Here is a 57671-nt window from a genome sequence, read left to right as displayed (position 1 = left end):
AATAGAATTGAAATGACCAGCCATGTGTCTACTTACTTATTAGATATGTATTATTTAATTCGTACTATAACACTGATTTATATCTCTACCAACTCAGTATCAGAATAACGTGAGGTCACTACCAGTATAGGCTAGAGCATTTTTTTGACAATCTTGTAAGTATTAAGCCCATCAAACCAAACATACCTATTTATTCATACAAATAGTTCTTATTTACACATTTTTTGTATGCGTGAACTCACAAAACCACTCTTACTCTCACTATTTATGTCGGTAATGATCAGTTTTTAGATGAACACTCTTGAATATAGCAAGTGTTATTGTATGATTTATTAACGCAAATAATCTACAATATAGGCGACTCTGATGTTTAACGATTTAAAAGGCAAACGCATTTTAATTACTGGCTCTACTGCTGGTATGGGCTTAGCTACTGCACGCATTTTTGCAAAGTACGGCGCAAAGATTGGCATCAATAGTCGTGCTTTCAGCCCAAAAGTCGATGACGTTCTCACCGAACTCACCGCATTGGGTGGCGATGTTGCGTTTTTTCCTGCAAACCTAATGGACACATTAGAGTGCGAAAGGTTAGTCAAAGAGTTCACCGACCATTTTGGCGGCATGGATGTGTTGATTAACAACGCTGGTGGCCTTGGTGGGCGTGCAAGTCTAGAAAATATCGATGACGAGTTTTATGAGCGTGTGATGAACCTAAATGTTCGATCCGCGCTGATGACAACTAAGTTCTCTATCCCACACTTGCGTGCATCTGCTGCTTTGTCGGGGCAAACATCGTGTGTGATTAGCACGGGCTCTATTGCCGCTCGCGAAGGCGGTGGTGTGGGTGCTGGCGTCTATGCCGCATCTAAAGCTTGGTTGCACGACATTCACCGCAATTGGGTGAAAGAGTTCGCGCAAGACAATATCCGTTTCAACATTGTTTCACCGGGCACTATCGACACCGCATTTCACGATGGCAAAAGCGACGATCTGAAAGCGACCATTGCTAACAACATTCCAATGGGACGCTTTGGCAATATTGATGAAGTTGCCCCTTCATTTGCTTTCTTTGCATCGCACGCTTGTAGCGGGTACATCACAGGACAAATCCTAGATGTTAACGGCGGACAAATAACGCCCTAGCTAGCTGACTGATATAAGCTCACTAAGTTATATAAAGTCGTTAAGATCGTCACACTAAATAAGGTCATCAGACCCAAATAGATGAGGGAAAACCTCACACTAAATTCGACGTATACACTGACTCTAAGCGCCAGATTCGTCTGGCTTTTTTTGTTTTCAAAGTTTCAATTTCAGGTGGTTTAAATGTCAATATTTACATTGGTGGAAGATTCAAGCCGCCGAATTCATGTTCAAGTCGCGAGACAAATTGCTCGCAAAATCTTGTCTGGCGAGTTGAAAGAAAATCAGAAGTTACCTAGCGAAATGGAGTTGTGCGAGATCTTTGGAGTCAGCAGAACTGCCCTTCGAGAATCCACTAAGCTGCTTTCAGCAAAAGGGTTGATTGAATCCAAGCCTAAAGTGGGCACTCGTATCAAACCAAGAACGCAATGGCATTTTTTAGATCCTCAATTACTGTATTGGATCCAAGATTTAGAAGACACCAAACCCTTTTTATCTCAATTCTTGGGCTTAAGAAAAGCGATTGACCCAGAAGCGTGTGCGCTTGCAGCATCCAACGCTACGGTAGAGCAACGCAAAGAGCTTTCGATCCTTTTCCAAAAGATGACCATTGCCGCAAACGGCTTTGATTACCAAGAGTGGACAACCAACGATCATCTGTTTCACCAAACGATTTTCTTATCGACGGGTAACCAGTTTTACATTCCGTTCGCGAACATTCTGTCGACGATTTTCAAACAGTTTATCGACCACTCTGCCGAAGGCGGTCGCTTCTGTTTAGAAGAGCACAAAGCGATATACGATGCGATTATGTCAGGCAATGCGAATCAGGCTCGAATAGCCTCTCAAGCTTTACTTGATGATGAAAACCAAAAGCTGTCTAGGGTTGAATTAGCAATCGCATAACCAAGATTGACCAGACTGACTCGTGTATCCCAATACACGAGTCAGTAAGTTTTAGCGCCCATTTTTAACCATCCATTACCGTAGTGTTTCATCTTTAAATGTTGAACTCGGGTCCTCTCAGAGAAAACTTACGGTTACACACATAAGGTGTTGTTTGTGTCTACACAATCGTATGTAAGGAAAAATTTCTCTCTCGCCTGGCCCCTAGCCCTAAACGGTATATTGATGCAGTCGATGTTGATGATCGATACGCTGCTGGTTTCTCCTCTTGGTGAAATACCTTTGGCTGCCATGGGAATTGCGACCACTATGGTTGCCTTTGTACTCGGTATTCAAATGGCGCTGGCAAACGGCACTCAGCTAGTATTGAGTCGCGCCGTGGGTTCTGGCATTACCGCTTCATTATCCAAAGCGTTTTGGGCAGGTCTGTTCATCAACTTAGGTATCGCGACAATATTTTGGTTTCTGCTCACCTTTTTAGAACAGCCTTTAATTCAAGCTTTAACCGACGATAAAGCCCTTTACTTAGAAATCAGCCACTACCTTGATATCTCAAAGTATCTCGTCATTTTCACAGCATTAACGCAAGTAATTATCGCCCTATTTAATGCATTAGGAAGAACCAAAATACCGTTTAAAGGGTATTTGATTGAATTGCCGATCAACGCTGTACTTTCTTATGGACTCATTCACGGCTTTTCAAATTTCGAAGGTATTGGTGTTCAAGGCGCCGCGCTAGGCAGTGTTATTGCTATCACCCTTCGCCTTGTGTATCTGGTTCTTTGCGTGTATTTGAGCTCGGCAATTTCACTCAAATTAGACGCCCTGCGATCTGAGTTCATGACAAACGTTCGTCGTCACTTTATCGAGATATTCCCTGTCGCAGCAAATGTAACCATGCTATTGATTGGCGCAACGATTTATCAGTTACTGTATTCGCAACTTAACATCAACGCGTATGTTGCGATTACTTTGGTGATGCCTTGGATCAGGGCTGTCTCTCAATTTATTACTGCTTGGGCTCACTCTTCCGCAATTACTATCAGCCAAGCGATTGGCTCTAAAAAGATGGATGACCTAGTCAAAAACGTCGATACCAGTATTGATATTGCGGTCGTCATTTCTTTTGTGTGTGCAATCTTGTTCGCAGGATTAAGTCTGGTTATTGGTGACATTTACCCGAACTTGGATGAGTCTACCTATCAAGCATTGGCCGTTATCGCCCCACTCTACATCTTCTTGCCGATTGTCCGTGGCTACAACACGGTTCATGGGAATGTATTAAGAGCACTAGGAAAAACGACCGCAGTCTTCAAAATCAACTTTACTGGTCAATGGGTAATTTCAATTCCATTGTGTGCATTGATCATCTTTGGATTAGACGGTTCTATCTTTTGGGCATTCGCTATCCAACCATTCGAAGAAGTCGTTAAAGCTTTTCCATTCCGTCATTTGGCTCGAAAGTCTCTTAAAGAGTTCGATGCCGACAAAGCCAAAGAGTTGATGTATGACTAAACTCCGTATCGAGTTGCCGTCCTAAAATCTTCCTACGCTTTCTGAATACAACCTTGTCTTTTGACAAGGTTGTATTGTTTTAGCTGTACCTTTCATTGGTAGGCTTCAGCACACCCTCATTGATACCAAGGTCACATTAATACCAAGGTCATCTAAAACTCATATAAAACAAAAAGACCACTCAACATTCGGTTAAGTGGTCTTCGAAAATATTCCTTAAGGACTGCGTCTAGCTAGCCTATTGGTTATGCTATGTGCTATTTACCGTTCAACTTAAGCGCTGAGAAAGTCACACTGTTGTAATCGCCATTCTTTTTATCGACAGCGAAATCGCCAGTACCGCCACAACCAGGCCCCCATACAGGGTGAGAATCGCTCACGCTACATTGGCCGTATGCGCCCGCTTTGTAGTAAAAATCATCTTCAGCATAGCCCGTTGGTGAATCAAGTTCATCGATGCCCTTACTCAGGTCGATTTCATACTTAACGGTATCGTGACGCTCGGTTTCAAACGTTAGGTACATCATGGTGCCTTTCACTTCCACTTTGTAGCTAAACTCTTCACCAAGAGCAATACCCGCTTCACCCGGCTCTGCAGGGTTTTCCCACGTGTTACCCCACACTGGATAAGCGATATCGGCACGGTTAGGATCTTTTTTCTCTAGGTTACGTTCATAGTTCCAGAATACTGAACCCATTTCTTGGTCAGGAAACTTCTTATAGAAGATCTTTAGTGGTTCATTACCATGCCCATAACCGGTTCCAGCTTTGATTAGCTCGTTGTGTTTTTTAGCATGAATTTGACCAACCACAACAGAATGAGCTGGGTATTTTTCTGGGAACTTAGCGTTAACTGAGACGTGATTCACTTTTAATGTCGCTTCTAATGTTCCGCCCACAGCACTGTATTCACTAGCCGCTGGGTGACTCGACAGTGCCCACTGGTTTCCTTTATCAGCCGTATCGATAGAGAAATCTGCGCCTCTTGGCATTTGTCGTAATTCAGAACGCGCATTCTTCGAGTTTTTCGTCGTAATCGCTTGGTTCTGCACTTCAAATACAAGGTTGCCGTCTTTATCAAGATGGAAGAAATCACTATGTGAGTAGCTCATCATAGCGACCCCTTCGATTTCATCAACGCGACCATCTTCATTAATATCTGAAGGTATGGTTATTTTCCAATTATGCATATCGAATTTATCGGCAGGTACTGGGTAAGAAACACCGTTATTTGCGAAAGTAACCATTGGCACAGTCGCTAATAACGCCACTGCTAATATGTTTTTCTTAAACATGACTCATCCTTTATTGTTAACAGATACTGAGTACACTCTCAGCACAGAAACTACTTTTGAACACTAATTCGTCATCACGATTTTCTTTAACTCGAACAAGTCACCTGCAAAACAACATCTCTAAACCAATTTCAAATACCTGCCTCGTATTCACTGGCCTTGCCTTTTGCTACGACTGCTATTTCTAACAGTCGAGACTGTTCCCATCATCATTAGTAAACGTAAAAACAATTAATTTGTCTTATTTTAACTCAATTTAAAAGGCGTATTTTTGAAGCTTAACAATATGAGAACCAAGTCATGATTAACTTGGAAAATAGAGCCACAATTGAGATGTTCATTACATTTAACTATATAAACAAGTCACTATTCGGAACTTTTGATAGTTCTCACAGAAATACCACCCAGGAATAAATACCATATTTGTAATACATTAATTCAATATTATTTAAATGTTGATTTGTGAGCCACGGATATATTGGATGTATCCAAAATAAAAAATAATAGTGAGACAAAGGTATGAACTCTGTTACAAAAATTGCTGCAATTATCGCTACAACTCTTCTTGCAGGCACAGCGACTGGCGCAACTCTTGATTACCGCGCAGAACATAAGCATGAAGACGATAAATACGCGCATCGTATTAAAATTGGTGGAAGCACGAAAATAGCAGATGAGACAAAGCTATATTTTAGCGTTGAACAAAAATTTGCTCCAAATGCAGAAGGCGATATATACAACCAATTGGAGCGCGGAGATTCTGAATTTGATTGGGGGGTTCGTTATGCGTTAGATGACAAATGGTATTTGCAGCCAGGTATGCCTATTACGTTTGGCGATGAAAAAATGACACTTAAACCACAGTTTCGTGTTGGGTATAAAGCCGACTTCGGCCTAACAACGGCTCTTCGTTACCGTCATGAATTCCAAAACTATACAGACAGCTCAAGTAGTTCTCTCACAAAAGTTAACGGCGAAAAAATAGCATTAGCTGGTGAAACGGTTCAACAAGGTAAATTTACATTGACTGGCGCTTATAAGTTCCAAGATGAAGATTTAAAAAACCTTCAATTAAGTTATGAGGCGAACTACGTCAAAAGCTATGAAGATCAAGTCAAAGCGAATGGAAAAGATTGGGAATGGGATTTAGGGGTAAAAATCGGCTATAAATTCGATAATCTAAGACCTTATGTTGAATTTTGGACATCAGATTATGGCTCAGCGGAAGAGAGTGAACGTCAGTTAAAAACACGCGTTGGTGTTACATACTCATTTTAATCGCTCTCATGAACCATATCTAACGTATGCTTTAAATAGGCTTAGAAAATATCTAAGCCTTTTTTATATATAACCCCCCCTCCCACCATGCTTAGTAATTTAATATCAACTAGTTACGTAAGATTATGGGAATAGCGAAATACAATAGAAACTAACCAATAAAAACAACAAAAAATGGCCGCTAGTACTAGCGGCCATTTTTGTATGTGCAGCTGACTCGTTATTCCTGATATTTATCGTGCGACGTCGCTATTTTGTAGAATGTCGCTTGGGCATAGTCCTCAAGCTCACCGTTGATGTTTTGATTGTAAACACCCGCTTTGAAATACATGTAACGCCCACCTTGATCGTAACCACTTTCGCTCATATCAACCATTTGAACAACGTCATCTTTGCCTTCACGCATTAGCGAAACAGTCATCGTGTTACCTTTTACATCAATGCGGTAGCTAAACGTCTCGCCAAGTGCAATACCTTGGTCGCCGATCTCTCCTGTCATGTCTCCGACTAAGTTGAAATAGTTATCTGTGCCTTCGTTGGTATTCTCATGAGCAAAATAAACCGTCCCTGTTTCGTGGTTCGGTAATTTTCGGTAGTAAAGACGAATGGGCTCATCATCTTTATCATGTATCTGACCAATGATGAAACGGCCAACTTCGTGCGCGTCACCGGTTGTCGTTGTATGATCAATCTTAAGCGTTGCTTCTAAAACACCATCAATCGCGCCTGCAGCTTTTAGATCTTCAACCGGAGCCGAACTAAATACCCAGTTGTTCTCATTGACACCTTTAGTGCTAATAGACGTATCACCACGACGTAGCATCTCACGCATCTCTGTACGTGCATATTTAGTATTTTTTGAGGTACGTGTACCTTTTACGTATGTCTTGAAAACCAAACCACCATCGTCTGCTGTATAAAAAATTTCTGGATGCTGATAACCATTCGCTAGGTTCCATTCTGAGACATCGTCTGGCTTGCCATTTTTATCGTGGTCAAAAGGTTGAGACAAATACCATGTCGTTAGATCGAAGTTTTCGCTTGGTGCATTACCCGCAACTGGTGACTTGGGTAGATTAGTCGGTACTGGTAAAGGAATACGAGTGTCGCATTTTACGGTGGTTTCACAAGGATATACCGCGGGTTCCCCAAAGTTACCTTTACGTAAATCTTTACGAGCTTCTTTAAGAGCTTTACTTGCTGCGGCCATTTCAGCGATCACCACTTTCTCAGCTTCAACCACATCATCGGTAATGATATGGCTTACCGGACAAGCATTGATTCCACAGTTAATTGCTGCAAGCTCAGTAACTGAGTTCCAACTGTTTTTGCTGTTACCGTGACCTACATATTTTACATAGCGTGCTTGCACTGGTTGGAACTGAAAACGCTCTAAACCAATCACTCTTCCCGAGCTTAATTGACCTTCTAAAATCGTTGTCCAGTTTTCGCCATCAACACTGACGAGCAGATCGAACTTAGATTGGCGTTGGTTCCCTTTACTAAAGGATGCTTGAATCGCATCGATTTCAATCACCGAACCGTAATCTAGCATTGCCCATTCACCGACACCGTTTGCAGACCAACGAGTCGTGATATCTTGGTCAAAGATCCGATCAGGGCCATTACCATCGTGACTACTAGCCGTAATAGCGGTCGGCGTTAAAATATTTGACTTGGTGTGAGAAGCACAACCAGATATTGCGAGAATGATAGAGACAGCTAAGACGCTTTTTATATTGACCTGTTTCATATGAAATCCATTATTGTATTTAAGGTGCAGCATTAAGAGCTAAAACGAGATCGACAATGATGACACTAAAGCCGTTTATCTAACTTCATCATCTCGATAAGTTCAAATTTTACATATTCTTATAATACAAATATATCGATTAATAAAAGAAATGAGAAGATACGCAACTCCATAGAGGCTTTCTGATTTAAAAGTGTGTTGAGAGGTAAATTATGGTCACTAGCAACAGCTAAGAGCACCTTACCCTCTCGTAAAAGCTAAGAACACCAGAGAGTAGGAAGATTATAAATCTCAAATAGAACTAAGTCATAAACTCGTTCCCTTTTAAAAAACTCGTCGAGTTTCGACATAAAACGAGTGCCAAGTCACATTTTCATCAACTAAGCATTCACTAAAACCATTCAAGCCTTAGAATTATTTGTAATACAATTAACCTTAAGGTATGGTGTGTTTGAATCATAACTTAAGTTCTTTCTGGATACTTTTGTGCAATTCAAAGTGGTAATTGAAGCAACGTGCTTTAAGGTCATTGAACACGTTTAATGTAGAAACTGTCGGGGGATCTCGTTAATCGTTACTTCACTTGTCTTGCTCATTGGTTTGTCCAGACGGCTAGTCCGAATACGCCCACACAGTCACCAGCTGTGTGGGCTTTTTTTTGCTTTTCATTGACGATTGAGGACGTGATTGCTCATCCGCGCGAACGACCACACATCAACGTTACTTTGAAATATATGAGAATGGTGAGTCAGTTTATATCTAACAATGCGCGTCTATAACAAAGAGTTTCGAAGGAAATGAAGTGTTAGCAAGAAGCATTGAAACATTGAAAGGCTGAGCTTAAATGAGACGGGCTTGTAGATAAGACTTTGTGTAGATAAAAAACGAACCTCGCTGAGGTATCGCCGCCTAACAGACAGGCAATACCCTAGCGAGGTCGTACGTCGATTACTTCTCTAGTTTAGCGAAGTAGTCGAAGATTACTGGTACATCGTTGTTACCCATGCCAGCATCAACAGCAGCTTGTAGGCTTGTTGCAGTACCTTGAGCGATTAGAGACTCAGTACCTAGCTCTTCACAAAGTGCAAGGAAGTAACCAAGGTCTTTGTTAGCGTTAGCAACAGAAAAACCTAACTTCTCTTCGCCATCTACAGCGTAGAACTTACAGAATTGCATGAACGGAGAGTTAGATGGACCTGCAGACATGATATCAAACAGTTGTTGCCCATCAACACCAGCGCGTTGAGCAACAGCGAAAGCTTGAGACATAGTCGCAACAGTTGTCATACCCATGAAGTTGTTTACAAGCTTAGTCACGTGACCTGAACCTAGAGCACCTAGGTGGAATACGTTTTCGCCTTGCTCTTCAAGAACAGGTTTAACTTTGTTGAAAGTTTCCATGTCGCCAGCAGCCATGATGTTCAGAAGACCATCTTTAGCGTGTGCAGGTGTACGGCCTAGAGGAGCGTCGATCATGCCTGCGCCTTTCTCAGCAAGAGCTGCGCCGATCTTCTTAGTAGAAGCAGGGATAGAAGTACCGAAGTCTACTAGTACTGCGCCTTCTTTGATGCCCGCTAGAACGCCGTCGTCGCCGTAAACAATTTTTTCAACAACAGCAGAAGTTGTAAGACAAAACTCAACGATGTCACTTGCTGCAGCTAGTTCTTTAGCAGAAGTGAATGCAGTCGCATTGCCGCGATCTGTAACGCGAGCAACGGCTTCAGCGCTTAGATCCATTACGTTTACGTGGTAGCCACGCTTTTGTAGGTTTTCAACCATGTTGCCGCCCATAAGACCTAGGCCAATGAAACCGATTACAGGTTTAGTCATGTTCAAACTCCAAATATAGTATTGTATGATTATATGCCCATTATAATAACTACGTCTTTCTCGTTACGCAATAGTTTTAGGGCATTGATTCGAAGGTTCGATGCAAGTTGTGACGGGGGTTCACTTTAAGAGAGAATACAGCCACGTTTTATATTTCCCCAAACTCTATGATGGGTTAAAAACCGTTCATCGGTAAAATAACAAGCGCTATATGTCATACTATTAACAGTCACAACAGATTCATTACGCAGTTACGTTTAAATTAATTTTGCTTGGGTGGAAAAGTCTTGCTCTTGCCGCCTATGCCCTGCTTCATAAGCAAAAGCTTAGATAAAGGCTCAAGGCTTAGCTGATAATTTCCTACAATGTGGCTGGCCAACTAAGCTGCTCATCCCATCTAGAATATTTTTCTACTCTCTATCGCGGCATAGATTACTTTCTCACTTGAAAGCTAATGTCATGAGCATTTGCTGATAAAGATTAAAATCTGTAAAACAAAAATGCGACGCCCTTTCGAGTCGTCGCATTCTATCTAAGTTTTCGCTATGTATTAGCTTTCAATTACAACTTTAGCTTGCTTGCCGCCGTCATCGACCGCTTTCACAAGTAGAATACCGACACCACCCACTATCACACCACATAGGATGAAGACTAAACGCCCCCACATTGGGTTAGTCAGAAGAGCCATCAGCATGATACCAACACCCGCTACCGCAATCAGTTTACCAAGCATTTGACGTTGTTTGTTATCCAACACTTTTTGCTCTGCCGATTCAGCGACTAATGGTGTTTCTAAGTTGCCAAAGAACTTATCAACATCCGCTTGACGTTCTTTTGATAGAGGCTTGTAAAACATTGTAGATAGTACGAAGAAGCCACCGGTTAGCGTGATGTGAGCAATGAGACCAATCGCAACTTTAACATCAGACCATTCACGTCCTGTTAGAGTATCAAGACCAAACACCGCTGCTACCATCTCTGCGTCGATAACAAAACCAACCACATAAGATACGATACCACCAACAACTAGCGTACCCCAACCAGCCCAATCCGGAGTCTTCTTAATAAAGAAACCAAGGAATGCAGGAATAGTCATAGGGAAACCGATTAACGCACCTACGTACATCATCGTATCAAACAGGCTCAAACCTTTAAGCGAGTTGATGAACTGTGCGATAAGGATAATAGCGAAACCAAATACCGCTGAAGTAATTTTAGATACGGTTACTAGCTCTTTCTCTGATGCTTGACCTTTACGAACGATTGTTTCGTAGAAGTTCTTAACAAAAATACCTGAGTTACGGTTTAGACCTGAGTCCATTGAAGACATTGTCGCTGCAAACATCGCGGCAACTAGAAGACCAACCATACCTGCTGGCATGTACTCTTGTACGAAGTATAGGTAAGCAAAGTCACCCGCTTTTTTACCTGCATTCGGGTAAGCCGCTGATAAATCAACACCTTGGCCTGCAATGAACCAAGAAGGCATGAACCAAATAAACACACCACACAACATCAACACACAAGCAAGCAATGCAGCTTTCTTAGCATTCTTTGAATCTTTTGCTGCTAGGTAACGGTATGAGTTAAGCATGTTGTTCGTGATTGAGAACTGCTTAACGAAGATGAAGAATGCCCAAATCGTAAAGATGCTTAGGTAGTTGATGTTGTTGCCCCAAAGGAACGAACCACCATCTTGTACTGGGAAGTTGTTAACAATCTCACCAACACCGCCACCTTGAACAACCGCTACAACCGCACAAGTTACCGTTACCGCCATGATGATAACCATCTGCATGAAGTCAGATGCGATTACCGCCCATGAACCACCTGTTACCGACATTGCCAATACCACTAGGCCAGTCACCCAGATAGTCATGTTCATGTCGAAACCGAAGATACCCGAAGCGATGATTGCCAATGCGTTTAACCACACACCCGCAGATACCACTGAGTTCGGCATTGAAGACCAAGTGAATACTTGTTCGTTGGTCGCACCAAAACGCATACGAATCGCTTCGATTACCGTAACAACGCGAAGTTGACGGAATTTCGGCGCGAAGTACGCGTAGTTCATGAAGTAACCAAATGCGTTGGCTACGAAGATGACCGCTACAGCAAAACCATCGTTATACGCTTTACCTGCCGCACCGGTGAATGTCCATGCACTAAACTGAGTCATAAAAGCGGTTGCACCAACCATCCACCACAACATGTTACCGCCCCCGCGGAAGTAGTCACTAGTCGTACTTGTAAATGTTCTAAACATCCAACCTATCGCGATCAAGAATAGGAAATAAATGCCGACAATAATCGTGTTGAGTTCCATCGTGTATCCTTTGTCCGTTGTAATTTGTTACACGGACTATAGGTAAACAGTGAAATCATTTGTAGTACAATACTCCAAATAAGTGACCGCGATCTATATATCTGTAAAATCATTCATCATACAAGTGATCGCTATCAAATATACATCCCTCTAGATACCTTGCATATCACCTATAACCAGGGTGATTGAGAGCTTAAGTTGCGGAAATAGGCCCCAATTATTACTTCTCTTATTATAATAATTGGGCGGAATTGGATACTTAGCAGACCGCGACTTATATTGTAAATAATGATAAAGAGGTACGCTTCACATTGGTAATAAACCAATCAAATGGCAACTTGATTACCTAATGAAAAACCGATATTGATCTATATAGGATACGTAGTTCCACCTATTAAATTTAGTTGGTTAACAAGTAACGGAACGACAAACATGCGTATACGATGACTTTGCAACTGAATAACAAACTCAACGTTAAGCCCTACCTTACCTTTGTAAATCAATCTTCCTCAAAAACTTAATACTCATTAAAATTCAACACCTTAAATTAAATTAATTAATAAAAATGGCACTTAGTAGAATTGATGTAAGAAAAATCCAATCATGAAAACCGACAAGTTCACTTAATTTTACTACTATCGACTTTAAGAATCCGTCACGAAAACAAACGCATATTGTCACGTAAAATGTCAAAGACCCGACTCTAAAATTTTAAAGCATAAATTATCTAAGGTGTTCATATCTATCCGATAATTTAATCCAATATCCGATTGCTACGCTCAACTTTCCACGGCAAATTAGTTCACACAGTCACGCCAATAAGCACTGACATTCACATTCTGATAATCAGCCGCAATCGAACTGAAACGACACCTATTCATATCACGCCTAAAAAAGACCAACATCACACTAATTTCTTAACATCATGGTTAAAACAAGACTGAAGTCTATTTAGGAGACTTCTACTTGTGATCGAAAGCGACTTCCAGAGCTTCATCAATTGAAGAAAAATTGTCATACAATATTCTATATTAAACATTCAAACATAAGGACATGTGGCATGCGCTCAATGAAAGATATCACTCAAGATGCTATCGATATCGTTAAACCCTCTATCGACAAGCTGTTTGAAAGAACCAATAGAAAAGAACTGCATATTGTCGTTATGAATCCACACCTCAAGCCATGGGAAGCCTCTTTCGAAGACGCCATTCTTTATGAAGAGTCTTTGGGAACCCCTGATAACTGGACTATCAAGTTTGATCACCTTGCTCGTAAGAAAGCTCAGCAAGCATGGCGAGAATCGACAAGCAATCTAACACTTCATTCTCAACACCCATCTTCATTACGTGACGAAGACTTACTGTTTTATGGTTCGTTTGTTTACGGAAACGTGGTTGTTGCCTGCAGTGGCGTACAACAATGGTATGACATGCTGATCAGTGGCTGGATAGCGGTAGCTATTGAACAGCTAGCAATGCACGAATACCAAACAGAAAAAGCAGAAAACCCTACAAAAACATATCGCTAATAATTAGAAACAGAAGGAACTTACTATGAGTAAATTATTGAAATCCATCATGCTGGCAGCTGGCATACTTGTTTCTGCAACGTCGATTGCAGCAGACTACCCGAGCAAAAACATTCGCTTAGTTGTCCCATTTGGCGCGGGCGGCGGTACAGATGCCGTTGGCCGTACCCTTGCAAATAGTGCGAAAGACATTTTAGGACAAAACATTTCAATCATGAACCGTACGGGTGGTGCGGGTGCCGTAGGTATGAGCTTTGGTGCTCAGCAGCGCGCTGATGGTTACACGTTGACAGTAGTCACTCGTGAAATCGCTTCGCTCCCTCAAATGGGTTTGATGCGCCATACCGCAGACGATTTTAGACTCATTCGCTTAGTAAACCTCGACCCAGCGGTCGTATTAGTTGCAGCCGATAGCCCATACAACACCATTAATGATCTGATTAAAGAAGCCAAAGAAAAACCTGGTAGCGTGAAATTTGCTTCAACCGCTGCGCCAAACTTCTACTTAATGTCTCTTGAAAAAGACCAAGATATTAAACTCAACGCTATCCCTTATAACGGTGCATCTGAAGCGATTCCTGCAGTACTGGGCCACCACACAGACGTAACCATGGTGACACCGGGTGAAGCTATCGCTCAACTTCGTTCAGGCCAACTAAAAGCATTAGGTGTCATGTCTGAAGAACGTATTCAGTACATTCCCGATGTTCCTACTTTGAAAGAGCAAGGTATTGATGTAGTAACAGGAACATGGCGTGGTATCGGCGCTCCAAAAGATACGCCGGATGCAGTCATCGAGAAACTAGGTGCGGTATTTGATGAAGCAATGGCAAGTGAAGAGTTCAAGTCTTTCATGGCAAAAGGCGCAATGACTATCCACAACCTTGACGATAAAGCCTTCACTACGTTCGTTTCCGAAGATACAAAATCGCTTACTGAACTAATTCAATAACATTCATCCAGAGGCACAACGATCAGTTGTGCCTTTTTTATCGGTATGTACCTTTCCCTTGCTTTACTTTTTAGGGGTAAATTCTATGTCTAACGCCAACTTAAATCGGAATGTCGTTTTCCCTTCCATAATCATCATACTAAGCGCAATAGCACTCGCGTTGATTACTCAGTTTGATCGTCCGATGTATCAAGATGCAAGTGTTGATGCAAAATTCTTCCCGATGATGATTGTGATTGCTCAAATTGCTATCTGTATTGTTCTCATCGTTCAGCACAAACTCAAAGGTGTTCCAGAACAACAAGAAGCGATGATAAGCAAGATGTCGATCTTCGGCGTGGCCTTTCTTATTGGATACGCATTACTCATCAGTGTGGTTGGCTACCTTTACGCGAGTTTGATTGCCTTTATGTTCTACCTCGTTTACTTCAAAGTTAAGAAGCCAATCTACTACGTTGTCGCCGTTGTCTTTGTGTTTGCGGTTTACTATTTGTTTGGCGAGGTGTTCTACATCGCGCTTCCTGAAGCAACCTGGTCATAGGAGGTCATAATGTTTGAATATCTAATCGATGGTCTCGCAACCGCTGTGAGTTTTGCAGTGCTACCTGTCCTTGTTTTTGGTGTACTGGGCGGCGTAATTTTAGGCGCACTACCCGGTCTAACGGCGACGATGGGCGTTGCGATTCTCCTTCCGTTTACCTTTGGCATGGAACCGACGTCAGCCCTCGTGATGTTAATTGGTGTATACATTGGTGGCATTTACGGTGGTTCTATTGCCGCAATACTACTTAAAACACCAGGGACACCAGCGTCTGCAGCAAGTGTACTCGACGGCCACACCATGGCTGTGAGAGGACAAGCAGCAAGAGCATTAAGTATTTCGGCTGTTGCTTCATTCATTGGCGGGTTACTCAGTACTATCGTCCTTATTGCCATTGCGCCTAAATTAGCGACCTTTGCACTTCGTTTTAATGCTCCAGAGTACTTCGCACTTGCTCTGTTTGGTTTAACTATCATTGCGAGCGTTTCTTCGAACAACATCTTTAAAGGGCTACTTGCGGGTACGATTGGACTACTGGTTTCTACCGTTGGGCTCGACCCAATCAGCAGTGTGCCAAGGTTTACTTTTGACATCATGGATCTCTACAGCGGAATCAATGTCATCCCTGTTTTGATTGGTTTGTTCGCTCTATCTGAAGCATTAAACCAGCTAGAGAAACTGTTCTCTGAAAAGAAAGTCGTCGCGCCGAAGTTTGACCACAAATTATTGAGCAAAGGCGACCTTAAAGAAATGCTACCAACCGCAATAAAAAGTGGTTTGATGGGAACAACCATCGGTTCTGTACCGGGTGCTGGTGCTGATATTTCGGCATTCGTTTGTTACAACGAAGCAAAACGTTCATCGAAAAATCCCGAAGAGTTTGGTAGAGGATCAGTACGAGGTCTAGCAGCAGCCGAATCTGGAAACAACGGTGTAACGGGTGGTTCGTTAGTTCCATTGTTAACACTTGGCGTTCCGGGGGATGCTGTGGCAGCGGTTCTTTTAGGCGCACTCATTGTTCAAGGTTTAACACCGGGGCCTCTGCTGTTTGCCCAAAACCCCGAAGTGGTTTATGGCGTATTCAGCTCGATGTTGGTTGCTAACCTTGTGATGCTAGTGATTGGTTTACTGGGTATTCGTTTCTTCTGCCGTATCATTGAAGTACCGAAGATCATCATGATTCCAATCATTGTCTTCCTTTCAATTGTCGGCGCTTACGCAATTAACAACTCGATGTTTGATGTGGGTATTGCAATCGGTTTCGGTCTACTTGGCTTTATCTTAACTAAACTGGATATTCCGTCTTCACCAATTCTGCTTGCGATCATCTTAGGGCCAATGGCAGAAACAAACCTTAGGAAATCACTGCTGATGTACGATGGCAGTTGGTCTTTCCTTTATGAGCGCCCTATTGCTCTCGCGTTCATCGTGTTAGCTGTATTCTCGGTTTATTCAACGTTAAAAATGAAGAAAAAGCAGAAACAAAAGCAAACTTACGAACATCATGATTAGCCGCTTGTTTAAGCTATAATATTCAAAGAACTCAAAGCCAGAGACAACAGTCTCTGGCTTTTTTCATACATGAAAGCAGCCAATTTTCGTAAACGGTAGACAACAAAAAAGTATGCACTTGGCATACCCTTTTAAGTCGTTTATCTGAGCGTAATGCTGTTCATCTCTATATGAAGTGACTCATCTACGCTCTAGATTATTTCTATTACGCCGTCGCCAAACGGTGGTTGGCATCCTGCAAGTGTGCCGCAGAAACAACTCGTGCCTTATCACTATCACCAGCCATGATTGCTTCATAGATTCTGCGGTGTTCATTGATACATGTGCTGCCCTCTTCAGAAGAGTGCACGATGAAGTTAACGAACATGGTCGTCAGAATATTGCCGAATGGCAGGTAGAAATCGTTACCTGTCGCATTAAAGATCAAGCTATGGAACCGAGTATCAATGTCTGTCCAACGCTCTTGGTCAAACACTTCAGCTTCATCCACTTCGACCATCTTTTGGAAGATCTCTGAAAGCTCGATACGTTGCTCAGCGGTCGCAAATTTTGCCGCCAGTGCACACGCTTCAGGTTCAATCGCACGGCGAAGACCTAAGAACTGTGAACAGAATTGGTCTACGTCGGTTAGGCCGTCCATCCATTCAATCAGTTGAGGATCAAGGAAGTTCCAGTATGCGCGATCCACTACACGAGTACCGATTTTCGGGCGGGATTCTAACAGACCTTTAGAGGTCAATAGTTTAACTGCTTCACGAAGTGCCGTTCGGCTGATACCAAACTGTTCACACAACGCCATTTCACCAGGAATAATAGAACCTTGTGGCAGTTCGCCAGACAAGATTCCACGAGCGATTTCACGCGCTACTTGCACGTGCAGGCTGCGCTTCGAGCCCGAAATTGAATTAAAAGTGGTAACCATAAGTTCACTTATTTTATATGTTATGTTTATGTATTATTTAAGGACCACTATAACAGTATTTCAACCTACAGCCAATTGAGTAAAATCCAAACGAATCACAACCTGCAAATTTTTATAATCAGAGATTTAAAAAACATCCTGTGAGAAACGTTATCTTAAATCACTCATAAATCCGTACTCAAAACTAACCCTCTCTGTATCGGTATGAAAACCACCAGCACAGCCTCGAAAAACCATGGAAAAAAGATACACCTTTAGAAGCGCAATTCATTAACCGCCAGAGATTATTAAATGAGATCCCCTTCCCAAATTACATCAGCCTCTTTCCTACACGCATAAAAAAACCGAGCAACTCACAACGAGTTACTCGGTTTGACTTATTTCCGATATTCTTTGTCATCGACATTAATTTCGTTCAGTTACTTAGATGCGAACACCCTTACAATCGAACATGATATGGCGCTTCGTTCCCGCAAAGCACCACATCAGCACACACCATCGTTAAACGGTATGTGTGTTGATCATTTACAGTTGAGCAAATGACCCTTCCCACGAGTATGTCTCACCCGCGAACTCAACAGTGTGAGTTGCTTGCTGCGTGTCTTCAGCTTGGTTTGAAATACCGTAGTGGTAAGTGTTACCAGAAGTAGTCTGAATACGAACAACAGTCCCGACACTGTTATGGCCCACAACAGACACTGATTTAACCAGACCACGAGCGCCTACAGAGGCTTCGATTGACTCGTTAAAGTAACCATGCGTTTCTAGTACAGAAGCAAACACGTGGTTTTGACCAGACTGACGTAAGATAAGCGCAGGCTCACTCTTAAGGTTAAAGTCTGGATCGTTAGCACCAGTGCGAGCAAAGATTACTTCACTGCCCGCATTCGCGCTGGTTACTAGGCTGTAGTAGCTGCTGTCATGTAGCCAGCTCACCAGAGAGCCCTCTTGGTTCACTTTGCCTGAAGCAACGTTCCATAAGTGCTGGTAACCGTTGTCTTCACCTAGCGGCTTCAGCGTGCTTTCGATGTTGTAGTCGAAGTCAGTACGGATGATCTGGCCAGAGTGGTGAACGGGCAGGTCGTACTGGTGCTCAGCGTCAGCTTCAATGCGGTATACATCGATCACTAGTGGCTTCTCGAATTCAGGAAGTTCAGCAAGAATCACGCTGCGTTGCATGTCTACGCCGGTGTAGTACTCAGAAATTGTGCCGCTCATACCTTGCAGAGACTGGTCGTCTGCTACGAAGAAGTGCTTCTGACCAAACTTAGATTCAGCCAATGCCGTATCGAAGTTGTTCTGTGTTTTCTGATCAACCGTTACTGTGTTGTGAGCAACTGTCTGCTTACAGTAAGACTTGTTCTCTGGGATGTAACGACCGCCAAACTTAGGCTCAACGTTTACCCAGCGACCGAAGCCGTAATCGTGCAGCACTTCGTGGCCACGGCTGAATACGCTTAGGTGTAGCCCATCGTAGTGACCATGGTCTAGTGCAGAGTGGTATTGGTGATCGCTGCCGTGTTGACCAAACCAAATCAACGCCATCGTGTCGTCGTCTTGTTCGTCACGGTGACGAAGAATGCTTACGCCGCCTTTTTCGCCTTCAGGGCCGTCCGTTACAAACAGGCTACCCCAGTTGAATGCTTTGATGTCGTCTGCTGCATTGACAGCGTCAGATAGCGTTTTACCTGAAGCATGGACCCAAACATCTTGTTGGTGATTAGCCATACCAAGTAAAGTTTCAGTCTGCTCATAGCGGTGGTAACACACAGACGTTGCCATAATAACGCCTTCATCGTTAATAGAAATCGTCTTCGATGAATCGTTCAGAGCTGGCAATGTACCGTCTGGGAATGCCGTTTTAAATACCGCGTAAGACGTTGTCTTGATCACTGAATCGTTAAATTCGTAAATACCAAGATCTGGCTGACGACGTTCAATCGCTTCTGCGAACAAGTAGATTGGACGTAGTGAGAAACGGTGGTAGTAAGGACCTTCCATGTAGTAGCCGTCTGGCGAGAACAGTTGGTCAAGTTGCGCTAAGAAACCACCGCTTACTTTGTCTAGTTTCAGGCCGTAAAGCGCTTTGTCTACTGACTCTTGATCGTTGATTGCGTAACCACAGATACCTACCGCTGCCACAGCCCATAAGCCGTGGTTGTGTACGATATCGAAGTCGTGTGCGTAAGTCACAACGAACATTTCGATCATTTGCTTAAGAAGATCGTCTTCGATCAGACGCTTTTGCTCTTCAGAAATGGTGTGGTAAATACAGCTGTACGCACAAGAAGCGTAAAGCATCCACATGTTCTCGTTCAACGTTTGGTGGAACAGCTTACCCGGAGGGTTAGAGTCACGGCTTACGTTACTTTCAAGTGTTGGGTACACCGTCGCGTACGCAGTTAACATATCAACGATGTAATCACGGTACTTTGTTTCCTCAGTGATAAGGAACAAACGACCCGCTAGATCCATGTGAATGTAGTTTTGCTTATGACGGTTATGTTCGTAGCCGCCGCCTTCACCGTGACCTGGAACTTCAATGCCAACTTCCGCCATGTAAGCGTCAGTTTGTTTAATATCGCGAGTCAGTGCGTTACCTAAAAGGCTATCCTTGCCAAGTTCTTTACGAAGCTCTGCTGCTTCCTCAAAGTTAAGTAAAAGTGGTTGATAGCTCATTATTATTTCCCCTGCTCTGCTGTGCTTGCTAATTCTGGGTTTAAAATTGTTTCTACTGAGTAGAAGCCTGTCCAGCTGTATACTTTACCGTTCAGTTCTACTTTGTGTTCAGTGCTCTCAGTCGCGCCAAGTTGGTTGCTGATCATCACTGTCACATTTGACTTCTCTGTGGTGATTTCGACGACTGAACCGACGTTTGTATGCGCTACAACCTTGATGTCTTTCACAACGCCGCGAGCATTTACTGATTGTTCGAACTCTTCGTTAAAGTAACCGTGCGTTTCTAGAACAGAAGCGAACAGTGTTGTTTCGCCTTTGCTACGTAAAATGAATGCAGGCTCTGAACGTAGGTTGAAGCTTGGATCGTTAGCACCAGTGCGAGTAAAGACAACTTCAGCATTGTCGTTAGACGTTGCGCCTAGCCAAGTGTAGTACGTGTTATTTTGTAGCCAGCTTACCAGTGCTGTGCCCTTCACTTCACCACTTGCTACGTTCCATAAGTGTTGATAACCGAAGTCGCTGCCTAGTGTGTTTAACTCTTTGTTCGTTTGGTATTCGAAGTTAGTGCGAACTATTTGACCTTCATATTGATGAGAGTAATCAAATTGGTGCTCACCTTCGCCGCCCTTCTCAGAATCTAAACGGTATAGGTCTAACAATAACGGAGATTCAAGCTCTTCAAGGTTTAACATGAACACGCTGCGTTGCATGTCAAAACCTTGGTAGTGATCGTTAGCAAATGCACTCATGCCGTTGATTTTCTCGTCTTCTACTTTAAAGAAGTGAGGCAAGCCGTGTACTGAGTCTGCACGCTCAACGTCAAAGTTATTCTGACATTTTTCATCAATGGTTACTGCATTATGAGCAATCGTTTGACGTGCGTAAGATTTGTTTTCATCTAGGTAACGACCGCCGAATTTTGGCTCAACGTTCACCCAACGGCAGAAGCCGTATTCACGTAGTACTTCTTGACCGCGGTTGAAGAAAGAAATACCCAGCGTATCGAAGTTGCCGTGACCCATGCCGTGTTGGCCGTAGTTCATCACTAACTGAGAAACGTCGCCTTTCTTATCCTGCATGCGGATAAAACCTTGCGCGCCGTTGTGACCTTCAGGGCCTTCGTTCAATTCAACACTTGGCCAGAAAGGCATGCCGATTTCTTTTTCAGCAGAAGCCGCTTCGTATGCTTTAGATAACTCAAGACCACATGGGTGCATCCATACTGCGTCTTGAATCTTCGCCATACCAAGAATGTTTTGGTCAACACCCTCAGCTGAAGAGTAGTGCTTACTGTAAACACTGACTGCAACCTGAACACCCATGTCTGTGATGCCCATTGTACGAGAAGCATCATTCAGAGCCGGGAACTCACCGTTCGGATAAGCCGTCGCAAGCATGGCTTGTACCGTGTTACCAATCACGCCGCCTTTGTAGTTGTAAATATCAACTTCAGGCATATGACGGTGAATGACTTCAGCGAAAACACATGTTGGGCGAATCGCGTAACGGTGGTAGTAAGGACCTTCCATGTAGTAACCAGAAGGTGCAAACAATTGAGAAATTTGCGCTAGGAAACCGCCCGTATCGTTGCGGTCGATGCCGTAAACCGACATTTCAAGGTACTCACGCTTACCTAAAGCAAGACCACAAATACCGACTGCAGCTACTGCCCAAATACCGTGGTTGTGAATTCGGTCGAAGTCGTGTGCGTATTTAACCGTAAACATTTCTAGCATTGGTTCGAAAATGCGAGACTCAATGTTGTCACGTTGCTCTTGTGTCAGGGTTGAAGCAATACAAGAGTAAGCTAAGCTTGAGAACATTAACCAGCAGTGTTCGTTCAGGATTTGGTGGAACAAACGGCCTGTTGGGTTGGTATTTTTCTGTACGTGGTAATCAAACGTTAGATATTTGTCTGCGTATTCTTCTAGTAATTCTGTAACGAAGTCAGCGTACTTTTGCTCTTTAGTGATCAAGAACATGCGACCAGCTAAGTTCATGTACGTGTAATTTTGCTTATGGCGGTTATGCTCGTAACCACCCGCTTCTCCGTGACCAGGAACATCAATAGGTAAGCGCATGAACGCCTCTAGGTCTTTCGCGTTCGCAGCAATGGTTTTGCCCATTAAGCTCGAACGGCCCACTTCAAGGTGAAGTTGCTCTATTTCTGCTTCAGTCAACAATACTGGTTTAGTCGTCATATTCTTTGTCACCCTCAATAAAGAGTTTATCGGTTTAAACTTTGATTAAATTTTCAAACTCCACATAAAGTAATACAATATGAACTTTAATCATACCTATTCGTCATGGAATGATGAGCAGAATCACACAATTAACCATAAGCCATTGATGTAAATGGTAAATAGCAAACACCAGGCATTTGCTAAGTTATTGATTTATTTGCGCTATATAAAGTATTGCTTGATCAATATCACACAACTCTAGATATATTGTATTACAATTAATCTCATTCCCTTATTATGAATGCAAGTTAAGTAACACTTAAAAGATTTAAACAGATTAGGAGACACACAATGAACTCTTTCTTTATGCTAGATGAAAATCCATGGGAAGAATTGGGCGGCGGTATTAAGCGTAAAATCGTTGCTTATACTGATGATCTAATGGCTGTACACCTTTGTTTTGATAAGGGTGCGATTGGCCATCCTCACACACACGAAATTCATGACCAAATCGGTTATGTTGTTCGCGGTAGCTTTGAAGCTGAGATTGAAGGCGAGAAGAGAGTACTTAAAGAAGGCGACGCTTACTTCGCTCGTAAACACATGATGCACGGCGCCGTTGCACTAGAGCAAGACAGCATCCTTCTAGATATCTTCAACCCTGCGCGTGAAGACTTCCTAAAATAATGAATAGCGCAACCTCAGTTGCTAAGGTAAGCATATGAAATCATTAAACATCGCGGTCATTGGCGAGTGCATGGTTGAGCTACAAAAGAAACAAGACGGGCTTAAGCAAAGTTTTGGTGGCGATACACTAAATACGGCGCTTTACCTGTCACGCTTAACAAAAGAGCATGGTATCCAAACAAGCTATGTAACCGCGCTAGGCACTGACCCATTCAGTACTGACATGCTAGAAAAGTGGCAAGCTGAAGGTATTGATACAAGCTTAGTGGCTCAGCTCGATCACAAACAACCAGGGCTTTATTACATCGAGACCGATGACACTGGTGAGCGTAGCTTCCACTATTGGCGTAGTGATGCTGCAGCGAAGTTCATGTTTGATCAGCAAGACACGCCTGCTCTACTTGATAAGCTATTCTCTTTTGACGCGGTTTACCTAAGCGGTATTACACTTGCTATCTTGACAGAGAACGGACGCACGCAGCTATTCAACTTCTTAGACAAATTCAAAGCTCAAGGCGGCCAAGTATTCTTCGACAATAACTACCGTCCAAAACTTTGGGAAAGCCAACAAGAAGCGATTTCTTGGTACTTGAAAATGCTTAATTACACCGATACAGCGCTACTTACGTTCGATGACGAGCAAGAGTTGTACGGTGACGAAAGCATTGAACAGTGTATCGCACGTACGTCTGAGTCTGGTGTGAAAGAGATCATCATTAAGCGTGGCGCGAAAGACTGCCTAGTGGTTGAAAGCCAAAGCGCTCAGTACGTTGCACCCAACCCAGTAGACAACATTGTTGATACGACAGCCGCTGGCGACTCGTTCAGTGCAGGCTTCTTAGCTAAACGCTTGAGCGGTGGCAATGCGCGTGATGCAGCATTAGCAGGCCACATTGTGGCAGGGACCGTGATTCAGCATCCAGGTGCTATCATTCGTGTAGATGCGACGCCTGATTTGTCTCTATAATTACGCACTTTAACTATTAATCAAGGGTTTGCTTAGTTGAAAGCAGACCCATTATTAACGTGAGAAAGAATTCATGACTACATTAAATGAACAACTAGCAAACCTAAAAGTAATCCCTGTAATCGCTATCAACCGTGCTGAAGATGCCATCCCCCTAGGCAAAGCACTGGTTGAAAACGGCATGCCATGTGCAGAAATCACACTACGTACAGAATGTGCAATCGAAGCGATTCGCATCATGCGTAAAGAGTTCCCTGACATGCTAATCGGTTCAGGTACTGTACTGACTAACGAGCAAGTTGACGCATCTATTGAAGCTGGTGTTGATTTCATCGTAAGCCCAGGTTTCAACCCGCGCACTGTTCAATACTGTATCGATAAAGGCGTTGCTATTGTACCGGGTGTTAATAACCCGAGCCTAGTTGAGCAAGCAATGGAAATGGGCCTTCGCACGTTGAAGTTCTTCCCTGCTGAGCCTTCTGGCGGTACTGGTATGCTTAAAGCACTAACCGCTGTTTACCCTGTTAAATTCATGCCTACTGGCGGCGTAAGCTTAAAGAATGTCGATGAATACCTATCGATCCCTTCTGTACTTGCATGTGGCGGTACTTGGATGGTTCCAACTAACCTTATCGACGAAGGTAAGTGGGACGAACTAGGCAAGCTTGTTCGTGACGCAGTTGATCACGTTAACGCTTAATCTATTTTAGATTTCGTAATCAAGCCTCACTTCGGTGGGGCTTTTTGCTATCTGCCGATTATTACGCAGACTAACAGAAAATAGCGAAGTGAAAACAATAAGCTACACTTATGTACCCGTGAAAAAGTTTTCATTATTGATGTCCAAATTAACGTGAATGTCGTCGCACAACACACCAATTTGTAGCACATTTGTTACGGTTATAACTAAAATCCTATACATACCTACTCTCATAAGCACATCGCCTATATTGTAATACATATGAACCATTGAAAGGTTATTTACCTTTAACCTCTTACAAATTAAACAACCAACTAAAGCCTTAAAAAACAAACAATTAAACAAACAAACAGCAAGCCAAAAAAAATCAATGCGACCTAGATCATACTAAAGACATATTGTAGTACAAATAAACCTTTGAACGCGTTAATCTAAGCCCAGTTAATTATGATATTTAAAAGGCTGAAAAGATGACTATCGATACTTTTGTTGTTCTCGCCTACTTCTTCTTTTTAATCGCTATTGGTTGGATGTTCCGTAAGTTCACCACGTCGACTAGTGATTACTTCAGAGGGGGCGGCAAAATGTTGTGGTGGATGGTTGGTGCAACCGCCTTCATGACACAGTTTTCAGCATGGACGTTTACAGGTGCCGCAGGACGCGCGTTCAATGACGGTTTCGTTATTGTAATCCTATTCTTAGCCAATGCTTTTGGCTACTTCATGAACTATATGTACTTCGCTCCAAAGTTCCGCCAACTTCGTGTGGTAACGGCGATCGAAGCTATTCGTCAGCGCTTTGGTAAAACGTCTGAACAGTTCTTCACATGGGCAGGTATGCCTGACAGCCTTATCTCTGCGGGTATCTGGCTAAATGGTCTAGCTATCTTCGTAGCAGCGGTATTCAACATCCCAATGGAAGCAACCATTGTGGTAACGGGTATGGTTCTAGTATTGATGGCAGTAACAGGCGGCTCTTGGGCGGTTGTTGCTTCTGACTTCATGCAAATGCTTGTTATCATGGCGGTTACGATTACTTGTGCGGTTGCAGCTTACTTCCACGGTGGTGGCCTAACTAACATCGTTGCAAACTTCGACGGCGACTTCATGTTAGGTAACAACCTAAACTACATGAGCATCTTCATACTTTGGGTTGTGTTCATCTTTGTGAAGCAATTCGGTGTAATGAACAACAGCATCAACGCTTACCGTTACCTATGTGCAAAAGACAGTGAAAACGCACGTAAAGCGGCAGGCCTAGCATGTATCCTTATGGTTGTTGGTCCACTAATTTGGTTCCTACCACCATGGTACGTAAGTGCATTCATGCCTGAGTTCGCATTAGAGTACGCTTCAATGGGTGATAAAGCGGGTGATGCTGCTTACCTAGCATTCGTACAGAACGTAATGCCAGCAGGTATGGTTGGTCTTCTTATGTCAGCAATGTTCGCTGCAACGATGTCTTCTATGGATTCAGGTTTGAACCGTAACGCTGGTATCTTTGTAATGAACTTCTACAGCCCGATTCTTCGTCAAAATGCGACTCAGAAAGAGCTGGTTATTGTAAGTAAGCTAACGACTATTATGATGGGTGTTATCATCATCGCGATTGGCTTGTTCATTAACTCTCTACGTCACTTGAGCTTGTTCGATATCGTAATGAACGTAGGTGCGTTAATTGGCTTCCCAATGCTTATCCCTGTACTACTTGGTATGTGGATTCGTAAGACGCCTGACTGGGCTGGTTGGTCTACTCTCGTGGTTGGTGGTTTCGTTTCTTACATCTTCGGTATCTCGCTTCAAGCAGAAGACATCGAGCACCTATTCGGTATGGAAACAGCGCTTACTGGCCGTGAATGGAGCGACTTGAAAGTAGGTCTTAGCTTAGCTGCTCACGTAGTGTTTACTGGTGGTTACTTCATGCTAACTTCTCGCTTCTACAAAGGCCTATCGCCTGAACGTGAGAAAGAAGTTGACCAACTATTCACTAACTGGAACACACCATTAGTAGCGGAAGGTGAAGAGCAACAAAACCTAGATACTAAACAGCGTTCAATGCTTGGTAAGCTTATCAGCACAGCAGGTTTCGGTATCCTAGCAATGGCTCTGATTCCAAACGAACCAACAGGACGCTTGTTGTTCCTACTATGTGGTTCGATGGTACTAACCGTTGGTATCCTACTGGTTAATGCGGCCAAAAACCCTGCAAAAAAGCTAAATGATGGAGCGATTCTCAAATAGTATAGAGAAAGAACACTATTCGCTTAGCTGATATAACACATAAAATAATGCCCATGCTTTCCCCCGACAGCATGGGCTTTTGTTGTTTTATCGAGGCTATTGGTTTATCGGACTCATTCAGCAAGATTTAATAAAAAATAGGCCAGCATTGCTGGCCTATTTCGTTATGGTTTAGTTATTCACTTCTAATCACTAGCGCTTATCAATTGAGCGTTAACCGTGAGTCATGACATTTTGTTGCACTAGCGCATCCAGAATATCAGAAGGCATGGTGCCATTTAACGTCAGCTGAGGCGCAAGATCTTCAACCACAATCACTTGTTCTGTAGTGCCTAAGCCATCAGGGTTAATCGTAAGTTCAATATCATCCCCGTCAACCTTCGCATCAATGTGTTGCAGCAGTGTTGTTATATCTGGTGAGGCACTTTTCAGCTCAGGTAACACTTCTCTTAGATCGAGTTGGTCTCCTTCAGATAGGCTAAAGTCGGTAATCGTATCTTCGACACCATCTTCGATGTTGAACCATACAAACGAATCCATACCGTCGCCACCAGTCAGAATATCGGAACCGCCTCCACCGATGAGAGTGTCGTTACCATCACCGCCAACTAACGTATCGTCACCCGAACCACCTTCCAGACGATCATTTCCAGATCCCGCTGTCAGGTCGATATTACCAGCCCCTGCCAATAACTGAACATCGTCGGTTTCTGTAGCTAAATCGATATCAACCCCGTTAGACACAATGTTCAAGTTGAGATCTATCGAAGCCGATGTTGCAGTATCGCTGTTATCTAGCTCTTCTGAAACCGCCTCCACTTTGAGTGTGTAGCTTCCCGGCGTATCAGAAAGCCCAACCACTTTCACAGTGTCAATCGCATCCGCCGTGGCAATCCAAACTCCACCACCGACATCAGTCACTGAACCCACATCACTCGTAATTTGAGCACCAACAGGCACATCACTGATACGTAGCGTTAGCTCTTCCGTAATATCGGTCAAGGCAGCAATAATACCAACCAAAGGAACGCCGCTAGCGCTTACTGACTGGTTAGCGGTGATATTTCTGACGTAGTTAGACGCAGTATCAATCGACAAGGTCGGCGCATTCGCCACAGGAGTCACTGCGATATCATAGATAACTGGCGTGGTTTCAATGACGATACCAGAAGGGTTTCCGCTATCTTTCGCGATGACTTCCAAGCCAATGCTATTGGTTGGAGACAGGCTCGCATCCAGATAAACACCCGCAGGGCTAGTCGGTGTGTCAATTAATGCATTTAGGTCGCTCAACGTACCTACTAAGATAACCGAACCTGTGTTGTTGCCATTCACCATCACAGTTGTCACGGCAGGCAGCGACACATTTAACGTTCCGTAATCCACCGTCAAAGTGACCGTCATCAAGTCATTAGAAAATGAATCAACATAATCAGGATCACTGACATTGATGCCACTCAGCAGCTGACCCGATTCTTCATCAATAAAATCAGTGACATTGTCACCATTAACAACAGGTGTATCGTTAACACCTTGTACCACAACGCTGATTTCCGCGGTATCCGTTAAGAAATCATTTGAGCCATTGGTTGTACCGTTATCTTCTACGGTATAGGTGAATGTAACATCGCCATTGTAATCATCAGCTGCCGTGAATACCCAGTATGGGCCATTAATCGAATTGTCATCCGCCCCACCAACGTTCTCAAACTTCTGAATTTGCCCCTGACCTTGATCGATTTCGACCTTAGTTACCGTAATGGCATGCCCCTCAGGGTCTGTCGTCGCTGTAATCAGGTCTTCAGCTTTGATGATTAGCTGACCTTCTTCAAGCATGGTGCCCAAATCAATATCGGTTGCCACTGGTTGGTCATTAACTTCTGTAACTACAAGGCTGATTTCCGCACTGCCCACTTTGAAGTCCGGCGAACCGTCGGTTGTACCATCATCGATAATGGAGTAATTGAATTTGACGTCTCCATTATAATCATCAGCTGCCGTGAACACCCAGTATGGACCATTAATCGAATTGTCATCCGCCCCAGCAATGTTCTCAAACCTCTGAAGCTGACCTTGACCTTGATTTTGAGTAAGGCTGATATCTGTTACGGTAAGGTTATGATTTTCGATATCAGAGCTTGCCGTAATCAAGTCACCCTCAACAATCACGATTTGGCCATCTTCCGGAATCGAGCCCAAATCAACATTGGCCGCTATCGGAGCATCATTATATTCCGTCACTTTAATAGTGAAGGTAGTTTGATTCGTTTGAGCGGTATTCGGATCACCCGCATCAATCAAACCGTTATTACCACCGTCATCGATCGTAGCATTAATGGTCACTAACCCACCCAGATTGAGATAGTTCTGATCCGGGTCCGGTTTGAACGTAACCTCGCCATTAGTTAGCGCTGCATTGATGTCAGCTTCTTTACCTGTCATGACAAGTGAGCCATCAGCCTGCAATACAAATGTCACACCATTGGATTGAGTGCTTGGGAGTACAAACTCGCCCTGCGCACCCGGCAGTGTTTGGTCAACTTTCAGCGTCAGTACATACGGGGCATCTGGATTATCAAAGTTAGCGTCGATATCGTAGATACTAAAGTTGTTAATCGCGACCCCATTAGAGTCTTCTGTCGTTTCAAGGTTAGTCACATTGACAAAGGTCGGTTGATCGTTGATCGGATCAATCACTAAATCAACATCGAAACTCGTTGGTGTGCCTAAATACTCCGTGTTATCAGCATCTGTATCCACAGAACGAACGGTAATCTGCAGTGGACCATTAATACCCAAAGCATTACCTGTATCACTATTATGTTCGCCAGAGTTAAATACGATCTTATCTAGCGACTGAGCTGGAACATCGAGAGTCCAGAGCTGTGTAGTTGAGTCATAACTACCCAAGGTCGTTCCGTCAGGGTAGTAGATAGAAGCACCTTGAGGAACACCTGCCACTTCGACTCGAAGGGTTTCAGGTGCATTTTCGGTATACGTTCCGTTTCCTGAGGCCGACAACTCTTTATCTAAAATAGTCGCATTGATTTCAATATCAATGTTTTGGCCTTCGTTACCCGCTATAGAATCCGTCGGGTCGGTATCAACATCATCGCCAACAGGCACCACATGCAGTTTGAAGCTTGGCAAGTTTGCAGCCGCAGTTGGTACACCAAGTAGCGACTCTTGAGTGAATACTTCAACGCCAAATTCAGCAGTACCACTGAAGTTTTTCGGTGGTAAAATCGAAATTTCACTTAAGTCGAATGAAAGCCCAGAAGCTTGAGGCAATTGAACACTCCACTCACCGCCACCGTTGTTTTTCACAGTGTAAGCAGAGCCAGTATCTACACGCATCTGGAAGCCATCAGGTACATCGGTGAACTTAATCGATACAAACTGTTCTGATCCATCAAGGTCAGTCAGAGCAATCGATACTGGTCCTGTACCTGACAAGGAAATAAGCTGGTCTTCGTTGCCGGTAATCTCAATTACATCAGGATCACTACCCGGCCCAGAGACAAGTACATCATCAACAACCGGAACAACATCAAAACGAACACTTGTATTGAAGGTATCGGAGTCGGTTGCAGTGCCTACCGGAAAAGCAGAGTCATTGTAGGTTGCGGTATCTGTAACTGTACCACTTACATTAATCTGCACTTGATTAATATCATTTCCAGTTGGGTAGTTTTCTATCGCCCTAAAGAGGACATTATCGAGCGCCCCCGCCGCGATTTCAGCTTGATTAAACGTGACTGAGGTACCAAGTGAAGTGCCCGTATTGTCATAGAATGCCCCTATCGAAGGGTCATCCAACGTCAAAGTAATGGATGTAAACGCCTCTTGCCCCCCTTCGACGCCTGATACCTGATCAGAAATAGTCGAATTGAAGTCGAGTTGAATGTAGGTGTCTTCGTAACCCACCGGATCTTGTCCAGCCTGACCGTCGTTATCAACAGGATTAAAGGCATCATCAAGCGAACCGACGACATTCACCTCAATCGTAGGGTCCGTCTCCGCATCTGGCGCGACTTTGATGACGACGTCGGTAAGTAACGTTTTCTCATCACCAGAGAGCGTATCTTTGGTCACTATGGTTAGTGGTAATCTAAAGTCACCAGAGTAGTCTGCCGGCAAGTTAAGTAGCAACCCTGAAAAATCAGTTGTAACGCCCTGTTCAACGGTTGTTTCGAATACATATTTTCCATTAACGAAATCGACTTCACTGCTTCCCGCCAAACTAATTGGGAAAGTGCCGCCTGGGTTAATGGTCACAGAGTCATCAATGATAATGGTCACTTGGTCTACCGAAGCATCTTCTCCAGAGAAAGTGATCACACCATTTAGTGCTGCACCTAAATCAAGTTGCGTGTCTTCGATAGCGTCGACAACATTATTAGCATCCATTGTAATGTTAGCTGCAACCTCACCTCCCCCAACAAGTACTTCTGGGAATGATAACGTCACTTCGCCTTCCCGAATAACGGCAGGAGATGACTCAACCTCAACACCATCACCGCGATCAACCACCGTACTAAAGATAGTCATCTTGATGTCATTGAATACGTCTGGAAGATTAGAAATAGGAGGGAAACCAAGACCATTAGGAGCACTGATACTAAACAAGTCCTCATTCGTCACAACCCAACGACCATCGCCTTCATAAGCCGCGCCAATAACGAGTAATTGATTCAATACGTCATCTGATAATGGAGTCTTATTCGGGTCATTATTCGTTAATTGAATAACCAGTTGGTCGACTTCCTCAATAGCAGATGATGCATCGGTTTCTTGATATCGAATAACAAATTCATCCGTGGCGGACGGATTGTCGCTGTTGGTTGTAAACTTGAGTACACCAGTCAAAGGATCGGCGCTCACCGTACCCAAAGAACCAGTTCCAGCCACGTCGTCGACGATAAGCTGATTATCGATGCCATCATGAGTCTCAACAACGGGTCTTACGATAACATTGATCGTACCTTTAACCGTCGCAGTCGCAATACCCTCACCTGGGTTAGAAGAGTCCACATATTCGTGATCACGCTCCTCAACGTCTACCTCTGTCGTCAATGTGAAATCAACGCTAGAGTCCGTTGGCGGAGTCATTTGAATAAAGTTATTCGCTAGTGCAATTTGGGTAAATTGTTCCGGCGTCTGATTCGCGTCTTTAGGGGTAATCGTTAACGTACCCGCACCATCATTCACAACAGTCACATCACCATTTACGGTGGGTGTGACACCCGGTGGAATACCGAAAATCTTAATTGAAGTGAAATGCTCATCTGAGTCGATATAGTCAACGCCTTCAGGATGCCAATCGATGTTGATAGCCGTATCTTCGTTCCCGTTTGTGACGTTGTTGTAGGTTGTTGAGGTATCGATGATAGGCTCAACCAACACTCGAATTTCTTGATCAAAAGAAAGTGTGTGACCGTCGTTTTCCGTTACGATCACTTTGCCTTGAATGTGGATATTCTCGGTCGAAGAGTCGACAGGTCGAATACGAATACCTGACGTTGTACCCGCCTCCGTAATATTAGCTTCGTAGATAGGTTTTGATAAATCAGGGCTACCACCCGGTCCGGTTTCGTAACCCACAAAGTTAAGATCAATAACCGTACCGTCACCATCCTCAATTATAACGCCATCAGGAATACCCGATAAGATGACCGTTATTGATTCGGAACCATCATCCGGTAATGGTGTAGTGCCAGTGTCAGGCTTTCTCTCACCCGACAATACCGTGAAGTCAAGCAGAGCAAAGCTGTCGCCGTTTTGACTCTCTTGAATCGTCGTTTGAACACCGCTTGCACTACCATCTGTAATTGCGGTCCAATCGGTACCATTCGTCCCACCATAAGGTGTGTCAGCAACTCCTTTCACTTCAACGTTAACCGTTTTAGTACCGAGTATTTCTACATCGACTTGTTGTGGGTTGGTTGACAGGTTTGCAGTGTCCTTCACTACACCTGTAACATCAAAAGTGAAATCCACATTGCTGTGTTTAGTTGGAACCACCTCAACGTTAGCCAAATCGGAATACGCTATTTCGTGGTAATTGGTACCACTGACAATAGGAACTACCGTGGTTGTACCCACAAAGTAAAGCACTGCGCCTTCTGTAATATTGCTGATACGAACAAACAGTTCTTCAGAGCCATCCGTATCGACCGACCCTGTCATGGTGATGACTTCGTCTAGCGTGAATGCATCTTTGTTATCCAAAGGCCCAAGGTAGTCGGGATTATCAATATTGTCTTCGTTGATTTGAATGCGATTTACACTGAACTTTCCAGGGTCAGCGTCAGCAGTGACATCAATAATGATGTTTTGCTCTACAGAACGAGCCTTAGTTTTATCATTTGCCCCACCGTTAGTAGTATCTTCATAAGGATTCAGTGTTTCCTCTGTAACCGCTGTTGCTTCGAACTCTATCTGACCCGAGAAATTATCAATAGGGTTAACCACGGTGGTGTTAATGTCTTCTGCCGCTATTTTATATACACCACCCGCCGTCAGCGTAAGCACATTGCCGTCTTTATCAAGAAGCTCAAACTTTCCGTCACCTTCAACAACTTTCAACTCATAAGTGATCGTTTCAGTTTGGCTACTATCTTGTGATACTGCGTTTAGCTGCAACGTGACGTTGTCTTCATCTTCATTGACTTGATACTGATAAGTGCTGTTGCCATCATCCCAAGTAGCAATATCCGCTACCGCTTCAATCTCGATTTTGAAACTTGAGTTTACTTTGTGGTCAAGAGTGCCTCCATTATCGATCTCCAATTGATAGCGGATCTCAACGCCATTACTATCTGAACCATAGTTTTGGTCAGGAACGAAATAAAGGTTTTCGATGGTTGCAATGGTTTGTCTTACTTCACTTGGGTTTAAAGCATAGCTTTGTTGCATTTGAGGCGGTCCAAATAATATTTGACCGTTAGTTTCAGGCGTTAACTTGTGATACTCACCACCCTCAAAGTAATAGAACGTGCCTCTATGGTTACTGTTTTTTATAATCAGTTGACCGATAGACTCGCTGTTATCCCTGTCATTCAGGTTAACCTGAAGCGCAACTTGAGCTGGTGCATTAGGTAATCCGCTTTGGTTGTCTTGTATATTTTCAAGAATCGGAGCATCACCTGCAGCATATGGTATTGTTGAGTCTCTACCCGCATCCTCAAAGGTGGTCACTGTCAGCGCGATTTTCGACGAATTCCTATCCGTAATAGTGATGTCCAAGGGTGTCGATGACGTATCTGAATCGCCATCCTTCGCTGTTACATTAATAGAGAAATTAATTTCATCACCAACATGCTCTAAGTAATTATTGGCTCTAAACTCAATCTCACCATTTGAGTTTATTTTCAGTCTACCCAGTTCTCGAGGATCAACAGAGCCATTAATTTGCTCGTAAACTCGAATCTGTTGGCTACCACTAATTAAATCGAAGTCACTACTGTAAGACCCACTGTTCCCTGAACGGAAAACAATTCCACTTCCGTCAAATGCCTCAATTTTGCTCAGTACCGCACCATCGGCACCGACATCTGTAGCATCAGCAAACATATCGACTATAGAGCCGCGATAACCCTGACCTTCAACACGAGTAATCGATTGTGTTGTCACTAATGGAACATCATCCGTCACCGTGATCTTCAGATCGATCGCATTCGATTGGTCTTGATCAAAATCTTCAGCAACGATTGAGAAATCAAGATCTATCGCATTCTCATTTGCACCATCAGGGTGCTTCAGTGGTTTAAATAATTCGAATTGATAGCTGTTATCAGAGGTATCGAAAACAATCTCAAACACGGCTTCATTGCTGGTCACAGTTTGAGCAACATAGGTGAATGTTGTGCCGTTTTGTGAAACAGCTAGCCACTCTAAGCTTTCTCCATCGGAGGTTAAACCGGTCAAGACTAAATCTTCATCAACCAGTTCATACTTCACAACGCCATCGGCACCTTCATCGACGGTGAACAGTCCATTGATAATGGTGTCTTCAGATTGATCCGAACCTATGCCTGAAAGGTCGTCTTCATCGACAACCGTTTCGCCCGTCGGCGGCGTCATTACTGGAACATCATCAATGACTTGAATTGGTAGTTGATACTGGTTGGAGTCATCGCCATCACCGTCTACCGCCACAACATTAAATGGTATGGTTAGGTCATTTGATCCAGTAGCGTGATTTAGAGGGCCAAGTAAAGTGAATGTGTATGACCCATCGTTACCAAGTGCAAGAGTAAAAATCGGAGTCCCACTTGTGGTCGCACCTTGGTAGGTGGTTGTGTTCGCAGCCCCAGTGACCTCAGTGATCGAAATCGCTTCATTGCCTGATGTCAGAGTAGTTTCTAGAGTGGCTACGTTACGCAGTTCGTAAACCTCTACTTGGTCTGCACCTTCTGTGGTCACAAACGAGCCTGTCGCTTGAGCCACAACAGAGCCTAAATCATCTTCATCAACAACAAACGTACTCGCAACTGTTGTATCCGTAATGACGGGTACATCATCAGTAATAGTCACCGTAAGAGGCTTAATTACTGAATCCGTATTGTCTTGGTCGACCGCAATAACTGGCAAGGTGAAGATTTGAACGTTATTACCTTGCACAGGCAGGTGATCTAACTCTTCTAACAATGTGAAGGTATATTGACCAAGCACCAAACTATCAAAAGTGATGGTGAAAATGTCCGTTTGGACACCACCGTTTTCTACGAAGCCAATATAATTGTCGCTGTTTAGAGGATCTTCTTTTAGCTTAACAACCAGACCATCCGATTTTAGGTCCCCAGTTGTGTTGAACTGCGCAGTATCAATACGGAAGTGGTTCACATCATCACTACCAGATGTAAACGTCATTGTTCCGGTTTGAGTGACCGTTATGCTCGGAGAGGTGCCATCAAGCAAGTTTGCTTCAGCCAAGGCGACTGGTGGTATGTTATCAATAACAGGTGGAGCACCATCTGAAATGGTAAGCGTAACGGTCGACGTGACTTCGTCACCATCTTTATCTTCAGACATGACCGTAATAGTCTTAACAATATCGCCCCCTGAATGATTGAGGTTGCGATTAGGTTCGAAACGGACATCACCTTCCAGAGTGATATACAGTTTACCTTCAGCAACAGGGAAAACCTGCTCTCCGGTTGTCCCCTGAACTAACGTGTACACGTTGTTATCGTAAGTAAACTGGGTAATCGTTGCCCCGTCGGCACTTTGGTTTGGCATTACATCGACAGTACCTGTCGTGACAACACCAGCGGCTAAATCAGCCACCGTTGGTTCCGTAATGCTCAGCGTTTGATTTTGCATGCCTTGAACATCATCGCTGACCGTCACTTTCAATGGCGACATCAATGAGTCGTCACCATCACGGTCGACCGCAAAGACAGGTAGTTCAAAGCTCAGGTCATTCTTAGCTTGGCCATCAGCATGATCTAATGCTTCAAGCAGAGTAAAGGTGTACTCACCCACCGTGCTAGTAGAGAAGCTAATCGTAAAGACCGGAACTTCTGGGTTGGCTCCATCTTTCACAAAGCCGATGTACGCACCTGTCGTGTTTGGATCCGCTTTAAGCTCAACGACCAACCCATTCGATTTTAGCAAACCATTAGTATTAAATTGGTTCGGTTCAATGCGGAAACTGGTGACATTATCACTTTGATTGGTGAACTGAATAGTCTCAGTTTGACTCACCGGAGCATTGCTTGCTGCCGAGCCATCTGTAAGGTTAGATTCTGATAAAGTGACACTTGGAATGGTGTTGATGATTGGAATATCACCATCGGTGATGGTCAACTTCACGGTAGATGTCACTGGGTCTTTATCAAAGTCACTTGACGTCACTACGATGGTTTTAACGATGTCTTCGCTGCTCGTGTGGTTTAAATCGCGATTGGGTTCAAAACGCACTTCACCTTGAAGGGTGATGACTAACGTCCCTTCAGTGAAACCGAAGCGCTGCTCACCAGTATCTGTTTGAACCAATGTTCTAAGTTGTCCGTCATAAACGAACTGGGTAATCGTTGCCCCATCTGCACTTTGCACTGGCATCACATCAACCGTGCCTGTCGTGACAACACCAGCAGCCAAATCAGCCACCGTTGGCTCAGTAATGGTCAACGTTTGGTTTTGCATGCCTTGCACATCATCGCTGACCGTCACTTTCAATGGCGACATCAATGAATCGTCACCATCGCGGTCGACGGCAAATACAGGCAGTTCAAAGCTCAGATCGTTCTTCGCTTGGCCATCAGCATGATCTAACGCTTCAAGCAGAGTAAAGGTGTACTCACCCACAGTGCTAGTAGAGAAACTAATCGTAAAGACAGGAACCTCTGGGTTGGCGCCATCTTTCACAAAGCCAATGTACGCCCCAGTCGTGTTGGGATCCGCTTTAAGCTCAACGACCAATCCATTCGATTTGAGTGTGTCGTTGGTATTAAACAGGCTTGGCTCAATGCGGAAACTGGTCACATTGTCGCTTTGATTGGTAAAGGTGATCGTCTCTGTTTGACTCACAGGCGCGTTGCTTGCGGTTGAGCCGTCTGCAAGATTAGATTCCGATAGCGTGACGCTTGGAATGGTATTAATCGTTGGAATATCACCATCGGTGATGGTCAACTTCACGGTAGATGTCACAGGGTCTTTATCAAAGTCACTTGACGTCACTACGATGGTTTTAACGATGTCTTCGCTGCTCGTGTGGTTTAAATCGCGATTGGGTTCAAAACGCACTTCACCTTGAAGGGTGATGACTAGCGTCCCTTCAGTGAAACCGAACCGCTGCTCACCAGTATCTGTTTGAACCAGTGTTCTAAGTTGTCCGTCATAAACAAACTGAGTGATTGTTGCACCATCTGCACTTTGCACTGGCATCACATCGACAGTGCCTGTCGTAACAACACCGGCAGCTAAATCTGCAACCGTTGGTTCCGTAATGCTCAGCGTTTGATTTTGCATGCCTTGAACATCATCGCTGACCGTCACTTTCAATGGCGACATCAATGAGTCGTCACCATCACGGTCGACCGCAAAGACAGGTAGTTCAAAGCTCAGGTCATTCTTCGCTTGGCCATCAGCATGATCTAATGCTTCAAGCAGAGTAAAGGTGTACTCACCCACCGTGCTAGTAGAAAAACTAATCGTAAAGACGGGAACCTCTGGGTTAGCTCCGTCTTTCACAAAGCCGATGTACGCTCCAGTCGTATTTGGATCAGCTTTAAGCTCAACGACCAACCCATTCGATTTAAGTGTGTCGTTCGGGTTGAATTGAGCAGGATCGATACGGAATTTGACTACATCATCACTTTGATTGGTGAACTGAATAGTCTCAGTTTGGCTAACAGGAGCATTGCTTGCTGCCGAGCCATCTGTAAGGTTGGATTCCGATAAAGAAACGCTTGGAATGGTGTTGATGATTGGAATATCACCATCGGTAATGGTCAAAGTCACGGTGGATGTCACCGGATCTTTATCAAAGTCACTTGACGTCACTACGATTGTTTTAACGATGTCTTCGTTGTTTGTATGAACTAAATCGCGATTGGGTTCAAAGCGCACTTCACCTTGCAGGGTGATGACTAACGTCCCTTCAGTGAAACCGAACCGCTGCTCACCAGTATCTGTTTGAACCAGTGTTCTAAGTTGTCCGTCATAAACGAACTGAGTGATTGTTGCACCATCTGCACTTTGCACTGGCATCACATCGACAGTGCCTGTCGTAACAACACCTGCAGCCAAATCAGCCACCGTTGGCTCAGTAATGGTTAACGTTTGGTTTTGCATGCCTTGCACATCATCGCTAACCGTCACTTTCAATGGCGACATCAATGAATCATCACCATCACGATCGACCGCAAGTACAGGAAGCTCAAAGCTCAGATCGTTCTTTGCTTGGCCATCAGCATGATCTAATGCTTCAAGTAGAGTAAAGGTGTACTCACCCACCGTGCTGGTAGAAAAGCTAATAGTAAAGACGGGAACTTCTGGGTTGGATCCATCTTTCACAAAGCCAATGTACTGGTTGCTGTTTTGTGGATCGACACGTAACTCGACGGCTAACCCGCCCGATTTAAGCGCGTCGTTGGTGTTGAATTGAGCAGGGTCGATACGGAACTTGACTACATCATCACTTTGATTGGTAAACTGAATAATCTCAGTTTGACTCACAGGCACGGTGCTTACTGCCGAGCCATCGGCTAGATTGGATTCTGATAGCGTGACGCTTGGAATAGTATTGATGATTGGAATATCACCATCGGTGATGGTCAAAGTAACGGTGGATGTCACCGGATCTTTATCAAAGTCACTTGACGTCACCACGATCGTCTTAACGATATCTTCGCTGCTTGTGTGGTTTAAATCGCGATTGGGTTCAAAGCGTATTTCACCTTCAAGGGTAACAAACAGTTTTCCCTCAGGCACAGTGATAAGCTGCTCTCCCGTTAAGCCCTGATTCAAGGTGTAAACGGTATTATCATACGTGATCTGGGTAATGGTCGCGCCATCAGCACTCTGATCAGGCATCACATCAATGGTGGCAGTCGTCACCTTACCAGCAGCCAAATCCGCAACCGTCGGTTCAACAATATTGAGCACACCATCTTTCATGATTTGCACATCATCACCGATGGTCATTGTAAGCGGGGAAATTTGCGAGTTATCGCCATCAGTGTCCACGGCATAAACAGGCAGTTCAAAGCTCAGGTCGTTATTTGCAAGGCCATCTTCATGATCTAACGCTTCAAGCAGCGTGAAGGTGTATTCCCCTAATGTACTTGTAGAAAAGCTAATCGTGAACACTGGGACATCAGGGTTTACCCCATCGTTAACAAAACCTATATAAGTACCTGAGTTCTGAGGGTCTTCCTTGAGTTCAACGACAAGCCCATTCGATTTGAGCGTATCATTAGTATTAAACAAGTTTGGATCAATTCGAAAACTCGCGACATCATCACTACCGGCTGTAAACGTAATCGTTTCAGTGGCGCTAACCGCATTTCCGCTTGGCGAAGATCCATCACCAAGATTCGTTTCAGATAATGTCACTGGTGGAACTAGGTTAATTACCGGATCTTGGCCATCAGTAAGACTAAGATCAAGCGTTGAAAAGCTCTCGTCGCCATCAGCATCTTCAGCTAAAAAGGCAAATTGTTTTACTATGGTTTCGCTGCTTGAGTGGTTGATATCACGAGCGACTTCAAAACTAAAATCACCATTGAGTGAAATCGTTGCAACCCCTTCTGTAAATGGGAAAGTTTGTGCCGCATCTGGGAGTAGATTTTGGTCTAACTTGTATTCGACCCCATCGTAAGACAATGATTGGATTGTCGAACCATCCGCACCCTCAAAGTTGAATAGATTATAAGAAACAACAGTATCGCCCGCCAAAGTCGGTTCATCGACGGAAACGACATTATCGATGAGTTCGACCACATCATCTTTTACACTGATTAAGATCTCAGCAGCTTCTGGTGTGTTTGACCCACCAGACAGTGCAGAGCGGTCACCATCCGAGTCAACCGCGTAAATGGGCAATACAAAGGTTAGCAACTCACCTTCAGCACCTTGGTGTGAAAGCGATTCGTACAGAGTAAATTCATAATTCCCCAATGATGGACTATCGACTTTAACGTCAAAGACCGTAATTCGAGATCCATTGACCTCAACATAACCTTCATACGTTCTCACATCATTGGTTTGACTAACTAACTCTAATTGAACGGCAGCACCATTGGAAACCAAGGCTCCCGCTGTATTAAATTCAGTCGGTTCAAGTTCGTAATGGTCAATAATGTCACTTTCAAAAACACTTGCTGTGATACTGCCAATACCACCTACTGGGGTTGTTCCTTCTTGTGAGCCACCAACAATGCCTGACTCATCAACATCGATGCCATCAACATTAATAATGAACGGGCTATCACCATCAGAGATATCAACCTTAATCGTATTCGTTACGACATCCTGGTCAAAATCGGTAACCGTAATCGGTAGAGAGAATGAAAGCGTGTCGGAGCTCACTTCTTCTATTGGTTTAAACTGTTGGAAATTATATGTGCCATCGGTATCGAGGGAGATTGTGAGAACAACCTCACCTCTCCCTTGAATAGACAGAGTGATCGTTGTTCCGTCATCAGACAGTCTTGCAACCGTATTTTGGTTATCACTGAGCAGCCCATCAAACTCTTCTAACGCACTTGCATCAAAGACAGCAGATTGAAGTTTATCACTTCCAATATTAGAAAAAGTGCCTTCAATAGGTGCACTACTCGTTTCTACATTATTGATATTCACGCTTTCAGCAGACGGATTCACTCCGTCAAATAAAGTAACCAGCGCATTAATTGGTGATGCTATTGGGTTTCCTGCGGAGTCTTCACCTTGAATATCAAAAGCAAAGTTAATTTGATCGCCAGTATAAGAAACCTGCCCACCACCGATAGACGGAACATGATCAATAGATTGAGAAATCGTGGTGGTTAATGAGATATCGATATTATTGCCAACACTAGTAGCATCAATATCGATACGTAATACTTCGTCAGTACCTTGAACACCAACAATGGAATTCGTTACCGAGTCGTAAGTAAACGTGACAACTTGGCCGCTTGATGTAATGTCGTTATTAAGCTCACTTAGGAGTGAAGCAAGGGAGAGTGTGTCTGGGACAAAAGAATCTGGGTCTAGAGCTAAACTGCCCGCAATAATCGTTTCTGTGGTCGTAATAGATTGGGGGTAGGTATTGCCAGAAATAGAACCTTCAGTGACTGATTCGCTGATCGATTGACCACCAGCTGAACGTGTGATCGTTCTAAATTCCTCTCGAGTTTCCTCTACCTCTTCTTTCGCAAGCCCTGATGTCTCAAAGAATGTCGAGGGCTGAGTTTGAATATTATTGTATTCAATCGTAACAAAGCCTGCATTTGCAGAGCCTAGCCCTTCACCAGCAGCCGTTGCTTCCAAAATTTCAGTAGGATCGGCGCCACCTAAAATAGCTTCTTGGATTGCCGCAATATCATCGTCAGTAAATGCTCCGTCGTCAGATTGCTCTAGATCGAAATTGACCTCTCCGGCGATAGGGGCATCAGCCCAAGACAATTCTTGGTCAATACATCCAACACAATTCTCGCCAACCAGAACCTCACCATTTGGAGCACCTAATACAAGTTCTGCATTATTTGCGGTAATGACTATCTCATTTTCACGGATGATATCGCCAACTAGAACTTTTTTTGGGTTGCCGTCAGGTGTTACTACAACCACATCCCCACTTACTGCTTCAACAACCGCAGCTTGGCGCGAAACCTCAATATCCATATATCCCCCGTTATCACAAGCACTCTTATCTAGAGCTGTACAAATTATTTTTGTTAATCATTACAGGCTTTAATCAAATTCATACTTACCCCTCATCAATGGCCAATCTTTTGTTGTGCCTCTTCGAGTTGAAAAGAGATAAGTATTTAACCTGTTTTTTTTATAGTTTACTTACTGTTAAGCCTAGTCTTCCCCATAAAAAATGCCATGTCTGTGCTAAGAGACTCCTTTTCACAAATTCACTTATTCTCTATGGATTTCTAAAACACAAATTAAACGTTAGTAGTGCATTGATTTATATGCAAATAAACTCACAGCGATGTTACATCTCTTTAATCCTATAAAGATATACAGGAATAAAGTAGATAAATCATGAGCGAATATCAGACATTGCTTGAGGCAAACGATGTGATAGCAACAAAGCAGAGAGTAGTCCCAAACTTGAGACAATGTTCAGCACAAAGCGGATGAAAAACCATTTATTAAGCGTATATTTCGCCAGTTTCATATATGCCCATCAACATATTAAGGTGCTATGGAGGAACAATAGTCATGACTTATCATTCGATACACACATATCAAAAGGAATACGTTTTAGGACAAAACAATAGATACAAAAAAGCCGCCCGAGTTTAACTCGGGCGGCTTTTAGAAGATCATGTACCGCAATATGGTGTTTATCCGTAAAACGAGATTGCCACGTTCAACATGCCTCGCTAACTATTTTATTTTGTTAAGCGATTTGCCGTCCAAACATAAAGCAGCTCAAGTGCGATAGTTGCGCCAGCTAGAGCCGTAATTTCGCTTTGGTCATAGGCAGGAGACACTTCTACAACGTCCATACCAACCATGTTGATACCCTGTAAGCCACGAATGATTTTGAGCACTTTATCTGAATTCAAACCACCACACACAGGCGTCCCAGTACCCGGCGCAAAAGCAGGATCCAGACAATCGATATCAAACGTTAGGTAAACTGGCTTATCACCAACAATGCCTTTCACTTGAGCAATGATCTCATCCACGCTCATGTCATTCGCTTGCATCGCATTGATAACATTAAAGCCATGACCTTCCTGCTTATACTCTGTACGAATACCTATTTGCACAGAATGCTCAGGCGAGATTAACCCTTCATTTGGCGCATGGTAGAACATAGTACCGTGATCGTAACGACTACCCTGACTGTAAGTATCAGTGTGCGCGTCAAAATGAATCAGAGCCATTTCACCGTACTTCTTGCCGTATGCTCTTAGCAAAGGCAATGTAATGAAGTGATCGCCACCTAACCCTAACAGTGTTTTACCGCTGTTTAGAATCGCATCAGCGGCTGCTTCTAGACGCTGAGTTAAGTCTTCTGCATCACCGCAATCAAACACAAGATCGCCAGCATCAATCACCGAGGTGTGTTCAAATACATTGAAGTCCCAAGGAAATTTTTTGCCTTCCCACGCCAAGTTTACAGACGCACGACGAATCGCATCAGGCCCCATACGAGCACCCGGACGACCCGACGTCGCCATATCTAACGGCGCGCCCAACACAACCACATCAGCATCGTTATCAATTGGGTTCTGTACCAATGGACGACGCATAAAAGTCATCGCGTTGGAGTACAGCGAGTAATCTGGTTTGGTAAATAGATCGTTCATTAAAAATCCTCAAGATAGGTGTAACCCATCAAGCCTTGCTCTAACTCTTCAAGTACGCTTTGCTGCTCTTGTGCTGGTACTTTTGCCGTGACCAAATCTTTGTAGTTCTGACGAATCAGATCCGTATCAATGTGAACATAACGCATCATGTCTTCAACCGTATCGCCTTCATTGATGTAGTCGATATTCGCTTGACCACTTTCATCAACATTCACCACTACACTGTGGGTATCACCAAATAGGTTATGCATATCACCCAAGATCTCTTGGTATGCGCCTACTAAGAAAAAGCCCATCAGGTATGGTTCATCTGGGTTCCATGCAGGAACTGGCAGAGTCGTTTCAATACCTTGGCCATCAACATACTGGTCAATCGTACCGTCAGAATCACAGGTGATATCCAGTACTACAGCGCGTCGCTCATCCGCATTATCCAAACCACTTAGAGGTAATACAGGGAATACCTGATCAATACCCCAAGCATCTGGTAAAGATTGGAACAGCGAGAAGTTCACGAAAAACTTATCAGCCAAACGCTCGCTCAACTCATCCAAAATAGGACGGTGGTAACGGTTCTTAGTACTCATACGAGAGCTAAGTTCGTAGTTAATACGCAAAGACATCTGCTCTGCCCAAGCACGGTGCTGAAGATTCAGCATACCCGTCGCAAATTGGTTGTGTGCTTCTGCGATATCACTTTGCGTGTCGTTGTAGATCTCAATCAGCGCGCGGTCATCATTACCCGCATCTAGCTCTAAGAAATTCTTCCACATGTTGTTTAGCAACATTGGTGCGTCAGCTTCAGGCGCAGCCATATCTTCCGGAGAATAGCTTTCTGTACCGATCACGTTAGTAACAAGCACAGCGTGATGCGCAGTCAACGAACGACCAGATTCAGAAATGATCACAGGTTGCGGCTGATTGTAGAGCTTACAAATATCCCCTACTGTCATTACGATGTTGCGAGCGTACTCAAGCAAGCCGTAGTTCATTGAGTTTGAAGACTGGCTACGTGTGCCGTCGTAATCGACCGCCAAACCGCCACCAACGTCTAAGAACTTCAGTTGAGCACCTATATCACGCAGTTCACAGTAAAAACGAGCCGCTTCACTCACACCATTTCGTACATCACGAATATTCGCCATTTGCGAGCCAAGGTGGAAGTGCACGAGCTCTAGAACATCCAGTTGATCTTCTGCTTTCAAGCGTTCAATAACGGTCAATACTTGTGATGCAGACAAACCGAATTTCGACTTCTCACCACCACTTGCTTGCCATTTACCTGCACCTTGAGATGCAAGACGAATGCGTAGACCTAAACGAGGTTTCACGCCAAGCGCTTTTGCTTCAGAAAGGACAAGATCAAGCTCTGACAACTTCTCTAGAACGATAAATACTTTGTGGCCTAGCTTTTCGCCAATAAGCGCAAGACGGATGTATTCTCTGTCTTTGTAACCGTTACACACGATCACAGAGCTCGCTTTTTGAGCCAGTGCCAATACCGCTAATAGTTCAGGCTTGCTGCCCGCCTCTAAACCAAGCTGCTTCTGCTCTAATTGAGCTTGGCTCGCTAAGATCTCGTCAACCACTTCTTTCTGTTGGTTAACTTTAATCGGGTAAACAAGTAGGTAACGGTTATCGTACTGATATTCGTCGATCGCTTGGTTGAATGCGTTACAGATATTGTGCACACGTTGATGCACTATTTGAGGAAAACGCACAAGAGCAGGCAAACCAATATTTCTCTGCTCTAACTGTTTTACGATCTGACTTAGCGGAACTTGATGATCGGTTTCGCTCGGTGATACATACACCTCACCATTATCATCAATTCCATAAAAACCTTGGCTCCAGTGCTTTACATTATACTCAGCACGGATGCGTTCCAAATTAACCGAATTTTCCAATTCTAGAGACCTCACACTATAGGGCCATCGACAGAAGATACCTCATTGGAATAGCGAGGTATAACCCAACAAAAAACGTTCGAAAACGATTTGTTGGCTGCATTAACCGATATTATTAAGAGTGAGTCCAACCATTGATATTTGTGGTTACGATTACGTTTTTTTATCGTCGACCCGACTTAAAGTGACAGGTAAGGTATTACAAGGTTTTAGGCCAAAAAACAGGCTGAAGCGCATTAGATTTAAAGCACTTTCTAACAAAGAATCAGGTGAATAAAATACCAAAGACACATAAAATTCTTAGCTAACCTGGTCAAGTTAAGTCAGGGTTGTGACAAATATGCGCACTTCCCAATCTGAACTCTCGCTATCACAAACACAACTTGTATCCCGTGATTCGATACCTATAAACACTTCGTTCTTCCTACTAAAACTCGCTCACTTCAATGTTGTAACCGCTCAATTTTTGAACTTTTCTCGCGCATATCTTGTATTTGGTTGGATATTCTTGTAATTTCAACCGACCAACCAATCGGTCAGCTTTCGAATTTAGGGGATACTATGAGCCATAATCTAGACCTTGAACCAAACACGTCGAGCATCAACGACATGGATCAAATGTTCAACCGACAAAAAGATCACTACCGCTGTAATGTTAATCCAACGCTTGAGCAGAGAAGAAAAAACCTCTCAGAATTAAAAGCGTTGCTAATGCGCTATCAAGAGCAGTTGATTGAGGCAGTATCTGAAGATTATGGCCATCGAGCAAAACACGACAGCTTGATTGCTGATATCACCCCTTCTCTTCACCAGATCAATTACAGCCTGAAGAACCTTAAGAAATGGTTGAAGCCATCTCGCAGAAAAGCAGGCTTAATGCTGACACCCGCGAAGATCACGATTCATTATCAACCAGTTGGTGTTGTCGGTATCATTGTTCCTTGGAACTTCCCGGTGATGCTCTCTTTAGGTCCTCTCATCACGGCGCTGGCGGCAGGTAATACTGCAATGCTCAAGATGTCTGAGTTCACTCCAGTGACCAACCGAGTTTTAAAAGCTATGCTGGCCGAAGGCTTTAGTGAAGATCAAGTCGCGATTATCGAAGGCGAAGCTGACGTTTCCGCTAAATTTAGCCAGCTCCCGTTTGACCATATTCTATTTACTGGCTCGACCTCTGTGGGTAAGCACGTCATGAGAGCAGCAGCCGATAACTTAACGCCTGTAACCTTGGAATTGGGCGGCAAGTCTCCAACGATTATTGCTCCCGACTTTGATGTGGCTGACGCCGTTGAACGCATCCTGTTTGCAAAAAGCTTGAACGCTGGCCAGATTTGCGTGGCGCCCGATTACATCTTATTACCACGAGAAAAAGTCGACGCGTTCATCACAGCTTATAAGCTGTACTTCAAAAAGCTGTATAAAGCAGGCATTGAGAGCAAAGACTTAACTTCAGTGATCGATATGCGTCAATACAATCGTTTGAAGGGAGTGATTACAGATGCTCAATCTAAAGGCGCAGTTGTTCACACTGTCACCGAGCAAGCACAAGACGATGTGAACCACAGAATGACGCCACACCTTCTAACCGAAGTGAACGACGACATGCTCGCAATGCAAGAAGAGTTGTTTGGCCCCGTACTGCCTATCGTTCCTTATGATTCTATTGAAGAAGCGATCAGCTACATCACAACAAGAGAACGTCCGCTTGCTTTGTACCTGATGAGTCATGATAAGCAGACTCAAGATCTAATCTTATCGAGCACGCACTCTGGCGGCGTGTGTATTAATGATTCTTTGGTGCATGTGGCTGCAGAAGACGCGCCGTTCGGTGGTATAGGCCCTTCAGGCATGGGACACTACCATGGCATTGAAGGCTTTAAGACCTTTAGTCATGCTAAAACCGTTCTAAGTAGAGGTAAAATTAACTTCACCAAGTTAATGCACCCTCCTTACAACAACCCAATTAAAAAGATTCTGTTCAAAGTACTAAATAGATGATTACGAAAAGGCAAAAAATCCTAGATGCTGCGCTCCTGCTCTTCTCTCAGCAAGGGCTAGAGGGCACATCTACCGGACAAATAGCGAAAACGGCAGGTGTGGCAAAGGCAACGCTGTTCCATCACTTTGAGAACAAATCTCTACTGATTGATGAACTGTTTCGTGAACTGAAAATAGAGCTATTTTCTACCCTTGACCAGCACACAGAAATCGCTGAACAAGATCGCTACCAAGCCTTTAAGTTCATGTGGATTACAGGGCTTGAATGGGCGTTAGAAAATCCAGTTGCGATGAAGTTCTTCACCAATGTTCATTTCGACCCGACGACTCAAACTCGAGAAGTGATTGTTTCAAAGATGTTCGCATCGTTAGACGAGATCATTTTGAAAGGACAAGAAACTGGTGAGCTGATGGTGTTAGACATCAACCTTGTTAGGCACTTCATCCACAGCCATTTTTTGATTTGTGCAAACTGGTTGATTGAGCAGAATGAGTTACCTCCAGAGCAGTCAGGCAAGTACATCAGCGATAGCTTTGACATGTGTTGGCGAGCTGTCGGCGGACAAAACCTGTAATTTGCACATTATTTGAAGCTCTTGCTTTCAAAGAACACTCTAAAGCGCCTCATGGTTATATCTATATATAGGCATGAGGCGCTTTAATTATTTGGATACATTTTAATCACATCACCATATTGACTTTAAGCCCCCTCTTTCAGTAACATCACACCATCATTTCAAAAGAGAATAACGCCATAATGAAGTACTAACATCCTGACATCCGATTTATTTTTATAAAAATCATTTGGACACTCGGGGTTAGTGGGCGTTACTTCGTCATCTATTTTCGCGACAAATCAAGTTCTTAAAGATCCGTATTTTGACAACATGTATCTTGCAGAACTGTACCTCAAAGACAGAAATTGTCTCAGCGCAGCTTTTCTATCTTTGATTGGTCATCTACCTAAGTAACGTCTTGGTGATCTATTCTTAGACTCCTATGTTGGAGTCTATGTAGAAAAGCGCCTCACCCCTTTTACTCGTTTACACGTAAAGGGAGGTATTTTTATGCCTACTATATTAGCCAACAATCTCTCATTCCAGCTCGATACTGGTGAGTGGTTATTCAAAGACATCACCTTTAGTTTGAGCAGTCGCCTGACAGGCTTAGTCGGAAGAAATGGGGCGGGAAAGTCACTACTGCTTTCGTTACTGGTCGGGCAAACACAACCCACATCAGGCAGCATTTCCAAACAAGGCTCGATCGGCTTTTACTCCCAGTTGCCTTCAAAGCTATTGGATAGCACAACCAGCATTGCTGACTTCTTGGGGCTCACCGAAAAGTTAGACGCATTACATGCCATAGAACAAGGCAGCTGCGAACTTCAGCACTTCAATATCGTTGGCGAGGATTGGGATTTACAAGCGAACACAAAGCAACTTTTAGCCACATTGAAAATAACCAGTGGGTTAACCACACCGTGCCATACATTGAGCGGCGGGCAGCTATCCCTATTGCAGCTTCATCGCTTATTCGTATCAAACTACGACGTACTGATTCTCGACGAACCGACAAACCATTTGGATAGCGACGGGCGTAATTGGTTACTAGAACAGTGCCAGTTATTTGAAGGAAAAGTGCTTGTCGTCAGTCACGATCGAAGCTTATTGAGACACATGGAAGGGATCTATCATCTCAACAGTTTGGGATTACGTTTCTACAAAGGAAACTACGATGATTACTTCACGCAAATGTCGAGTCAAAGTGAAGCACTGGACAAGCAGATAACGCATCATCAATCGGAAAAGAAACGACTCGAGCGCCAAGCTCAGATTAACAAGGAAAAAGCTCAACAACGTGAGGCTCAAGGTAACCGACTCCGAAAATCAGGTAGCCAACCCAAGATATTATTGGATGCCATGAAAGATAAAGCAGGGCGAACCCAAGGCGCATCGGCAACAAGCCACAAGAACTTAAAGGATCAAAACCAACATAAGCTTCAATCTCTTAAAGAACAGCAAGAGCAACTGAAGCCGCAAGCGTTGTACCTACAACAAGCGAATGCTACTAAAAAACACTCACTATTAACCGTTGAAGAGTGTCGCCTAAATTTTGGTTCTGGTGTTCCTATTAGCTTATCTCTATCACAAGGCGAACGATGCTATCTAACCGGGGCTAACGGGTGCGGAAAATCGACTCTGTTAAAAGCCATTCATGGCCAGCACTCGAACTATATCGGATCCATTAAGCGCTTAGGGGCGACCGTATACTTGGATCAACATTTTGGCCTGTTAGACACCAACGACACCATATTCGATAGTTTGATGACACACAGCTTTGGGTTAACAGAAAGTGACGCACGAACCTTGCTCGCTGGAATAGGGTTCAGGCGAGACTCCGTATACCGAAAAGTGTCTCATTTAAGTGGTGGTGAAAAAATGAAACTGGCGATGTTGATCGTTAGCCACAAACAAGACACCCCGCTTCTATTGCTTGATGAACCGGACAACCATCTAGACATCGACTCAAAGCAAGTATTGGCGTCCGCTTTACGTGAATACCAAGGCGCATTTATCTTGGTGAGTCATGATGCTGATTTTGTTAAGGAGGTCGGCGTCAGCCAAAACCATATACGACTTTAACCTTCGTAAATTCGTTCACTTAGTGTAGTTAAGCGAGCATCGCTCCGGTGCTCGCCTTTCTCGATTGAGACAAGTAAACTACACGCCTCGAACATCTATTCATAAGGCTAAGGTTTGCATACTCTAGAACAACTTAAATCAGGGCAACTTAAAGGGATTAAGCACTTAAAACTGTCAGCAGAGCTCACTGAATTTCCATTAGAGATCTTAGATCTTGCCGATTCTCTAGAGGTTCTAGACCTCTATGGAAACCAACTATCAAGCTTACCAGACGAGCTATCACAGCTGACTAACCTGCGTATCATCTTCGCGTCGAATAACCTGTTCACGCACCTTCCTGATGTTCTAGGTACTCTTCCTAAGCTCGAAATGGTTGGCTTCAAATCTAATCAAATTAAAACCGTCAGCGAGCAATCTTTACCTGCTCAATTACGTTGGTTGATCCTGACAGACAATGCAATTGAGGTTCTCCCTCACTCACTAGGTGAAAGACCACGCCTGCAAAAGCTCGCATTGGCAGGTAACAAGATTCGTGTTTTACCAGAAAGTATGGAAAAGCTATCAAACCTTGAACTGGTTCGTCTGTCTGCAAACCAACTGACTGAATTCCCAGAGTTCCTTATCAAGCTACCAAAACTGGCTTGGTTAGCGTTTGCGGGTAACCCATTTTGCAAACATCCAAGTAGCTTAGATAGCGTGCCTGCCGTAAGCTCGCAATGCTACTCACTCAATCAAGTGCTGGGCCAAGGTGCGTCTGGTGTAATTTCTCATGCTAACTGGTTAAACGGTGACTTTGATTTCCCACAAGAAGTGGCGGTTAAAGTATTCAAAGGCGAAGTGACCAGTGACGGTTACCCACATGATGAACTTGAAGCATGTCTTCAAGCAGGCCAACATAGCAACCTAGTGAAGTCTATCGCACAAGTTGATGAAGATAACTACCTAGCATTGGTGATGGAGCTTATCCCGAGCAACTACTACAACCTAGGTTTGCCCCCTACTCTTGAAAGCTGCACTCGCGATACGTTCAATGAAGGCTTCGAGCTTTCAATTGCTAAGATCAATAGTATTACAGAGCAGATGATTGATGTGTTTGAACACCTTCATGCCAACAAAGTTTGTCATGGTGATCTATACGCACACAACACTTTGGTTAACGAGCAAGGTCAGATGATCTTTGGTGACTTCGGAGCAGCAACTATCTACGGTTATCTGACTGAAGAGCAGCAACAAGGCATTCGTCGAATTGAAGCGCGTGCATTGAAGTACTTTATTGAAGACCTACTGACGGTTTGTGCAAAGCAAGATCAAGACAGCGAGCTTTATACTCAACTGGCGAACTTCGAAGCTTAATGGCGTGTTGATTGGAAGTAATCGGTCGAATTGAAAACAACAAAGCCAACATCACTGTTGGCTTTTTTATTCTTGGAATATCACTTATTCTAATGGACAAGCAAGGTCGGCTAAAAGGGATTAACGCTCAGCCTGCACCAATTTCAGATACGAATGCAGCTCACCATTTTTATATTCCACCGCAGAGTGAATATTGAGATCAGCACGAGCCACAACAGTAAACTGGTAGCGATTCTCGCCCTTCAAAATCTCGACGTGTAACAACCCATCTTTTAGTTGCCACTGCCCTGTTGTTTCAAATCGATCGAACAAACGATATTCAATCAGAGAACCGTCAGCATTGAAGTGTACTTCAGTGATGTAACCGCCGGGGCAACTCTTCACCCAAACTCGATTCTCGATATCACTGACAATGAAGTCACGCTTTGTATCACGCCACGCTAGAAAGCCTTCGCTATCATAAAGAGCAAGGTCGAGATCAGTTCTAGAGATTAACGGCTGCTCATTTTGCTCACGACAATAAAGTTGGAGCAAAATTTGCTGAGCTGCACCATTCTGTAATTCACTCATTGTGACTTCCCTTTCTCATTGCTCTGCGTTAGACGCTGTATTGATCAACAAATTCTATTTAAAGCGGGTTACACAAGCTCGTAAGAAACCACATACAGTTGAGAGATACCCGGATAGATATCTTGAATCACACCCTTGAGGACTTCTAGCGTCATGTTCTCTTGCTCCGCATGGAACTCACCTAAGTCATCAAACAAGATTGGTTCTACACTAATGATCTTAAGATTACAGAATACACGTCCCTGCTCTAGCGTTGATACTTCTACAACGCTACCTGGCTGGTAATTGCGCTCAGATTCATCGCGAATAGTAATCGTCTTCTTGCCAGAAAGGATGTCAGTTTCAAAACGTTCGAAGAACGTCATAGTAGTCGGTGCGGTCATTTATCTCGGTCGCTTAACATTTAAAGGTTAGGTAAATGTTTATATACCAGAATGCTTGTTCAAGCGAATAAAAATTAGATGCGAGAGAATGCGGCAAAGCCAAATAGCAGGCAATAAAAAAGGAGAACCGAAGTTCTCCTTTTATTAAACCTTTAAGCTAACTCTAAATTATAGAGATGCTTTCGCTTTTTCAACTAGAACAGCAAATGCTGCTTTGTCGAATACTGCGATGTCAGCAAGAATCTTACGGTCGATCTCGATAGATGCTTTCTTAAGGCCATTGATGAAACGGCTGTAAGATAGACCATTTTGACGAGATGCCGCGTTGATACGTGCAATCCAAAGTTGACGGAATTGACGTTTCTTGTTGCGACGGTCACGGTAAGCGTATTGACCAGCTTTGGTAACTGCTTGGAAAGCTACGCGGTAAACACGTGAACGTGCTCCGTAGTAACCTTTAGCTTGTTTTAGAACTTTCTTATGACGTGCACGAGCTTGTACACCACGTTTTACGCGAGGCATTATGCTTCTCCTAAACTAAACGAATTTATAAACTAAAAAGAATTAAGCGTATGGCATCATACGTAGAACTTGAGCAACTTCACATTTAGGAAGGATCGAGTTCGGACGTAGCTGACGCTTGTTCTTAGTAGTACGCTTAGTCAGGATGTGACGTTTACCAGCGTGCTTAAACTTAATACCACCAGCAGTTTTCTGGAAACGCTTAGCAGCACCTTTGTTGGTTTTCATCTTAGGCATGATGAATAACTCCGCATTGTTGAGTTGTTAATAACATAGTAATTAGGGCGAATAAAACCCCGCAACCTGAGGCTGCAGGGTTTAATTACTTGCAAAGCCGTTAATTACTTCTTTTTAGGGGCCAACACCATGATCATCTGGCGACCTTCAATTCTCGTTGGGAAAGATTCGACAACTGCAAATTCTTCAGTATCTACTTTCAAACGATTAAGAACGTCAACACCGATTTCTTGGTGAGCCATTTCGCGGCCACGGAAGCGAATTGTTACCTTCACTTTGTTGCCGTCTTCAAGGAAACCAGTCAGGTTGCGTAGTTTTACCTGATAGTCTCCAATATCAGTTCCAGGTCGGAATTTAATTTCCTTAATCTGAACCTGCTTTTGCTTTTTCTTCTGCTCTTTCGCAGCTTTGCTCTTCTCGAAGAGGAACTTACCGTAGTCCATCACACGACAAACTGGCGGCTCGGCGTTAGGGCTGATCTCTACAAGATCCATACCAGCTTCATTTGCAGCTTCCATCGCTTCAGCGATTGTTACTACACCAACAGCTTCGCCGTCTGCGCCAGTTAGACGCACTTCACGAACGCCACGAATGTCACCGTTTAAACGGTGCTGGTTTTGTTTGGCCGGTTGTTGGCCACGTCTTCCGCCTTTAATAGCTATTCCTCCAGATTGAGCTTACGGCTTGAAACCTCGGCTTGGATGTATGAAATAAAGTCATCCACTTTAAATTTGCCAAGGTCCTTACCTTTACGTGTACGTACTGCAATTTCGCCGGCTTCCATTTCTTGGTCACCACACACAAGCATGAACGGTACACGTTTCAAAGTATGTTCGCGGATTTTAAAGCCAATCTTCTCATTTCTCAAGTCTGCTTTGACTCTAAATCCACTTTTTTGCAGTTTTTTCGCAATTTCTTGTACATATTCAGACTGTTTGTCTGTAATGCCCATAACAATTGCTTGTTCTGGCGCCAACCACGTTGGGAAGAAGCCAGCGTATTCTTCAATAAGAATACCGATGAAGCGTTCTAGTGAACCTAAAATCGCGCGGTGAATCATAACTGGCGTGTGACGCTCGTTATCTTCACCTACGTAAGTTGCACCTAAACGTTCTGGTAATGCAAAATCGAGCTGCACTGTACCACATTGCCATGCGCGGTCCAAACAATCATGCAAAGTAAATTCAATCTTAGGTCCGTAGAACGCACCCTCGCCTTCTTGAATCTCGTATGCAATCTCCATCGCCTCAAGCGCTTGCTTAAGATCGGCCTCTGCACGGTCCCACATTTCGTCTGAACCTACGCGCTGTTCTGGACGAGTAGATAGCTTAACAACAATGTTTTCGAAACCGAAAGTTGTGTAAGTATCGTAAACCATTTCAATACAAGCTTTAACTTCTTGCTGAACTTGGTCTTCAGTACAGAATACGTGAGCATCATCTTGAGTGAAGCCACGAACACGCATAATGCCGTGAAGTGCGCCAGACGGCTCGTTACGGTGACATGAGCCAAACTCAGCCATACGTAACGGTAGATCACGGTAAGATTTCAAACCTTGGTTAAAGATTTGAACGTGACCAGGGCAGTTCATTGGCTTGATCGCGTATTCACGGTTCTCTGAAGAAGTCGTGAACATCGCTTCAGCGTACTTATCCCAGTGACCAGAGCGCTCCCAAAGAACACGGTCCATCATTAATGGGCCTTTTACTTCTTGGTAATCGTACTCAGTCAGCTTCTGACGAATAAATACTTCTAGCTCACGGAAGATAGTCCAACCGTTATGATGCCAGAACACCATACCTGGTGCTTCTTGCTGCATGTGGAATAGATCTAAGTGCTTACCGATTTTACGGTGATCACGCTTAGCCGCTTCTTCTAGGCGCACTAGGTGAGCCTTAAGCGCTTTTTTGTCGTGGAATGCAGTGCCGTAGATACGTTGAAGCATCTTGTTGTCACTGTTACCACGCCAGTAAGCACCCGCTACGTTAAGTAGCGTGAAGTGTTGGCAGAAGCCCATATGTGGAACGTGTGGACCACGACACATATCGATGTATTCTTCATGATGGTACAGGCCTGGACGATCGTCTTTAGAAACGTTCTCATCCAGGATTTCGATTTTGTAAGTCTCGCCGCGAGCTTCGAATGCGTCACGCGCTTCCTGCCAGCTAACTTTCTTCTTAACAACCTGATACTTGGTCTTCGCTAGCTCTTTCATACGCTTTTCAATCTTTTCTAGATCTTCTTGCGTTAGAGAGTGCTCAAGGTCGATATCGTAGTAGAAACCGTTATCAATGGTAGGACCGATCGCCATTTTCGCTTCTGGAAAAAGCTGCTTAATCGCGTGACCTAAAAGGTGAGCACAAGAGTGACGAACGATCTCAAGGCCATCAACTTCATCTTTAGCTGTGATGATTTCTAGGCTTGCATCGTTTTCGATAAGATCACAAGCATCAACACGCTCGCCATCTACACGACCAGCAATGGTTGCTTTCGCAAGACCAGGACCGATTGATAGGGCAACATCTAGAGTTGATACAGGGTTGTCAAATTGACGCTGACTACCGTCAGGAAGAGTAATAATTGGCATTATTTGTCCTTTACAGTGGTGTTGCACACCAAGCAACACATGAAAATTATTTAATATATTTAATTCAACAAGTTAGATAACTTGATGGGGATATATGTAAGAATTGGTACAAATTCAGGTACAAATACAGATGCACCCTCATTTATTCCAAAGGTATTGTAACGAATTAACATGAAATGACAATAATGTACTGAACAAGAGGTTAAGGAAACATCTCACCTTCACTGACCGAATACGATTATTCTGCTGTTTTAATGCGATGCCCCCTCTTCTTACCCTCTCACAATACTAAGACCTATCATGGCTACAGATCAAGGTTACTCGCCACAAAGCAATCTAACACCTCTAATACATCACTAACCCATTGATTCATTGTTGAATCGAATATATAAATTAGGCATCATTCAGCCTCAAAATACGAAGCATTGCCGTATAAGAAGCATTAAGTACCAGAGTGAGTTTATCGAACCATCAAATAGTAAAGGTGAATGTAATGATGCTTGGTCGAGTTAAAGTTAACAATTTGTTCGCAACAATAGATTGGTGTTTGAAAAAAACATTTCCAACAGATTATGACTCTCGGTGTCTTTATACGGCTTGTGCAATATATTCGATACTGCAGAAAGAAGGTGTTAGTTCCATTATTGTCGGGGGTAATGTCGGCGCATTCACAATGTCAATCGATGGACGTCAAGCTTCCTTAGAGGGCTTTGCTGGTTCAAATCGTGATCAACCAAGTCATTATTGGGTTGAAGTCAACGATGTGTTACTGGATCCAAATGTTTCTTATCTACCAAAAAGCTCGAAAATACCAAGAGTACCAATGCCAATGATTGCTTGGAAGCGAAAAGGGACATTGCCAAAGAGTCTGCAATATAGAGCCCAAATTCGTTACGACGAAAATGTAGAGTTTAGGTTTCCAGGTGACATAGCCGAGCGTATCAGCGGTTTTGTTGATATGTGCCAAAAAAGGTATTCATCGAAAGCAGCAAAGAAGAAACTCTCTGGCTTTATACTTTCTTCACCGGAAAACTTACATCAATATGCAATTTCGGGTAACAAATGGGCAGTTGGAGCAATGCGCTTTGAATCATTACCGTCAGTGCCAACTATTTAGCATTGTAGTAATGGGACTTCACAAGCGCTTAAAACCGATTCCCAACACTCGGCATTTTTGGTTTGCTTCAGCTTAAATTTACAGCACAATAGCTTTAGGTAAGGTGGTTTGCGTTACTCACCACTTAACGCTGCTTTAGCAGTCCTTTTAGACTTCAGGAGACAAGTTAAGTTGGAAGAGCTTAAATATTTAGCGAGAACGTACTACTCCAATACTGTCAGTATGCGATATTTTGGAATGGAAGGTTTAGGGTACCTGTCTATTTCTATTATTCTGTTTGCTCTTGCTGGTTATTTACAGCTTGTTTTGGACTACGTAAACATATCAATTCTTCCAATGCTAATTGCAGGCTTTCTTGGTGGAATTGCACGGCGACATTATGACAAAAATCTCATTCGACATTT

General features: G+C 43.7%; 34 protein-coding genes (1 of these 34 only partly in view). 17 read left to right on the top strand and 17 right to left on the bottom strand.

The window, feature by feature from the left end; all coding sequences use genetic code 11:
- On the bottom strand, positions 1-24 hold the 5' portion of the coding sequence (locus tag AB4513_RS11900; RefSeq protein ID WP_004733531.1) for a FadR/GntR family transcriptional regulator. It extends 696 nt beyond the left edge of the window; 24 of the gene's 720 nt are visible here — the first part of the coding sequence; its start codon is at positions 22-24; the stop codon falls past the left edge of the window.
- 342 nt (positions 25-366) lie between these two features.
- Here AB4513_RS11900 and AB4513_RS11895 point away from each other — a divergent pair, with 342 nt between their 5' ends.
- The 3 genes from AB4513_RS11895 to AB4513_RS11885 all read left to right on the top strand — a co-directional run bounded on the left by AB4513_RS11895 (position 367) and on the right by AB4513_RS11885 (position 3564).
- Complete coding sequence (locus tag AB4513_RS11895) at positions 367-1143, top strand: SDR family NAD(P)-dependent oxidoreductase (RefSeq protein WP_004733530.1); 777 nt, start codon at positions 367-369, stop codon at positions 1141-1143.
- Positions 1144-1326: 183 nt separating this feature from the next.
- A complete protein-coding gene (locus tag AB4513_RS11890; protein WP_004733529.1) occupies positions 1327-2049 on the top strand; it encodes a FadR/GntR family transcriptional regulator in 723 nt (240 codons plus the stop codon).
- Positions 2050-2196: 147 nt separating this feature from the next.
- On the top strand, positions 2197-3564 hold the full coding sequence (locus AB4513_RS11885) for an MATE family efflux transporter (RefSeq protein WP_102257325.1): 1368 nt from the start codon (positions 2197-2199) through the stop codon (positions 3562-3564).
- A gap of 257 nt (positions 3565-3821) precedes the next feature.
- Here AB4513_RS11885 and AB4513_RS11880 read toward each other — a convergent pair whose 3' ends face one another.
- The gene (locus tag AB4513_RS11880; protein ID WP_004733527.1) at positions 3822-4859 is read right to left on the bottom strand and encodes a polysaccharide lyase family 7 protein; all 1038 of its coding nucleotides are present in this window, start codon (positions 4857-4859) and stop codon (positions 3822-3824) included.
- A gap of 519 nt (positions 4860-5378) precedes the next feature.
- Here AB4513_RS11880 and AB4513_RS11875 point away from each other — a divergent pair.
- Positions 5379-6137, top strand: a complete 759-nt coding sequence (locus tag AB4513_RS11875) for an oligogalacturonate-specific porin KdgM family protein (RefSeq protein ID WP_102257326.1) — start codon at positions 5379-5381, stop codon at positions 6135-6137.
- Between the two features lie 220 nt (positions 6138-6357).
- Here AB4513_RS11875 and AB4513_RS11870 read toward each other — a convergent pair whose 3' ends face one another.
- From AB4513_RS11870 to AB4513_RS11860, 3 genes are all read right to left on the bottom strand, one after another.
- Positions 6358-7890 carry a polysaccharide lyase family 7 protein gene (locus AB4513_RS11870; RefSeq protein ID WP_102257327.1) on the bottom strand — a complete coding sequence of 511 codons (1533 nt, stop codon included), beginning with the start codon at positions 7888-7890 and terminating at the stop codon, positions 6358-6360.
- A gap of 948 nt (positions 7891-8838) precedes the next feature.
- Entirely contained in the window at positions 8839-9720 is an 882-nt protein-coding gene (locus tag AB4513_RS11865; protein ID WP_102257328.1) for an NAD(P)-dependent oxidoreductase, read from the bottom strand.
- Positions 9721-10270: 550 nt separating this feature from the next.
- Positions 10271-12049: a sodium:solute symporter family transporter gene (locus AB4513_RS11860; protein ID WP_102257329.1), complete on the bottom strand. Its 1779-nt coding sequence runs from the start codon at positions 12047-12049 to the stop codon at positions 10271-10273.
- A 1060-nt stretch (positions 12050-13109) separates the two neighbouring features.
- On the opposite strand from AB4513_RS11860, the gene AB4513_RS11855 reads away from it, so the two are divergent.
- The 4 genes from AB4513_RS11855 (at position 13110) to AB4513_RS11840 (ending at position 16585) form a co-directional block, all read left to right on the top strand.
- A complete protein-coding gene (locus tag AB4513_RS11855) occupies positions 13110-13580 on the top strand; it encodes a hypothetical protein (protein ID WP_017080997.1) in 471 nt (156 codons plus the stop codon).
- Positions 13581-13605: 25 nt separating this feature from the next.
- Entirely contained in the window at positions 13606-14532 is a 927-nt protein-coding gene (locus tag AB4513_RS11850) for a tripartite tricarboxylate transporter substrate binding protein (RefSeq protein ID WP_102257330.1), read from the top strand.
- Between the two features lie 85 nt (positions 14533-14617).
- Positions 14618-15073 carry a tripartite tricarboxylate transporter TctB family protein gene (locus AB4513_RS11845; RefSeq protein WP_029222392.1) on the top strand — a complete coding sequence of 152 codons (456 nt, stop codon included), beginning with the start codon at positions 14618-14620 and terminating at the stop codon, positions 15071-15073.
- Positions 15074-15082: 9 nt separating this feature from the next.
- The gene (locus tag AB4513_RS11840; protein ID WP_102257331.1) at positions 15083-16585 is read left to right on the top strand and encodes a tripartite tricarboxylate transporter permease; all 1503 of its coding nucleotides are present in this window, start codon (positions 15083-15085) and stop codon (positions 16583-16585) included.
- Between the two features lie 205 nt (positions 16586-16790).
- Here AB4513_RS11840 and AB4513_RS11835 read toward each other — a convergent pair whose 3' ends face one another.
- From AB4513_RS11835 to AB4513_RS11825, 3 genes are all read right to left on the bottom strand, one after another.
- Positions 16791-17507: a FadR/GntR family transcriptional regulator gene (locus AB4513_RS11835; protein WP_102257332.1), complete on the bottom strand. Its 717-nt coding sequence runs from the start codon at positions 17505-17507 to the stop codon at positions 16791-16793.
- Positions 17508-18032: 525 nt separating this feature from the next.
- Positions 18033-20186, bottom strand: coding sequence for a heparinase II/III family protein (locus AB4513_RS11830; RefSeq protein WP_102257333.1), 2154 nt, complete (start codon positions 20184-20186; stop codon positions 18033-18035).
- Positions 20187-20188: 2 nt separating this feature from the next.
- Positions 20189-22387, bottom strand: coding sequence for a heparinase II/III family protein (locus AB4513_RS11825; protein ID WP_102257334.1), 2199 nt, complete (start codon positions 22385-22387; stop codon positions 20189-20191).
- Positions 22388-22720: 333 nt separating this feature from the next.
- Between AB4513_RS11825 and AB4513_RS11820 the strand changes: the two genes are divergently transcribed.
- The 4 genes from AB4513_RS11820 to AB4513_RS11805 all read left to right on the top strand — a co-directional run bounded on the left by AB4513_RS11820 (position 22721) and on the right by AB4513_RS11805 (position 26963).
- Positions 22721-23056 (top strand): cupin domain-containing protein, encoded by a 336-nt coding sequence (locus AB4513_RS11820; RefSeq protein ID WP_010438329.1) that lies wholly within the window; start codon positions 22721-22723, stop codon positions 23054-23056.
- Between the two features lie 34 nt (positions 23057-23090).
- Complete coding sequence (locus AB4513_RS11815) at positions 23091-24023, top strand: sugar kinase (RefSeq protein WP_102257335.1); 933 nt, start codon at positions 23091-23093, stop codon at positions 24021-24023.
- 73 nt (positions 24024-24096) lie between these two features.
- Entirely contained in the window at positions 24097-24723 is a 627-nt protein-coding gene (locus AB4513_RS11810; protein WP_017069898.1) for a bifunctional 4-hydroxy-2-oxoglutarate aldolase/2-dehydro-3-deoxy-phosphogluconate aldolase, read from the top strand.
- A 470-nt stretch (positions 24724-25193) separates the two neighbouring features.
- Complete coding sequence (locus AB4513_RS11805; protein WP_009846515.1) at positions 25194-26963, top strand: sodium:solute symporter family protein; 1770 nt, start codon at positions 25194-25196, stop codon at positions 26961-26963.
- Positions 26964-27176: 213 nt separating this feature from the next.
- Here AB4513_RS11805 and AB4513_RS11800 read toward each other — a convergent pair whose 3' ends face one another.
- From AB4513_RS11800 to speA, 3 genes are all read right to left on the bottom strand, one after another.
- Complete coding sequence (locus tag AB4513_RS11800) at positions 27177-42299, bottom strand: retention module-containing protein (protein ID WP_102257336.1); 15123 nt, start codon at positions 42297-42299, stop codon at positions 27177-27179.
- Positions 42300-43024: 725 nt separating this feature from the next.
- Positions 43025-43951, bottom strand: coding sequence for an agmatinase (gene speB, locus AB4513_RS11795; protein WP_009846513.1), 927 nt, complete (start codon positions 43949-43951; stop codon positions 43025-43027).
- Complete coding sequence (gene speA / locus AB4513_RS11790) at positions 43951-45858, bottom strand: arginine decarboxylase (protein ID WP_102257374.1); 1908 nt, start codon at positions 45856-45858, stop codon at positions 43951-43953. Before speA ends, speB begins: the two co-directional genes overlap by 1 nt.
- Positions 45859-46419: 561 nt before the next feature.
- On the opposite strand from speA, the gene AB4513_RS11785 reads away from it, so the two are divergent.
- The 4 genes from AB4513_RS11785 (at position 46420) to AB4513_RS11770 (ending at position 51851) form a co-directional block, all read left to right on the top strand.
- Positions 46420-47856: a coniferyl aldehyde dehydrogenase gene (locus AB4513_RS11785; RefSeq protein WP_102257337.1), complete on the top strand. Its 1437-nt coding sequence runs from the start codon at positions 46420-46422 to the stop codon at positions 47854-47856.
- A complete protein-coding gene (locus AB4513_RS11780; protein WP_065103388.1) occupies positions 47853-48431 on the top strand; it encodes a TetR/AcrR family transcriptional regulator in 579 nt (192 codons plus the stop codon). Before AB4513_RS11785 ends, AB4513_RS11780 begins: the two co-directional genes overlap by 4 nt.
- Positions 48432-48923: 492 nt before the next feature.
- Positions 48924-50498, top strand: a complete 1575-nt coding sequence (locus tag AB4513_RS11775; protein ID WP_102257338.1) for an ABC-F family ATP-binding cassette domain-containing protein — start codon at positions 48924-48926, stop codon at positions 50496-50498.
- A 114-nt stretch (positions 50499-50612) separates the two neighbouring features.
- Positions 50613-51851, top strand: coding sequence for a leucine-rich repeat-containing protein kinase family protein (locus AB4513_RS11770; protein ID WP_102257339.1), 1239 nt, complete (start codon positions 50613-50615; stop codon positions 51849-51851).
- Positions 51852-51971: 120 nt separating this feature from the next.
- Here AB4513_RS11770 and AB4513_RS11765 read toward each other — a convergent pair whose 3' ends face one another.
- The 6 genes from AB4513_RS11765 to thrS form a co-directional block, all read right to left on the bottom strand.
- Positions 51972-52421: a hypothetical protein gene (locus tag AB4513_RS11765; RefSeq protein ID WP_102257340.1), complete on the bottom strand. Its 450-nt coding sequence runs from the start codon at positions 52419-52421 to the stop codon at positions 51972-51974.
- Between the two features lie 68 nt (positions 52422-52489).
- The gene (gene yqfB / locus AB4513_RS11760; RefSeq protein ID WP_009846506.1) at positions 52490-52804 is read right to left on the bottom strand and encodes a N(4)-acetylcytidine aminohydrolase; all 315 of its coding nucleotides are present in this window, start codon (positions 52802-52804) and stop codon (positions 52490-52492) included.
- 168 nt (positions 52805-52972) lie between these two features.
- Positions 52973-53326 carry a 50S ribosomal protein L20 gene (gene rplT, locus AB4513_RS11755; protein WP_004733517.1) on the bottom strand — a complete coding sequence of 118 codons (354 nt, stop codon included), beginning with the start codon at positions 53324-53326 and terminating at the stop codon, positions 52973-52975.
- Between the two features lie 42 nt (positions 53327-53368).
- Positions 53369-53563: a 50S ribosomal protein L35 gene (rpmI, locus tag AB4513_RS11750; RefSeq protein WP_004738430.1), complete on the bottom strand. Its 195-nt coding sequence runs from the start codon at positions 53561-53563 to the stop codon at positions 53369-53371.
- 104 nt (positions 53564-53667) lie between these two features.
- Positions 53668-54219, bottom strand: a complete 552-nt coding sequence (infC, locus tag AB4513_RS11745; RefSeq protein WP_077680304.1) for a translation initiation factor IF-3 — start codon at positions 54217-54219, stop codon at positions 53668-53670.
- A gap of 2 nt (positions 54220-54221) precedes the next feature.
- Entirely contained in the window at positions 54222-56150 is a 1929-nt protein-coding gene (gene thrS / locus AB4513_RS11740; protein ID WP_029223062.1) for a threonine--tRNA ligase, read from the bottom strand.
- Positions 56151-56643: 493 nt separating this feature from the next.
- On the opposite strand from thrS, the gene AB4513_RS11735 reads away from it, so the two are divergent.
- Positions 56644-57267: a hypothetical protein gene (locus AB4513_RS11735; RefSeq protein ID WP_009846503.1), complete on the top strand. Its 624-nt coding sequence runs from the start codon at positions 56644-56646 to the stop codon at positions 57265-57267.
- The last annotated feature ends 404 nt before the right edge of the window (positions 57268-57671 follow it).

This window comes from Vibrio sp. 10N.222.54.E6 (assembly GCF_041473955.1).
Lineage (GTDB): Bacteria > Pseudomonadota > Gammaproteobacteria > Enterobacterales > Vibrionaceae > Vibrio > Vibrio tasmaniensis_A.
This window is presented reverse-complemented; position numbering and strand designations above follow the sequence as displayed.

Excerpts from the sequence above, each read along its gene's own strand:
- AB4513_RS11895 (WP_004733530.1), top strand. The coding sequence starts at position 367 with ATGTTTAACGATTTAAAAGGCAAACGCATTTTAATTACTGGCTCTACT.
- AB4513_RS11890 (WP_004733529.1), top strand. The coding sequence starts at position 1,327 with ATGTCAATATTTACATTGGTGGAAGATTCAAGCCGCCGAATTCATGTT.
- AB4513_RS11880 (WP_004733527.1), bottom strand. The coding sequence starts at position 4,859 with ATGTTTAAGAAAAACATATTAGCAGTGGCGTTATTAGCGACTGTGCCA.
- AB4513_RS11875 (WP_102257326.1), top strand. The coding sequence starts at position 5,379 with ATGAACTCTGTTACAAAAATTGCTGCAATTATCGCTACAACTCTTCTT.
- AB4513_RS11870 (WP_102257327.1), bottom strand. The coding sequence starts at position 7,890 with ATGAAACAGGTCAATATAAAAAGCGTCTTAGCTGTCTCTATCATTCTC.
- AB4513_RS11865 (WP_102257328.1), bottom strand. The coding sequence starts at position 9,720 with ATGACTAAACCTGTAATCGGTTTCATTGGCCTAGGTCTTATGGGCGGC.
- AB4513_RS11860 (WP_102257329.1), bottom strand. The coding sequence starts at position 12,049 with ATGGAACTCAACACGATTATTGTCGGCATTTATTTCCTATTCTTGATC.
- AB4513_RS11855 (WP_017080997.1), top strand. The coding sequence starts at position 13,110 with ATGCGCTCAATGAAAGATATCACTCAAGATGCTATCGATATCGTTAAA.
- AB4513_RS11850 (WP_102257330.1), top strand. The coding sequence starts at position 13,606 with ATGAGTAAATTATTGAAATCCATCATGCTGGCAGCTGGCATACTTGTT.
- AB4513_RS11845 (WP_029222392.1), top strand. The coding sequence starts at position 14,618 with ATGTCTAACGCCAACTTAAATCGGAATGTCGTTTTCCCTTCCATAATC.
- AB4513_RS11840 (WP_102257331.1), top strand. The coding sequence starts at position 15,083 with ATGTTTGAATATCTAATCGATGGTCTCGCAACCGCTGTGAGTTTTGCA.
- AB4513_RS11835 (WP_102257332.1), bottom strand. The coding sequence starts at position 17,507 with ATGGTTACCACTTTTAATTCAATTTCGGGCTCGAAGCGCAGCCTGCAC.
- AB4513_RS11830 (WP_102257333.1), bottom strand. The coding sequence starts at position 20,186 with ATGAGCTATCAACCACTTTTACTTAACTTTGAGGAAGCAGCAGAGCTT.
- AB4513_RS11825 (WP_102257334.1), bottom strand. The coding sequence starts at position 22,387 with ATGACGACTAAACCAGTATTGTTGACTGAAGCAGAAATAGAGCAACTT.
- AB4513_RS11820 (WP_010438329.1), top strand. The coding sequence starts at position 22,721 with ATGAACTCTTTCTTTATGCTAGATGAAAATCCATGGGAAGAATTGGGC.
- AB4513_RS11815 (WP_102257335.1), top strand. The coding sequence starts at position 23,091 with ATGAAATCATTAAACATCGCGGTCATTGGCGAGTGCATGGTTGAGCTA.
- AB4513_RS11810 (WP_017069898.1), top strand. The coding sequence starts at position 24,097 with ATGACTACATTAAATGAACAACTAGCAAACCTAAAAGTAATCCCTGTA.
- AB4513_RS11805 (WP_009846515.1), top strand. The coding sequence starts at position 25,194 with ATGACTATCGATACTTTTGTTGTTCTCGCCTACTTCTTCTTTTTAATC.
- AB4513_RS11800 (WP_102257336.1), bottom strand. The coding sequence starts at position 42,299 with ATGGATATTGAGGTTTCGCGCCAAGCTGCGGTTGTTGAAGCAGTAAGT.
- speB (WP_009846513.1), bottom strand. The coding sequence starts at position 43,951 with ATGAACGATCTATTTACCAAACCAGATTACTCGCTGTACTCCAACGCG.
- AB4513_RS11785 (WP_102257337.1), top strand. The coding sequence starts at position 46,420 with ATGAGCCATAATCTAGACCTTGAACCAAACACGTCGAGCATCAACGAC.
- AB4513_RS11780 (WP_065103388.1), top strand. The coding sequence starts at position 47,853 with ATGATTACGAAAAGGCAAAAAATCCTAGATGCTGCGCTCCTGCTCTTC.
- AB4513_RS11775 (WP_102257338.1), top strand. The coding sequence starts at position 48,924 with ATGCCTACTATATTAGCCAACAATCTCTCATTCCAGCTCGATACTGGT.
- AB4513_RS11765 (WP_102257340.1), bottom strand. The coding sequence starts at position 52,421 with ATGAGTGAATTACAGAATGGTGCAGCTCAGCAAATTTTGCTCCAACTT.
- yqfB (WP_009846506.1), bottom strand. The coding sequence starts at position 52,804 with ATGACCGCACCGACTACTATGACGTTCTTCGAACGTTTTGAAACTGAC.
- rplT (WP_004733517.1), bottom strand. The coding sequence starts at position 53,326 with ATGCCTCGCGTAAAACGTGGTGTACAAGCTCGTGCACGTCATAAGAAA.
- rpmI (WP_004738430.1), bottom strand. The coding sequence starts at position 53,563 with ATGCCTAAGATGAAAACCAACAAAGGTGCTGCTAAGCGTTTCCAGAAA.
- thrS (WP_029223062.1), bottom strand. The coding sequence starts at position 56,150 with ATGCCAATTATTACTCTTCCTGACGGTAGTCAGCGTCAATTTGACAAC.
- AB4513_RS11735 (WP_009846503.1), top strand. The coding sequence starts at position 56,644 with ATGATGCTTGGTCGAGTTAAAGTTAACAATTTGTTCGCAACAATAGAT.